The organism is Anaerorudis cellulosivorans (genome assembly GCF_025943985.1).
GTDB classification, from domain to species: Bacteria; Bacteroidota; Bacteroidia; order Bacteroidales; family Dysgonomonadaceae; genus Anaerorudis; species Anaerorudis cellulosivorans.
Window position 1 is genome coordinate 115,343 of record NZ_JAPCWE010000002.1, and the last position, 57,671, is coordinate 173,013.

Annotated in this window: 42 protein-coding genes and 2 tRNA genes (2 of these 44 running past the window's edge); 24 read left to right on the forward strand and 20 right to left on the reverse strand. The window is 44.5% G+C overall.

Going from position 1 to position 57,671, the window contains the following annotated elements; all coding sequences use genetic code 11:
* The 7 genes from murQ to OLM34_RS01355 all read right to left on the reverse strand — a co-directional run.
* A protein-coding gene (gene murQ / locus OLM34_RS01325; RefSeq protein WP_264404692.1) for an N-acetylmuramic acid 6-phosphate etherase crosses the window boundary here: on the reverse strand, positions 1-344 show its start. It extends 478 nt beyond the left edge of the window; 344 of the gene's 822 nt are visible here — the first part of the coding sequence; it begins with the start codon at positions 342-344; its stop codon lies off the left edge, out of view.
* Positions 345-420: 76 nt separating this feature from the next.
* Entirely contained in the window at positions 421-1,263 is an 843-nt protein-coding gene (locus tag OLM34_RS01330) for an ATPase (RefSeq protein WP_264404693.1), read from the reverse strand.
* A 145-nt stretch (positions 1,264-1,408) separates the two neighbouring features.
* A complete protein-coding gene (locus OLM34_RS01335) occupies positions 1,409-2,584 on the reverse strand; it encodes an acyltransferase family protein (protein WP_264404694.1) in 1,176 nt (391 codons plus the stop codon).
* Positions 2,585-2,609: 25 nt separating this feature from the next.
* Positions 2,610-3,848, reverse strand: coding sequence for an exo-beta-N-acetylmuramidase NamZ family protein (locus OLM34_RS01340; RefSeq protein ID WP_264404696.1), 1,239 nt, complete (start codon positions 3,846-3,848; stop codon positions 2,610-2,612).
* Positions 3,849-3,873: 25 nt separating this feature from the next.
* On the reverse strand, positions 3,874-5,205 hold the full coding sequence (locus tag OLM34_RS01345; RefSeq protein ID WP_264404697.1) for an MFS transporter: 1,332 nt from the start codon (positions 5,203-5,205) through the stop codon (positions 3,874-3,876).
* Positions 5,206-5,208: 3 nt separating this feature from the next.
* The gene (locus OLM34_RS01350) at positions 5,209-6,531 is read right to left on the reverse strand and encodes a SpoIID/LytB domain-containing protein (protein ID WP_264404698.1); all 1,323 of its coding nucleotides are present in this window, start codon (positions 6,529-6,531) and stop codon (positions 5,209-5,211) included.
* 42 nt (positions 6,532-6,573) lie between these two features.
* Positions 6,574-8,046 (reverse strand): glycosyltransferase family 2 protein, encoded by a 1,473-nt coding sequence (locus OLM34_RS01355; RefSeq protein WP_264404836.1) that lies wholly within the window; start codon positions 8,044-8,046, stop codon positions 6,574-6,576.
* Positions 8,047-8,596: 550 nt separating this feature from the next.
* Between OLM34_RS01355 and OLM34_RS01360 the strand changes: the two genes are divergently transcribed.
* The 6 genes from OLM34_RS01360 to OLM34_RS01385 all read left to right on the forward strand — a co-directional run bounded on the left by OLM34_RS01360 (position 8,597) and on the right by OLM34_RS01385 (position 15,575).
* Positions 8,597-10,045 carry a tryptophanase gene (locus OLM34_RS01360; protein ID WP_264404700.1) on the forward strand — a complete coding sequence of 483 codons (1,449 nt, stop codon included), beginning with the start codon at positions 8,597-8,599 and terminating at the stop codon, positions 10,043-10,045.
* Between the two features lie 177 nt (positions 10,046-10,222).
* Positions 10,223-10,735, forward strand: a complete 513-nt coding sequence (locus tag OLM34_RS01365; RefSeq protein ID WP_264404702.1) for an ECF transporter S component — start codon at positions 10,223-10,225, stop codon at positions 10,733-10,735.
* Between the two features lie 9 nt (positions 10,736-10,744).
* A complete protein-coding gene (locus OLM34_RS01370) occupies positions 10,745-11,146 on the forward strand; it encodes a phosphoribosyltransferase (protein ID WP_264404704.1) in 402 nt (133 codons plus the stop codon).
* Complete coding sequence (locus OLM34_RS01375) at positions 11,134-13,020, forward strand: TonB-dependent receptor (protein WP_264404705.1); 1,887 nt, start codon at positions 11,134-11,136, stop codon at positions 13,018-13,020. The genes OLM34_RS01370 and OLM34_RS01375 overlap by 13 nt, the downstream gene beginning before the upstream one ends.
* A gap of 52 nt (positions 13,021-13,072) precedes the next feature.
* Complete coding sequence (locus tag OLM34_RS01380; protein WP_264404707.1) at positions 13,073-14,011, forward strand: DUF362 domain-containing protein; 939 nt, start codon at positions 13,073-13,075, stop codon at positions 14,009-14,011.
* A 13-nt stretch (positions 14,012-14,024) separates the two neighbouring features.
* Positions 14,025-15,575 carry a 4Fe-4S binding protein gene (locus OLM34_RS01385; protein WP_264404837.1) on the forward strand — a complete coding sequence of 517 codons (1,551 nt, stop codon included), beginning with the start codon at positions 14,025-14,027 and terminating at the stop codon, positions 15,573-15,575.
* 248 nt (positions 15,576-15,823) lie between these two features.
* Here the strand turns inward: OLM34_RS01385 and OLM34_RS01390 are convergent, their stop codons facing one another.
* The 3 genes from OLM34_RS01390 to OLM34_RS01400 form a co-directional block, all read right to left on the reverse strand.
* A complete protein-coding gene (locus tag OLM34_RS01390; protein WP_264404709.1) occupies positions 15,824-17,047 on the reverse strand; it encodes an isocitrate dehydrogenase (NADP(+)) in 1,224 nt (407 codons plus the stop codon).
* A gap of 73 nt (positions 17,048-17,120) precedes the next feature.
* Complete coding sequence (locus tag OLM34_RS01395) at positions 17,121-18,482, reverse strand: citrate/2-methylcitrate synthase (protein WP_264404838.1); 1,362 nt, start codon at positions 18,480-18,482, stop codon at positions 17,121-17,123.
* Between the two features lie 60 nt (positions 18,483-18,542).
* Entirely contained in the window at positions 18,543-20,792 is a 2,250-nt protein-coding gene (locus OLM34_RS01400) for an aconitate hydratase (protein WP_264404711.1), read from the reverse strand.
* Between the two features lie 296 nt (positions 20,793-21,088).
* Between OLM34_RS01400 and OLM34_RS01405 the strand changes: the two genes are divergently transcribed.
* The 3 genes from OLM34_RS01405 (at position 21,089) to OLM34_RS01415 (ending at position 26,512) form a co-directional block, all read left to right on the forward strand.
* Positions 21,089-23,098 carry an OPT family oligopeptide transporter gene (locus OLM34_RS01405; protein WP_264404712.1) on the forward strand — a complete coding sequence of 670 codons (2,010 nt, stop codon included), beginning with the start codon at positions 21,089-21,091 and terminating at the stop codon, positions 23,096-23,098.
* 100 nt (positions 23,099-23,198) lie between these two features.
* Positions 23,199-25,409: a GH92 family glycosyl hydrolase gene (locus OLM34_RS01410; protein WP_264404713.1), complete on the forward strand. Its 2,211-nt coding sequence runs from the start codon at positions 23,199-23,201 to the stop codon at positions 25,407-25,409.
* Positions 25,410-25,471: 62 nt separating this feature from the next.
* Positions 25,472-26,512, forward strand: a complete 1,041-nt coding sequence (locus OLM34_RS01415; RefSeq protein WP_264404715.1) for a glycoside hydrolase family 53 protein — start codon at positions 25,472-25,474, stop codon at positions 26,510-26,512.
* 12 nt (positions 26,513-26,524) lie between these two features.
* On the opposite strand, the gene OLM34_RS01420 is transcribed toward OLM34_RS01415, so the two are convergent.
* Positions 26,525-27,424: a cation diffusion facilitator family transporter gene (locus tag OLM34_RS01420; protein WP_264404717.1), complete on the reverse strand. Its 900-nt coding sequence runs from the start codon at positions 27,422-27,424 to the stop codon at positions 26,525-26,527.
* A 66-nt stretch (positions 27,425-27,490) separates the two neighbouring features.
* Here OLM34_RS01420 and OLM34_RS01425 point away from each other — a divergent pair, with 66 nt between their 5' ends.
* The 4 genes from OLM34_RS01425 (at position 27,491) to aspS (ending at position 32,170) form a co-directional block, all read left to right on the forward strand.
* Positions 27,491-28,753, forward strand: a complete 1,263-nt coding sequence (locus OLM34_RS01425; RefSeq protein ID WP_264404719.1) for a glutamate-5-semialdehyde dehydrogenase — start codon at positions 27,491-27,493, stop codon at positions 28,751-28,753.
* Between the two features lie 16 nt (positions 28,754-28,769).
* Entirely contained in the window at positions 28,770-29,531 is a 762-nt protein-coding gene (gene proB, locus OLM34_RS01430) for a glutamate 5-kinase (protein WP_264404721.1), read from the forward strand.
* 1 nt (position 29,532) lies between these two features.
* Entirely contained in the window at positions 29,533-30,309 is a 777-nt protein-coding gene (locus OLM34_RS01435; RefSeq protein WP_264404723.1) for a pyrroline-5-carboxylate reductase family protein, read from the forward strand.
* 109 nt (positions 30,310-30,418) lie between these two features.
* The gene (gene aspS / locus OLM34_RS01440) at positions 30,419-32,170 is read left to right on the forward strand and encodes an aspartate--tRNA ligase (protein ID WP_264404725.1); all 1,752 of its coding nucleotides are present in this window, start codon (positions 30,419-30,421) and stop codon (positions 32,168-32,170) included.
* Positions 32,171-32,189: 19 nt separating this feature from the next.
* Here aspS and OLM34_RS01445 read toward each other — a convergent pair whose 3' ends face one another.
* The 7 genes from OLM34_RS01445 to OLM34_RS01475 all read right to left on the reverse strand — a co-directional run bounded on the left by OLM34_RS01445 (position 32,190) and on the right by OLM34_RS01475 (position 41,952).
* Positions 32,190-33,326, reverse strand: a complete 1,137-nt coding sequence (locus OLM34_RS01445) for a glycoside hydrolase family 76 protein (protein ID WP_264404726.1) — start codon at positions 33,324-33,326, stop codon at positions 32,190-32,192.
* A gap of 246 nt (positions 33,327-33,572) precedes the next feature.
* Complete coding sequence (locus OLM34_RS01450) at positions 33,573-35,249, reverse strand: RagB/SusD family nutrient uptake outer membrane protein (RefSeq protein WP_264404727.1); 1,677 nt, start codon at positions 35,247-35,249, stop codon at positions 33,573-33,575.
* 21 nt (positions 35,250-35,270) lie between these two features.
* Positions 35,271-38,525, reverse strand: a complete 3,255-nt coding sequence (locus OLM34_RS01455; RefSeq protein ID WP_264404728.1) for a SusC/RagA family TonB-linked outer membrane protein — start codon at positions 38,523-38,525, stop codon at positions 35,271-35,273.
* Between the two features lie 170 nt (positions 38,526-38,695).
* Positions 38,696-39,715: a FecR family protein gene (locus OLM34_RS01460; protein WP_264404729.1), complete on the reverse strand. Its 1,020-nt coding sequence runs from the start codon at positions 39,713-39,715 to the stop codon at positions 38,696-38,698.
* 216 nt (positions 39,716-39,931) lie between these two features.
* The gene (locus tag OLM34_RS01465) at positions 39,932-40,507 is read right to left on the reverse strand and encodes an RNA polymerase sigma factor (protein WP_264404731.1); all 576 of its coding nucleotides are present in this window, start codon (positions 40,505-40,507) and stop codon (positions 39,932-39,934) included.
* 136 nt (positions 40,508-40,643) lie between these two features.
* Positions 40,644-41,285 carry a pyridoxamine 5'-phosphate oxidase gene (pdxH, locus tag OLM34_RS01470; RefSeq protein WP_264404733.1) on the reverse strand — a complete coding sequence of 214 codons (642 nt, stop codon included), beginning with the start codon at positions 41,283-41,285 and terminating at the stop codon, positions 40,644-40,646.
* A 376-nt stretch (positions 41,286-41,661) separates the two neighbouring features.
* Positions 41,662-41,952, reverse strand: a complete 291-nt coding sequence (locus OLM34_RS01475; protein WP_264404734.1) for a hypothetical protein — start codon at positions 41,950-41,952, stop codon at positions 41,662-41,664.
* On the opposite strand from OLM34_RS01475, the gene OLM34_RS01480 reads away from it, so the two are divergent.
* The 5 genes from OLM34_RS01480 (at position 41,951) to OLM34_RS01500 (ending at position 48,451) form a co-directional block, all read left to right on the forward strand.
* Complete coding sequence (locus OLM34_RS01480) at positions 41,951-42,634, forward strand: ABC transporter ATP-binding protein (RefSeq protein ID WP_264404736.1); 684 nt, start codon at positions 41,951-41,953, stop codon at positions 42,632-42,634. The two genes, OLM34_RS01475 and OLM34_RS01480, sit on opposite strands and share 2 nt — an antisense overlap.
* Positions 42,635-42,649: 15 nt before the next feature.
* Complete coding sequence (dpp5, locus tag OLM34_RS01485) at positions 42,650-44,761, forward strand: dipeptidyl-peptidase Dpp5 (protein ID WP_264404738.1); 2,112 nt, start codon at positions 42,650-42,652, stop codon at positions 44,759-44,761.
* Positions 44,762-44,852: 91 nt separating this feature from the next.
* Positions 44,853-44,927 (forward strand) — tRNA-Asp (locus OLM34_RS01490).
* Between the two features lie 356 nt (positions 44,928-45,283).
* Positions 45,284-47,899 carry a DNA mismatch repair protein MutS gene (gene mutS, locus OLM34_RS01495; protein WP_264404739.1) on the forward strand — a complete coding sequence of 872 codons (2,616 nt, stop codon included), beginning with the start codon at positions 45,284-45,286 and terminating at the stop codon, positions 47,897-47,899.
* 84 nt (positions 47,900-47,983) lie between these two features.
* Positions 47,984-48,451 carry a hypothetical protein gene (locus tag OLM34_RS01500; protein WP_264404741.1) on the forward strand — a complete coding sequence of 156 codons (468 nt, stop codon included), beginning with the start codon at positions 47,984-47,986 and terminating at the stop codon, positions 48,449-48,451.
* Positions 48,452-48,636: 185 nt separating this feature from the next.
* On the opposite strand, the gene OLM34_RS01505 is transcribed toward OLM34_RS01500, so the two are convergent.
* Complete coding sequence (locus OLM34_RS01505) at positions 48,637-49,719, reverse strand: 3-oxoacyl-ACP synthase III family protein (RefSeq protein WP_264404742.1); 1,083 nt, start codon at positions 49,717-49,719, stop codon at positions 48,637-48,639.
* A gap of 211 nt (positions 49,720-49,930) precedes the next feature.
* On the opposite strand from OLM34_RS01505, the gene lpxD reads away from it, so the two are divergent.
* The 6 genes from lpxD to OLM34_RS01535 all read left to right on the forward strand — a co-directional run bounded on the left by lpxD (position 49,931) and on the right by OLM34_RS01535 (position 55,739).
* Complete coding sequence (gene lpxD / locus OLM34_RS01510; protein ID WP_264404744.1) at positions 49,931-50,974, forward strand: UDP-3-O-(3-hydroxymyristoyl)glucosamine N-acyltransferase; 1,044 nt, start codon at positions 49,931-49,933, stop codon at positions 50,972-50,974.
* A gap of 57 nt (positions 50,975-51,031) precedes the next feature.
* Complete coding sequence (locus OLM34_RS01515) at positions 51,032-52,417, forward strand: bifunctional UDP-3-O-[3-hydroxymyristoyl] N-acetylglucosamine deacetylase/3-hydroxyacyl-ACP dehydratase (RefSeq protein ID WP_264404839.1); 1,386 nt, start codon at positions 51,032-51,034, stop codon at positions 52,415-52,417.
* 19 nt (positions 52,418-52,436) lie between these two features.
* Entirely contained in the window at positions 52,437-53,225 is a 789-nt protein-coding gene (gene lpxA / locus OLM34_RS01520) for an acyl-ACP--UDP-N-acetylglucosamine O-acyltransferase (protein ID WP_264404746.1), read from the forward strand.
* 4 nt (positions 53,226-53,229) lie between these two features.
* The gene (locus OLM34_RS01525; protein WP_264404748.1) at positions 53,230-54,252 is read left to right on the forward strand and encodes an agmatine deiminase family protein; all 1,023 of its coding nucleotides are present in this window, start codon (positions 53,230-53,232) and stop codon (positions 54,250-54,252) included.
* Between the two features lie 227 nt (positions 54,253-54,479).
* On the forward strand, positions 54,480-55,355 hold the full coding sequence (locus OLM34_RS01530; protein WP_264404749.1) for a carbon-nitrogen hydrolase: 876 nt from the start codon (positions 54,480-54,482) through the stop codon (positions 55,353-55,355).
* 308 nt (positions 55,356-55,663) lie between these two features.
* A tRNA-Pro gene (locus tag OLM34_RS01535) sits at positions 55,664-55,739 on the forward strand.
* Between the two features lie 135 nt (positions 55,740-55,874).
* On the opposite strand, the gene OLM34_RS01540 is transcribed toward OLM34_RS01535, so the two are convergent.
* A protein-coding gene (locus tag OLM34_RS01540) for an alpha-L-arabinofuranosidase C-terminal domain-containing protein (protein WP_264404751.1) crosses the window boundary here: on the reverse strand, positions 55,875-57,671 show its 3' portion. Its footprint extends 192 nt past the window's final position; only the last 1,797 of its 1,989 coding nucleotides appear in the window; the start codon falls outside the window, past its right edge; its stop codon occupies positions 55,875-55,877.

Genomic DNA, 57,671 nt, shown 5'->3' on the forward strand with positions numbered 1-57,671 from the left:
ATATCATCTTCGGCGGCTTCCACCGGATTGCGCAAAGCAACATCGCCACCGGCTATGATACCGATTACAAAAGTATTGGGCATGCCATACGTAGGCGGAATCTCCGAGGCATCCAATACCCCCAGCCTTCCGCTGGTACCGGCACCGATATAAAACAATCGTCCCCCACGTTTCATACGCTCTACCAGTCCGGCAACCAGCTTTTCGATTTCGGGAATGGTTTTTTGTACAGCCAAAGGTACTTTCTGATCTTCCTGATTGATCTCTGTAAGAATTTCGCGTATCGATTTCTTTTCCAAATTATCATACAACGAAGATTGTTCCGTTATTTTAACAAAAGCCATATTCTTTCCTTATTTAAAATGCTCTAAACCGATTTTTCCTCTCCTCGACCAACGCAGCATCTCATCATGTTAAGAGTCAGTGCAAAGCATAATACCCAACCAACCCTTCCATTGGAGAAGCATAGATGGTTCCGATCCGGATTCCTTTACTATCTGCCGTTTCTTTTAAATAATCGGCATAATGAAAAGCAATCGATCCCACAAAATTAACCTTATTTTCCCGATAATGATACTGCATGACATTTCTTTCAAAAAAATCGGAAAAATTGGTATCGACGATGCGTCTTATGGTAGGATCTTCGATGTTTTCCAAAATAAACGGAGAAAAACTTGCCAAAAACCGACTCGGAAACGGTTGTTTATACACACGGTCGATAATAATGGCTTGCGAAAGCCCATATTGTTCAAGCAACTTTTCTTTCAAACCCGGAGAGAGTCGGTTTTTGAGTGCATCACTTACCAACAATTTCCCAAAAACGGCCCCACTGCCCTCGTCTCCAAGGATAAACCCCAATGGAGGAATGTGTTTTACGATCGTTTCCCCATCCCATTCGCACGAATTGCTGCCCGTACCCAGAATACAGGCTATCCCCGCCTCATGACCACACAGTGCATGAGCAGCACCAACCAAATCGCTATATACCTCAATGGTTTCTACCGGCAACGATTGATAAATCGCATTACGCACAACGGCTGTTTTTTCGGGGATGCAGCCACTACCATAAAAATAAACAGCATCTATCGGCCGGTTTTTCAATAGAGGATATACATTTTTTTGTATTTCTTCGGTAATTTCATCCTCCGACTGATAAACCGGACTGATACCCTTACCCGTAAATCGAAAAAGTATTTCCCCGTTTTTTGCCACACACCAGTCGGTTTTTGTAGCCCCGCTGTCGGCAATCAAAATCTCTTCCATAATTTTATCATTCAAATAGCGAGTCCTTTTTCAAAAGCAGCTTTCGATCCTTTCGCAATTCATAACGCATTGAATATCGACAGCCTGTTTTCGCCAAAATTACCTCCACCAATTTTCGAAGCGGACTCGATACCGCAACCGATCATCAAATCTTTATGTAGATATTCTTTTTATACAACAGATAGCCGAATGCCCAGCAAAGCGTCACAAACAACAACGCATAGAGCAATGAGCCAAAATAATTGCCCGCCCACGGCTGAAGCAATACCGTATATATATATCCTTTCAGGGAAAGGGTTTCACCCAAACGGGAAACATGAATATTGCCGACAACATTTGCCAATACTCCTGCCAACACATAAATAAACAGCGGATTCACACCGAAAGCATGGAAAAAACGACTCCACTTCTCTTTCTTTTCGATATCGATAATCCAGATGAGCAATCCCAACAATTGCGCCGCAAAACCGGTGGTAGTGAGAACAAATGTCGGACTCCATATCTTTTTGTTGATCGGACATCCATACTGAAGGAGCAACCCTGAAAAAGCAAGAACGGTTCCCCATATCAGGATCTTCTCCACTTTAACGTGATGGTCGTTGTTCTCCACAATCAGCTTACCAAACAAAAATCCGATCAATACGTGAGCAATGGAAGGAAGGGTGCTCAACAGCCCTTCCGGATCGAAAGCAATGGGATTGCCTGCCGCATCCACATCCTTATACATATGATTCACACCAAGAACCGCCTTATCAACAAGGGCAATGATATTGTTCTCCGATTTCTCGAAACCGTTCCCCAACAACAACATCAGGAAATATCCTACCAGCAGGGTTACAATCACCCAAATCAGCTTTTTGTGATCGAACAGCACCGCAGCCAATGCCGCAAAACCATAGGCAAGAGCCAGTCGTTGCAAAACACCCAAAATGCGCAAGGTATCGAAATGGGCAGCGGCCGCCGCCATAATATTTTCGCCGGAAGCCAAACCGCGGCAGAACGAACCAAACCAATTTAAAGCCAGCCCGATGAGGAAAATCAGCACCGTTCGGCGCACAATTTTCAGGATACACGCCTTTGTGGGACGAAAATCGAATTTCCGCAGCGAAAGAAACGTGGATACGCCCATGATAAACATGAAAAACGGAAATACCAAGTCGGTGGGCGTCAGTCCGTGCCAAGGCGCATGACGCAAAGGAGCATACACATATTCCCACGAGCCGGAATTATTTACCAGTATCATGCCTGCTATGGTTATCCCCCGCAAAATATCGAGAGAAAGCAGGCGCTTGTTTTGTTGAGAAGCGGCAACCGTATTCATAAGTTATTTGTTAAGTTGTTTTGAATCATCGGTAAAGATAATATTTCTTGGCTAGTTTGCCGAAAGACGCTTCGTCTTTCGTCCAATACGATTGAATATCGGCAAAACGGTGGTTTTTGGAAAATTCTTTTCGAATGAAATCGGTACCACACACCTTGTCGAACATTCCGAAACGATTCTCGTCGGCATGATCAAAAACCTTTTTATCGGGATAAAGTTGTGCAGCCACTTCCATGACATGGAACTGAACATCCGACAAACGCGCTTTATCGAAATCGCGCAAATACACCTGCACACCATGCAAATTCTTGCCCTGACCCACCGAATAATAGGGTTTTAAATGAACAGGACGAAAAACGATACCCGGCAATCGTTTGGCATTAAGTGCTTTAGCAAATTGTTCCGCATCGATCCATTCGGCCGCGAATATTTCAAAAGGAAGCGTATAACCCACGCCAATAGACATATATCCCAATTCTCCCAAGATTCCCGAAACGGGATAAAAATAGGCCGAATGGGCAAAAGGAATATGGGGCGAAGCCGGTACCCAAGGTAAACCGGTATCGCCGAAATTCATTTTTCGCCGCCATTTTCTCATTTTCACTACCGTCAATTTGCATGGTTTATCGCCCATGAATTCACGGTTAATCAACGTTGCCAACTCTCCACAGGTTAACCCGTAAACATACGGAATTTTCAACTGACTCACAAAAGAGAAAAAACCCTCCTCTACCAGGCAGCCTTCTTCCTTTAATCCTCCCAGCGGATTCGGACGGTCGAGAACGATAAATTCGATGCCGTTCTCGGCAGCAGCCTGCATAGCCAGGTACATAGTAGAAATATACGTATACGAGCGACAACCGATATCCTGAATATCATACACCAACGCATCCACACCCTTCAGCATTTCCGGTGTCGGTTTGCGTGTGCTGCCATAGAGCGAATATACCGGAACGCCGGTGTTGGGATCGGTAAACGTATCCACCTTGTCGCCGGCATACACATCTCCGCGCACACCGTGCTCCGGACCATACAGAGCCACCAGCTTCACACCCTGAGCTTCGTGCAAAATATCGATGGTCGATTTAAGCTGATTATCTACGCCGGTCGGATTGGTAATCAACCCGATGCGTTTCCCCTGTAAAACCTTGAAACCGGTTTCTTTCAACACTTCAACCCCGGTTTTCACTTTGATCTTTTGGGCGAAAGATACTGTTGCAATCAGCCAACAACCTATGGCCAGTAGCCACATTGTTTTTTTCATTCGATTAGCTGTTTTATTGATATAGTTATTGATTATCGATTTCTTTCACTGCCTTTTCGTCCTTCTTTTTCTTTCCTTTTCCGAAATCGGGGTCGATTTTCAAGAAAGGAACAACAACCAACGTCGGAATGGAACACAGCAAAATAAAGATAAAGAAATTGTGATATCCCAATTGTTCCTGAATCCATCCCGCCGCCATTCCCGGTAACATCATCCCCAACGCCATGAATCCGGTGCAAATGGAATAATGGGCAGTCTTATGTTCACCTTCCGAAAAGTAGATCAAATACAACATATAAGCCGTAAAACCAAAACCGTAACCAAATTGTTCAACGGCCACTCCCAAATTAATCCATATCAAATTCTCGGGATGATAATAAGACAATAAAATATAAACCACATGCGGAAGCGTGATGCTCAATGCCATAGGCCACAGCCAAAACTTTAATCCCTGACGCGAAGCAACAATTCCTCCCACAATGCCGCCCAAGGTGAGTGCAATGACCCCCACCGTTCCATAGACAATCCCCACTTGTTCGGTAGTCAGTCCCATTCCGCCCACATTTTTTGCGTCGAGCAAAAACGGCGAAGCCATCTTCACCAACATGGCCTCACTCAACCGGTACAACAGCATAAAAGCAATGGCCAACCCGATTCCTTTTTTTGTGAAAAAAGAAACGAACGTTTTCCCGAATTCCGTCAGAATACCTGTCACTGTTGCCTCAGAAACGCCTTTATCGCTTGCCGGTTTGGGCAAAATAAACTGATGATAGAGAAAAAGAGCAATGAACAATCCGGCAACGATAAAAAACACGATGCTCCACGCGTAAGGAATTTTTCCCGTTACTCTCTCGAGATAACCGGCAATAATAACCAACACACCCTGTCCGAAAATGGTTGCAAAACGATAAAAGGTACTTCGGATACCGACGAAGAACGATTGCTGCGAATCGTCCAAAGCCAACATGTAAAAACCGTCGGCCGCAATATCGTGGGTAGCGGAACTGAAAGCCATCAGCCAGAAAACAGCCAGCGAAGCCTGAAGATAAAATGGCGTAGGCAGAATAAAAGCGATTCCGGCAAATCCTGCACCGAGGAGCAACTGCATGGTTACCACCCACCATCGTTTGGTTTTAAGGATATCGACAAAAGGGCTCCACAAGGGCTTGATCACCCACGGGAGGTAAAGCCAGCCGGTATAAAGGGCAATTTCGGTATTAGACAATCCGAACCGTTTATACATAATTACCGACACCGTCATCACCACCACATAAGGAATGCCTTCGGCAAAATAAAGGGTGGGCACCCATGCCCACGGAGAGCGTTTTGTTTTCTGTTTTAAGGATGAATCAGCCATGTTTCAATATGTTATTTCGATTTCCGAACCGGGGTAATAATGCGCCAATATTTGTCGGTAATCATATCCTTTTTCCGCCATCATGGCAGCACCAATCTGACAGAGTCCGACACCGTGCCCCCACCCTGCTCCGGTAAACACAAACCGCCCGGGGATTCCGTTTTCGTCGATATCTTCGGCATCCACTACAAAAGCCGAACTATAGAGATGAGAGCGCGATAACGTGCGGCGTATTTCCAACTCTTTGCCGATAATCATTTCGTGTTTCGTACCCCGAATTTTCAGCCGAACAATTCGTCCGGAAGTACCTCGCTGTATAGGAATTAACTCAACAATTTCGCCATAATCGATACCCGAGCGTTCGTGGATAATCGCAGCAAGTTCGCTCTGCGAATACACCACTTTCCAGCGATAAAAATCGGCCGTTTCCCGATCATAATCGTTCAGTACCTGTTTCAACACGTTCACATCTTGCGTATTGCAAAAGGCAGGAGGCGACGATCGAATCCACTTTTGGGCCTCTTCTTCATTGGTCAAGTCGGGAAGCACAACGTTATCGTCCCTATCGGCTTTCCCTTGCAAATACGGATGCACAACAGGTTCCCACACATTCTCGAAAGTTTCCGTGGCCCCCCCGCAACATTTATAGAAGCGTGTATCGCAAATCGCCCCCTCATACACCAGTACCCTTCCCCGCGTTTCTTCGACTGCTTTTGTTACCAGCTCGGTCGATTGTCGGGTGATTCCCTGATAACGCTGACAATGATCATCGGCACACACATCAAAGTGGGCATGATCTTCGCGATCGTACCAGCGTATGATTTCATGGTCAGTGCACACCTGCGACGTGTTTTTTGCGCACATATTCCCATCGTTCTTATTTTTTCGAATTTGAGCCAGCAACCAGCTCCGGGAAATCACGGCATGCGCTTTCAGCAACGATTCGGAAGACGTGGCACTCATTTCCGACGAAATCACGCTGGTAAGATAGTCTTCCAGCGAAACCCTATTAACCGCCGTAACCCCATTACCCTCTACAATAAACTTCAATCCACCCAAAAATCGCTGATCTTCCTTCCGTTCCCAATGAAAATTCACGCCGATAATCACCCCTTTCAATACAAAGGAATCGGTATGAACATGGCACGGTTCGAGCACCATCTCATCGAAAAGCTCCTTCCCGAAAAGAATTTTTCCTTCTGAAAACGCTACGGAATACTCTCCGGGCCCGATTTCATTCCCATTCAATCGATAAGGCGTCGACAGCGAAAAATCGATGCGGGGTTGCGATAACAAAATACCCACCTGAATAAAAGGTTCTTCCATCAATCCGATAATTATCTGTTTTGAGATGTGTGTGACGTAATTTCAGTCAAGTGTGCGCCCGGCATTCATCTGCTTTCTGGCCAGCAACTCCCACGTTCGAATACGATCCTTGTAGAGATTGTTGGCATTCATTTTTTCGATATTGAGCGCAGCATCGCTATTCCCTTCCCAACGTCGACAATAGTACAAGACATCATAAATACGTCCGATACGGTAGCGGCGCGAAATGTTCAGCCCCACTGCATAATCCTCTCCATACCCGGTATTCGGTAGTTTTATTTTGCGAAGCAGCGGCGTATAAAAAGCTCTCGGAGCACCCAAGCCGTTAATTCGCAGCGCATTGTTGTGCCCGTTTTCCGGAGTCCATTCCCGGTGATCGATGATTCCCGGAGGAATCATCTGCATGTTGAAATCGGTGATCATATACGTACCCACCACCATGGCACAATTTTGTTCATAAAAAGCATCGACGATTTTCCGTAACGTATCTTCTCCGCTATACACATCGTCGCTGTCGAGCTGTACAGCAAACTTTCCACACTGTTCATGATGCACCGCAAGGTTCCAACACCCGCCGATGCTGAGGTCGTCACGGTCGGGAATAAGATGGATAAGGCGTTTATCGTCTTTCCATTCATCGATAGCTTCTGTAGTGCCATCGGTCGAATGATTATCGACCACAATGAGGTTGAATTTAAAATCGGCCTTCTGCATCAATACCGACCGGATGGCATCGCGAATGGTTCGTATGCGATTGCGTACGGGAATAATGACGGATGCTTCGCATTCAAAATAATCCTTGTCGAACCTCATTTTTTCGAACCTGGGCTCCAAAAACGCTCCCACCTCTTTCAAATGTTGTGTGCAGGCCTGTTCCATTTCGATCTGCACAGCGCGGTTTTTGGGATCCACATAATCGAAAAGTTTTTCTCCCGATTTACGGGTATCTTGCTCAATTTCCGTATAAAGGTATTCATTGATATGCACAATAGGGTGTTTTTGCGAAACTTTCAGTCGAAGGTCATATAACCCGGCAAACCGGTACGATTCGTTTTCCTGGTTTTCTACCGCCTTTTTCCATGCAATGGCATTGAAGACCATCAACGAACCGAAATCGAAATCGTCACGCAGGCTTCCCTCCTGATAATCGATCACCGGATGCGGCTTTTTCATGCCGTCTATTACCCTGTAATGATCGGCATATACCATCCCTGCCCGACTATCCTCGGCAATACGAAGCATGCGCTCCAAGCCGAAATACCCCAATCGAAGTACGGTCGGTTTCAGATAAATCAAGGTGTAGTCGGCAGTGGAGTTGCGAGCAATTTCCTTCATTGTTTTTGTGCTTTGCAAGGCATCGATGCAGAGTTTTTCACAGCCGCCGATGGTTTCATCCGTGTTTTTATCGGTCAACAAAAAAATTTTATGAACTAAACCCGATTGCTTCAGCTCCTCAACCGTCTGATTGGTCTGTTCGACGTTCGAAAACAAAATAAATGCATTTATTTTTTTCATTTCTCCCATCACCGTAGCGTTTATAAATCATTTAACTAAAAAACAAAGATATACTAATTTATTTAATGAAACAAAAAAAGAAGTTGATAGTTTTTTGCTTCTTTTCTGCTTCTTTTCTGCATTTCCTTCGCTCCTTCTTCGCTCTTTGTTCGCTCCAAGGCAGGGACAACAGCTCCAAATTCCACAGGTTGATGATACCTGAAACCCGCATGTACACTACATAAACCGCACGATTGTCATGCAGACTCGACGCAACCCTGATGCAAGCATGGAGCGAGGATGGTACGGCCTTGGTGCGAGGAAGGTGTCTATTCCTGTGTCGTGTCCTGAAATAATTTTACGGTGAATGTAAACAAAAATCAGGACGATACAACTTTTTTTGTTGCGCGGTCTTGGAAATAGTTGGCTTTTCATATACTTTTGCGATTTAGTATTTGGATTTACCGGTAATCAGCTTGCTTAAAATCGCATTTTTCGAGAAAACCAAGCACAAATACGGGTAAGTTCGATTCAAAAGAATGCTAAAACAGAATGAAGAAAATTAAATTTTATGGAAGAAATCAAATTTTATTACGGAGAGAATATTCCTTTAGAGTTACACAAAGTAAGAGTGGTACAAAAATTACATTTGGTACCCATCGAGAGAAGGCTTAAAGCGTTGGAAGAGGGTGGATTCAACACCTTCCGGCTCACCACCAAGGATGTTTTCCTGGACATGTTGACCGACAGTGGAACCAATGCAATGAGCGATAACCAGATAGCCGCAATGATGCAGGCTGACGATGCTTACGCAGGATCGCAAAGTTTTTTCAAGCTGCAAAAGGCCGTTGAAGATGTTCTCGGCAAAAAATATTTTCTGCCGGTTCACCAGGGCAGGGCTGCCGAGAATATTCTCTGCCATGCTTACATTCGCAAGGGAAACCTTATTCCCATGAATTATCATTTTACAACAACCATGGCGCACATTACGCAATACGGGGGAAGGGTTACCGAATTGTTGTACGACGAAGGCTTCAACGTAGATTCGGATTACCCTTTTAAGGGAAATATGCATATCGAGAAGTTGGAGGAGACCATAAAAACCCATGGAGCCGAAAATATCCCGTTCATTCGCGTGGAGGCTTCTACCAACCTGATTGGAGGCCAACCGTTCTCCATCCAAAACTTGAGAGAAGTAAGGGCTATTGCCGACAAATATAACATTCGACTTGTGCTGGATGCGAGTTTGTTGGGCGAAAATGCCTATCTGATCCATCTTCGTGAAGAGGAGTTTAAAAATTGTTCTCTCGGGGAGATCATCAAAACAATGACCGATTTGGCCGATATCGTTTACTTTTCTGCCCGAAAATTAAGCTCTTCACGAGGTGGAGGAATATGTACAAATGACCATGAGATCTACCGTGAACTGGAACCACTTATACCGCTTTTCGAGGGATTTCTTACCTATGGAGGAATTTCCGTACGTGAGATCGAAGCCATGGCTGTGGGGTTATATGAAACCCTCGATGAAACGATGATTCGTCAAAGTCCCGATTTCATCGCTTATCTTGTTAAATCCCTCGATGACCATGGTGTGCCTATGGTTAAACCCGCGGGTGTGTTGGGCGCACACGTTAATGCGATGGAGATATGCAAACATATCCCGCAAAACGAATATCCGGCCGGTGCACTTGCTGCTGCGCTGTTTCTGGTTTCGGGAATAAGGGGAATGGAAAGGGGTACGCTTTCGAATCAGCGGGATGAGGATGGTAATGAAACCCTTGCCAATATGGAGCTGGTGCGGCTGGCTGTTCCGCGACGCGTATTTACGCTTTCGCAAATTAAATATGTTGTTGACCGGATGACTTGGCTGTATGAAAACCGGGAGCTTATCGGTGGATTACGCTTTGTATATGAACCTCCTGTACTTCGCTTCTTTATGGGTGGCCTGGAGCCTGTGAGCGATTGGCCGCAAAAGCTTATGGCAAAATTTAAAGCGGATTTCGGGGATAGCTTATAAATTTCATCGGGGAAGGGGATAATTATTGGCGTGGCGTAGCAATGACAGGATACATGGCAAATGATCCCTTATTAAATAAAAATAACAACCTATTCTGCATAAATATGGCAAAATATTTATAGCTTTGTTTATCGACAAAAGAGAAAATCAAAAATAATTCCATTAAAACGTATCCCTATGGAAACAACAAAACTTTATTCGCTTAACCTCAGCAATATAAAGACCTATCTTTTTGCGGGGCTTTTCCTGTTGGGAAATTTGCTTCTACCGCAATTGGCACACCTCGTTCCCAACGGCGGATTGATCTTCCTTCCCATCTATTTCTTCACGCTGATTGCCGCGTATAAATACGGTATGTATGTAGGATTGCTTACCGCCGTTTTATCGCCGCTGGCCAACAGTTTGCTATTCGGCATGCCTGTCGCTGCCATGCTTCCGGCTATCATGACAAAGTCGGTTATCCTGGCCATTGCAGCCGCACTGGCAGCAAAACATTTCGGCAAAATATCGATAGTGGGAATCCTGTTGGCCATTCTTGCTTATCAGGTTATCGGTACGGGACTGGAATGGGCCATGACGGGGAGCTTTTTTGTTGCCGTGCAGGATTTCAGGATGGGTGTTCCGGGCATGCTGATTCAGCTTTTCGGCGGCTATGCTGTATTGAAAGCGTTGGCTAAAGCCAAAGCATAACCACGCCACATGCCGGTAGAAAAGTCATTTGAAGAAATATTACAGCGGTTTCGCGAAATCGAATTTCACGAAACGTTCGATATGATTGTTGCCATAGCCAATGGGGGAATCATCCCGGCCGCTATCCTCAATCAGCTATTGAATATCGACATTCAACTGTTGAAAATCAACCTCCGCGATCCCCAACAGAAGCCGAAATACGATCGGCCGAAACTTGTTTCGCCTATCGATTTCGAATACCAAGGAAAAAAAATTCTTTTGGTGGAAGATCGCATCAAAACAGGGGCGACTGTACAATTCGCCATCGATCTTTTACATGATGCCGGGCAAATAAAAACCTTTGCGGTAAACGGAAAGGCCGATTATTCGCTATATGACGAACCCTGTTTCAGATTTCCATGGTTGCTGTAAAAAAAATCGCGCTATACATAGGTATCTGTTTGGGGGCAGTTGTTCCGCTTTTTGCCGATGAGAATAATGTAACCGATACGATCCGGCTGGAAGAAGTGGTGGTAACGGCCACCATGACCAAGGTGAACCTGCGAAACGTTCCCATGAGTGTTTCCGTGGTATCGGCAGCAGAAATCGAAAACCGGCTGCAGCCTTCGCTGCTGCCCTTGCTTGCCGAGGAAGTTCCCGGACTTTTTATCTCGCAACGGGGAGTGATGGGGTACGGCGTGGCAGAAGGTGCGGCGGGAAGCATGAACATCCGGGGAATCGGCGGAGCACCCACGACGGGTGTATTGATCCTGATCGACGGTAATCCGCAATATATGGGACTGATGGGGCATCCGCTTGCCGACAGCTATCAATCGATGATGACCGAACGGGTTGAGGTGGTGCGCGGTCCTGCTTCGGTGCTCTACGGTTCCAATGCAATGGGAGGTGTGATCAACATCATTACCAAAAAACAGCGGGAAGACGGTTGGCATCATTCCGTTCAAACCCAATACGGAAGTTACCAAACGCTTTCGGCCGAACTGTCGAGCGGATGGAAAAAGAACCGATTTCACGCCAATGCCAATGTCGGGTACAATCGTTCCGACGGACATCGCAAAAACATGGATGTTGAGCAATGGAGCGGTTATGGAAAAGCGGGATACGACTTTTCGACGAATTGGTCATCGTTCATCGATCTGAATATCTCGAACACCAACGCATCGAATCCCGGAACGCTTTCTTCGCCCATCAACGACAACGATGCCGATATTACGAGAGGAATGACCTCGCTGGTTGTTGAAAATGCATACGATCGCACATCGGGCAGCTTGAAATTTTTCTATAATTTCGGTTCGCACACCATCGACGACGGCTATGCCGCCGGAGCGGAGCCAAAAACGTATCGGTTTCGTTCAACCGATCATATGTTGGGGTTTACGGTTGCTCAATCGTATGTTTTCTTCCCCGGCAACACTACTACGGCAGGTTTCGACTACAAACGATTGGGAGGGAAAGCGTGGAACCGGTATCTTGACGATACCCCCGATGTGCCGCTGGCCGATATCCGCCTAAACACGGTTGCCGGTTATGTGAATGTACAGCAACAGGTTTTAGACAACCGCCTGACACTCAACGCCGGCATCCGCCGGGATCATCACGAGATCAACGGTTGGGAATGGATTCCGCAAGCCGGTGTAAGTTTCACGGCTTCGGCTACCACGGTGTTGAAAGCCATCGTCAGCAAAGGATACCGAAATCCCACGATTCGTGAGATGTACATGTTTCCGCCACAGAACCCCGATCTCAAGCCCGAACGGCTTGTCAATTACGAAATATCGGTGTTGCAGACCTTGTTAAACAACAAAATCAATATGGGATTGAACGTGTATTACATCGAAGGGGACAACCTGATACAGGTGGAACCGGTGAACGGAAAGCCGCGGAATGTCAATACCGGAAAAATCGAAAATAAAGGGATGGAAATCACCGCAAGTTATCAGGCAACAAATCATCTCCGGTTCTCGGCCAATTACAGTTTGCTGGACATGACCTACAAAATACGTATGGCACCCGAACACAAGCTCTACATCAGCGGAAACTATACCAAAAACCGATGGAGCATTGCATCCGGGATCCAATACATCGGGAATCTGTACACGCAAACGTCACCCCAACCGGTAAAAGAAAGTTTCACCTTGTGGAATGCCCGAATCAACTATCGGGTTTTAAACGACTTGACTTTCTTTTTGAGAGGCGAAAATTTGCTCGGAGAATCCTACGAAATCATGGCAGGATACCCCATGCCCGGTACAACCGTATTTGGAGGTGTCCGGCTGAATTTTTAAACAAAGAACACTACTTTATTCGTAAATTATTTTATTATTAATCGATACAACTATGGATAGACGAAATTTTCTAAAAGCCATAGCACTGAGCGGCGCAACCTTGACCACCATTAAGGATGCGGAAGCGATGAGCATTCTCACGCAATCTTTCCAAACAACCCAGGCAGCCAAATACGATTTGGTAGCCGTGATGGGAGGCGAACCGGAAGTGATGTTCCGCAAAGCCATCACCGAAATGGGAGGAATGAAAAACTTCATAAACAAAGGCGACAAAGTATGCGTAAAACCCAATATCGGATGGGATCAACCTCCCGAAATGGGAGCCGATACCAACCCCAAACTTGTAGCCGAAATCATCAAACAATGTTTCGATGCAGGAGCAAGAGAGGTTGTCGTGTTTGATCATCCATGCGACGAGTGGCGCAGATGTTATACCAACAGCGGCATAGAAGCAGCCGCTAAAGCTGCAGGGGCCAAAGTGGTGCCCGCCCATCAGGAATCGTATTACAAGGAAGTTTCCGTTCCGAAAGGGAAAAACCTGAAGTCGGCAAAAATTCACGAAGCCATTGTGGACAGTGACAAATGGATCAATGTTCCCTGTCTGAAGAATCATGGTGGCGCACAACTCACTATTTCCATGAAAAATTATATGGGAATTGTGTGGGATAGGGGTTATTTCCATGCTCACGATTTGCAGCAATGTATTGCCGATATCTGTGCATACGAAAAACGACCCGTGTTGAACGTGGTAGATGCCTACCGAATCATGAAGACCAATGGACCGAGAGGAAAATCGCCTTCGGATGTGGTACTCGCCAAAGGGCTTTTCATATCGCAAGATATCGTTGCCGTAGATACGGCTGCCGCCAATTTCTTCAACCAGGTTCGCGAAATGCCGATTGAAAAAGTCAAACACATTGCCAATGCTCAGGCGCTGGGATTGGGAACGATGAACCTCGACAGTCTGAAAATCAAAAGAATCAAGATATAAATAAGAGGGCATGATGCTGAAAAAAATCCGGGTTATCGTATCTCTCGTGTTAGTTTCGCTGATTACCCTTTATTTCCTCGATTTCAGGGGATTTCTGCCTCAGCGTTTCAGCTTCCTGGCCGAGATACAATTTATCCCTGCCGTATTGGCACTCAATGTGGGCATCATCGTTGCACTGGTGATGCTTACGCTGATATTCGGGCGGATCTATTGTTCCTCTGTTTGTCCAATGGGAATATACCAGGACGTGGTGGCAGGGTTGTCGAAAAAATTCACGAAAAAGAAACGATACACCTACAGTAAAGCCAAAACCGTGCTCCGTTGGAGTGTATTGGCTGCCGTAGTGATTACTTTTCTTTTCGGCTTTACCTTCCTGCTTGGCTTACTCGACCCCTATGGAGCCTACGGACGAATGGTTACCCATCTTTTCCGCCCGGCCTATCTGGCGGGAAACAATGTACTCGAAGCTATATTTACCTCCTTCGGCAACTATACCTTCTATAAAGTTGCGATATACGGATTGGGGCTGTTTTCCACGATTATTGCACTTATCACCTTAGCGGGAATCGGCCTTCTGGCGTGGCGCAACGGCCGAACCTATTGCAATACCCTCTGTCCTGTAGGAACTGTTCTGGGTTTTTTGAGCAGATTCTCATTCTTTAAAATACAATTTAAAGACGACAAATGCAACTCGTGCGGTCTGTGCACCATGAAATGCAAAGCATCGTGTTTGGATGCCAAAAACAAAAAAATAGATTACAGTCGCTGCGTCACCTGTTTCAACTGCATAGAAAGTTGCAATCGCGATGCCATAAAGTACGCTCCCGTTCTCCCGCGCAGGAAAAGAATAGTGAATCCTATGCCGGCATATTCGTACGACAAACCCGCCAAATCGGTCGATTCATCCAAAAGACGGTTTCTTTCGGCAACAGTGTTAACCGCCATTGCCGCAGGTAATCTGATTGCTCAGGAAACAGCAGGCAAGCTGCTTCCCAAAAAAGAGCTCAAACGTCAAACACCGATTGCTCCTCCGGGTGCTATCGATTTCGATCACTTGCGGGAAAAATGCATATCCTGTCATCTGTGCGTAAGCAAATGTCCATCGCACGTCATAAAACCGGCATTTTTGGAATACGGCTTAGGCGGGATGATGCAGCCGCTTTTGTATTTCGATCACGGCTTCTGCAATTACGATTGCACGATTTGCGGCGATGTATGCCCTACCGGCGCACTCAAACCGTTGACTGTTGAGGAAAAACACCAAACCCAAATGGGTCAGGTGCATTTCATTCTCGAAAACTGCATCGTTTATTACGATGAGACAAGTTGCGGTGCCTGCTCCGAACATTGTCCGACGCAAGCCGTGAGTATGGTGCCTTACAAAGGTGCGCTCACCATACCACATATCGAACCCTCTATTTGCGTAGGTTGCGGCGGATGCGAATCAATCTGCCCGGCTATTCCGTATAAGGCTATTTATGTGGAAGGACTGGAAACGCAAAACAGAATCGAGATCAAAGAAGAAAAAGCGGAAGAAATCGAAATCGAAGGCTTCGGCTTCTAACTCGGAATTCATCGAAAGAAGGATTCATAGAGACCAATTGAACCCGTTTGAGGCAAACGAGACAAAAAGCGGTGTATCACATTGTAATAAGGCAAACGACACAAAAGGAGGCTGCATCAATATAAAAAATAAGCCGCCGAGAATTAAATTTTGAAATTGTCCTCTGATAAGGAGTACAAATGCAAAGAGGGCAAAAACACAATGTGATACACCCTCTTTTTAAATCGTTTAACGATCTTGTGCGGAATTTATTCCAATTTCTTTTCAAGGTTGATTTTCAGCGTATTCAAAAACTCTTGCGTATTCAGATAGTTATCACGGGTCAACCGGTTACCGTAAACCAGCAAGGCAAGATCCTTGGTCATTTTCCCGCTTTCGACGGTTTCGATGCAGACGCGTTCCAATTTTTCACAAAAATCGATCAATGCCGGATTATTATCGAGTTTGCCGCGATGAGCCAACCCGCGCGTCCATGCAAAAATAGAAGCAATGGGATTGGTTGAAGTTTCTTTTCCCTGTTGGTATAAACGGTAATGACGGGTTACCGTGCCGTGAGCAGCCTCTGCTTCCACCGTTCTGCCGTCGGGTGTTATCAACACGGAAGACATCATACCCAGCGAACCGAAACCTTGAGCTACGGCATCCGACTGCACATCGCCATCGTAATTCTTACATGCCCACACAAATCCGCCATTCCATTTAAGCGACGAAGCCACCATATCGTCAATCAAGCGGTGCTCGTAGGTTATGCCCGCTTTCTCGAACGCGTTTTTGAATTCTTTTTCGTAAACTTCTTGAAAAATATCCTTGAATCGTCCGTCATACGCTTTGAGAATGGTGTTTTTGGTGGAAAGATACAACGGGTATTTTTTGTTCAGTGCCATTTGAAACGAAGAACGGGCAAACCCGTAGATCGATTCGTCGGTATTGTACATGGTCATAGCCACACCGTCGCCGTCGAAACGATACACTTCCCAGCTTTGCGTTTCGCCGTTGTCGGACGTAAAGGTCATGCTCAGTGTGCCTTTTCCCTTAATCACCTTATCGGTAGCCTTATATTGATCGCCAAATGCATGACGACCGATCACGATAGGCTTTGTCCATCCCGGCACATACCGTGGGATATTGGAACATATGATGGGTTCGCGAAACACTGTTCCCCCGACGATATTCCGGATGGTTCCGTTGGGCGATTTCCACATCTTTTTTAATCCGAACTCCCTTACACGCGCTTCATCGGGAGTGATGGTGGCACATTTGATACCTACATTGTATTGCTTAATCGCTTCGGCTGCCTCTATTGTTACCCGATCATCGGTTGCATCGCGATGCTGAATACTGAGATCAAAATATTTTATATTCAAATCGAGATAAGGCAAAATGAGCTGTTGCTTAATGAACGCCCAGATGATGCGCGCCATCTCGTCGCCATCCATTTCCACTACGGGATTTTCTACTTTAATTTTCTTCATTCTATATTAATCGGTCTTCTATAAACTATATCAAGCGGTCTTCTATAAAAATAATCGCATTGCACCCTTACGTTTATCGCTCATGAATAGGAACATAAGGCTGTGTTTCGAGCACATTCTTATACGCCGGGCGGATAATACGTTTGCTGCTGAAATTCAATTCCTCGATGCGATGGGCACTCCAACCCACAATGCGGGCCATGGCAAACAAGGGGGTGAAAACTTCACTCGGCAAGCCGATAGCATCGTACACAAATCCCGAATAAAAATCCACGTTGACGCACACTTGTTTAGCGCTTTTTGCATGAGACCCCTTATAATCCATAAATATCTTGACGGCACGCTCTTCGATACGTTTCATAAATTCGAATTCCTCCTCGCGATGCTTTTCTTTTGCCAGCTGTTCGGCCATTTCTTTGAGCAACTGTGCACGGGGATCGCTAATGGTATATACTGCATGCCCAATGCCGTAAATCAATCCATTGCGATCGTACGCCTCTTTATTCAGGATCTTCAGCAGATAAGCATCGATTTCGTCGGTATCTTTCCAATCGCTGATATTCTTCTTCATATCGTCGAGCATCCCTTTCACCTTGATATTAGCACCACCGTGCAATGGACCTTTCAACGAACCAATTCCGGCCGCGATAGCCGAATAGGTATCGGTTTCGGTAGAACTCACCACACGCACCGAAAAAGTAGAGTTGTTTCCTCCGCCGTGTTCGGCGTGAAGGATCAACGCCAAATCGAGTATTTTCACCTCCAGATCGGTATAAGCATCCTTTCCTTTCATCATGAAAAGAAAATTTTCGGCCACCGAACGATCTTCGTAAGGATGGCGGATATGCAGAGAGCGCGCCAACTGATTGTGTCGCAACACCTGATAAGCATAAGCAATGATGGTTGGAAATTTTGCAATCAGATTGATGGATTGACGAATGAGATTGTCGGGAGAAATATCGTCGGGATTTTCGTCATACGTATACAATTCAAGAACGCTTCGCGCCAGAATATTCATGATGTTTTTCCCTTGCAGAGAAAGAATATTCATGGTAGCTTTGTGTTCCAAGGGCATGGTTTTCATGATGATTTCACGAAAAGTTTCCAACTCGCTTTTGTTTGGAAGCACCCCGGATAGAATCAAATAGGCCGTTTCCTCGAATCCCGGCCGATTTTCTCGCTGAACCCCATGTACCAAGTCTTCCACATCCATTCCCCGATAATACAACTTTCCCGGAATCGGTTTGAGTGTGCCGTCCGGCTGTTTCTCGTAGCCGACCACATCGCCGATACGGGTAAGGCCAACCAAAACACCCGATCCGTCTTCATTGCGCAATCCACGCTTGACGTTCATTTGGGCGAACAATTCCTTATTGATATCGGTTGTCTTTTTTATAGATTCCGACAGTTTATAAATCAAATATTTATCTTCTATGAAATTAATTCTTTCGTCGGTATTCATTTTTGTTTGTTTTTTATCTGTTAACTTAACCGTTTATCGCGCATTAAGTGCGCTTCCCGCTTCAAACCACTCGATTTGCTGAGCATTGTAGGAATGCGCTGCTTCGAAGACTTCTTTCGTACCATCGGCATGAAGAAGTTGAACCGTGAGATTTTTCCCCGGCGCAAATTCCTTTAATCCGAGAATGCTTATTTTATCTCTTTCCTGCACCTTATCGTAATCCTCCTTATTGACAAAAGTCAGTGCCAGTACCCCTTGTTTTTTGAGATTGGTTTCGTGAATGCGGGCGAATGATTTGACAATAATGGCCTTCACATTCAAATGGCGAGGTTCCATCGCTGCATGTTCACGGCTTGAACCTTCGCCATAATTTTCTTCTGCAACCACAACCGATCCGATACCTTTCGCATTGAATTTGCGTGCCAATACCGGTACCGGCACATATTCCAATGTCTCGGGATCGAGCACGGAATTGGTTTGATTATTGAAAGCATTTACCGCCCCGATAAACAAATTGTCGGAAATATTGTCGAGATGGCCGCGAAAACGAAGCCAGGGACCTGCCATGGAAATATGGTCGGTAGTACATTTTCCTTTTATCTTGATGAGTAACGGCAAATCGATGAAATCTTCCCCATCCCATGCCGGGAAAGGTTCGAGTTTTTGCAATCGTTGCGAATGCGGATCGATATGTATTTCCACACTGCTTCCATCGGGTGAAGGAGCTACATACCCCAAATTTTTCACTTCAAAGCCGTGCGGAGGAATTTCGTAACCGACCGGTTCGGCAAGTTTCACCTGATCACCCTGCTCGTTTTCGAGCGTGTCGGTAAGCGGATTGAAACAAAGGTCGCCGGCAATGGTAAGAGCAGCCACCAGTTCAGGCGAAGCCACAAAAGCATGGGTATTGGGATTGCCGTCGTTACGTTTGGCAAAATTGCGATTAAACGACGTAACGATGGAATTGGGTCGATCGGTTTTTTCATCCGACCGTTTCCACTGACCGATACACGGGCCACAAGCATTGGCCATGATTACGGCTCCGGCTTCTTCGAATTCACGCAAGATACCATCCCGTTCGGCCGTATAACGTACCTGTTCCGAACCCGGATTAATGATGAACTGTGCTTTTACAGTCAATCCTTTATTTCGTGCATCGCGAACAACGGATGCTGCGCGCGAGAGATCTTCGTAGGATGAATTGGTACACGACCCGATCAACCCGGCTTCGATTTTCTTCGGGTAGTTATTTTTTTTCACCACTTCGGCAAATTCCGACACCGGATGAGCGGCGTCGGGCGTGAAAGGACCATTAATATACGGTTCCAGTTCGGAAAGATCGATTTCGATTACCTGATCGTAATAAGCTGACGGATTCTCTATCACTTCCGGATCGGGACGCAAATATTCCCTTATGCGGCGTGCCTCGTCGGCAACCTCTTTGCGACCGGTGATTTCGAGATAAAGCGCCGTTTTTTCGTCGAAGGGAAAAATAGACGTCGTTGCCCCTACTTCGGCACCCATGTTGCAGATGGTTCCTCTTCCGGTTGCCGACAATGTTTCGGCTCCTTCGCCAAAATATTCGATCACCGCATTTGTGGCTCCTTTAACCGTCAATATACCGGCCAATTTCAGGATCACATCCTTTGGAGCAGCCCAACCCGACAATCTGCCGGTGAGCTTCACGCCGATAAGCTTGGGCATTCTCAATTCCCAGGGCAATCCGGCCATCACATCCACGGCATCGGCACCACCCACGCCAATGGCTATCATTCCCAATCCACCGGCAGTAGGGGTATGCGAATCGGTTCCCACCATCATTCCGCCGGGGAAAGCATAATTTTCGAACACCACCTGATGAATGATACCTGCTCCGGGTTCCCAAAATCCGATGCCGTATTTATTGGAAACGGCACGCAAAAAATCGTACACCTCCTTGTTGGTTATTTTCGCGGTCTGCAAATCCTCTGCAGCATTTTTATATGCCTGTATCAGGTGGTCACAATGAACCGTTGAAGGCACAGCAACCCTTTCGCGACCGGAATTCATCAGTTGCAAAAGCGCCATTTGTGCCGTAGCATCTTGCATTGCCACCCGATCGGGTGAAAAATTGACATAATCGATGCCCCTTTTGTAATCTTTTATCGGCATATCGTCCGCCAAATGCGAAAATAAAATCTTTTCGGTGAGCGTCAACGGACGTTTTAACTCGCTTTTAACCTGCTGTATCTTGTGAGGGAGATCCGAATAGATTTTTCGAATCATATCTAAGTCGAAAACCATAATAATGAATTGATATTTAAGCTTGATTTCGGCTCCGTAATTAAGCCATGTAACAACTGAAAGAAAAAAATGTTCGTCAGTAACCGAATAACCATCAGGTGACTAAAATTCACCGGAAACAAAGGTATTTATTTTCCCCAAAAAACAGGAAGTTTTCGACATAAAATAGCGAATCATTCGCAGATTTTAATAATATTTTGTATTTTCGTCGCTGAATTTTACATCAAAACAATAAAGAACAGAAAAATAATTTACCTTTTTTCCTTTGTATATCAATTATTTAATAACATTAAAAAATGGAATTTGAAGAAGAAAAGATTAAAGGATTACCGGAGAACGCCATGCGCGAATTAAAACCGGGTGAAACGTATGAACCGCTATTATCGCCCGACAAAATCTATCCTGAAGTGAATGCTCGCTCCGTTTCACTGGGAGTAGTGATGGCTGTTCTTTTTTCGGCTGCCGCAGCCTATTTGGGATTGAAAGTAGGGCAAGTATTTGAAGCAGCCATTCCCATCGCCATCATCGCCGTGGGACTGTCAGGTGCTTCAAAACGAAAAAATGCCTTGGGCGAAAACGTGATTATCCAATCTATCGGTGCCAGTTCGGGCGTAATAGTTGCCGGTGCTATTTTTACCCTCCCGGCACTTTATATCCTTCAGGTAAAATATCCTGAAATCACGGTCAATTTCATGCAAGTATTCCTGAGTTCCTTGCTGGGAGGTATACTCGGTATTCTTTTTTTGATTCCTTTTCGAAAATATTTCGTATCCGATATGCACGGCAAATATCCGTTTCCCGAAGCCACTGCTACCACACAGGTACTGGTGTCGGGGGAAAAAGGCGGGAATCAGGCCAAACCCCTGATAATGGCCGGACTGATCGGCGGAATTTATGATTTCGTGGTTTCTACTTTCGGTGGATGGGCAGAAGTTTTCACTTCACGCGTCACCCTTGCCGGTGCAGCTCTCGCCAACCAAGCAAAGATCGTGTTCAAGCTCAATGTCGGTGCAGCCGTCTTGGGATTGGGTTATATCGTCGGATTGAAATATGCGGCGATCATTACCATCGGTTCGGCACTGGTATGGTTTGTGATTGTGCCGCTTCTTCCATGGGCAAGCGACGCCCTGGCAACCACATTGAACCCTGCTTTTACAGGATCTATTGCGGCACTCCCGCCGGAAGAAATCTTTTCTACATTTGCACGCCACATCGGCATCGGCGGCATCGCGATGGCCGGGATCATCGGCATCATCAAATCGTGGGATATTATTAAAGGAGCAGTCGGATTGGCTGCTAATGAAATGAGAGGTAAAGGGGTGAAAATGGACGGAAAGGTAAAACGCACAGAACTTGATATCCCGATGAAAATCATTTCAATAGGGACGATTATTGCGTTGATTGCCACTTTTGTTTTCTTTTATTTCGGCGTTGTCCACAACCTGCTTCATGCCGTTATAGCCATCCTTGTTGTTGCCATCATCGCTTTCCTTTTCACCACAGTGGCTGCCAATGCCATCGCCATCGTGGGCACCAACCCCGTATCGGGCATGACCCTGATGACGCTGATTCTGGCATCGGTTATTCTGGTGGCCGTAGGACTGAAAGGTACATCGGGAATGGTGGCTGCAATGGTTATCGGCGGAGTGGTTTGTACGGCATTGTCCATGGCCGGCGGTTTCATTACCGATCTAAAAATCGGTTACTGGATCGGCTCCACACCCAAGAAGCAGGAAACCTGGAAGTTTCTCGGCACGTTAGTTTCAGCTGCCACGGTGGGAGGAGTAATCATGATCTTAAACAAAACCTACGGTTTTACCGGAGAAGGAGCGCTGGTTGCTCCTCAGGCCAACGCAATGGCAGCAGTAATCGATCCATTAATGTCGGGAACCGGAGCCCCGTGGATTCTCTATGGCATCGGGGCCTTGATTGCCATTGTTCTGACGATATTCAAGATTCCGGCACTGGCATTCGCCTTAGGCATGTTCATTCCTTTCGAACTGAATATTCCTTTATTGATCGGCGGCTTCATCAGCCGGTATGTCTCTTCCCGAAGCAACGATCAGGCGCTAAACATCGCTCGAAAAGAAAAGGGCACACTGTTGGCATCGGGATTTATTGCAGGTGGCGCCTTGATGGGCGTAGTGAGTGCAGCCATCAAATTTGCCGGTGTAGATCTCAAAAACAGCGCCTGGGCAGAAAGTAGCGGTGCACAAGTATTGGCGTTGGGCATGTATATCCTCTTGTGCATTTATCTGGTTCGGGATTCCATGCGGATTTCGAATCAATCTGCTGCAAAAAAATAGACCAATGTGGAACAGTTCAACTCAACATAAACAATTTAGCGGTTTATTTTCTATCTTTGCGGGAGGCACTGCGTTTGTTAAGACATAAAAACCTCATGATATGAAAAAAGTATCTTTATTTATTTTAGTATTCAGCTCCATCCTTGTTGGATGTACTCAAAAGCAAAAGGAACAGTCCATTACGGAAGGACCCGACTATACGCAGTATGTTGATCCATTCATCGGAACAGCCTTCACCGGTCACACCTTTCCCGGAGCAACCTATCCGTTGGGCATGATTCAGGCAGGTCCCGAAACCGGCAACTACTCATGGGAATATTGTGCCGGATACGTCTATGGCGATTCGCTCATCAACGGCTTTTCACAAACCCGATTAAACGGTACAGGCTGCATCGATCTCGGCGATTTGCTTATCCAACCTTTTTCAGGCAATAAACGCGAAGATTTGCGGAGCAAATACGATTTGGTAAGCGAGGACGCTTCTCCGGGTTATTATACGGTAAAATTAACCGACAACGACGTGCATGTAGAGATTACTGCCGCTCCGCACGTGGCTTTCCATAAATATACGTTTGGCAAAGGTAAAGCTGCCAACATATTGGCCGACTTCCAAAGCGGACTGGTATGGACGGAAGATCGGATACATACGCATGTACTCGAAAATGAAGTAAAATTCGAGAACGACAAAACGATTTCGGGCTATACCCGTCGCAAAGAATGGGTTGAGCGCGTGTATTACTTCGTGATCACATTCGATAAACCCATCGTTGCAAAAGAAGAACTCCCCAAACGTGATTCACGCGAAAAAGCTCCACGTTATATACTTACCTTTGATATGAAAAACGACACAACGCTCAACATGAAGATTGCCTTGTCTTCAGCGAGTGTGGAAGGTGCAAAAGCAAATCTGAAAGCCGAAGTTCCGGGATGGGATTTCGATACTGTTCGGCGAAATGCAAAAAACGAATGGAACACCTATTTTTCCCGCATTCAAATTGAGGGAACGGATGCCCAAAAGAACAATTTTTATACTGCCGTTTATCATTTGTTTATTCAGCCCAACAACATTGCCGACGTTGACGGCAAATATATCGGCCCCAAAAAGGAAGTATCGCAATCGTCGGGCGGAAAGTTTTATTCGACCTGGTCGCAATGGGACATTTTCCGTGCAGCCTATCCGTTGTACACCATCATCAGTCCGGAATTGATTCCCGATTTTGTGAATTCGATGCTCGATTACAGCGAACAACAATGGCATCTGCCCATCTGGGCATTGTGGGGACAAGAAACCTACACCATGATTGCCAATCATTCGGTTCCGATGATTGTGGATGCTTATCTGAAAGGATTTGAAGGATTTGATCCGGAGCGCGCGTATAACGAAGTAAAAAAATCGCTTACGCTGAATCATCCGAAATCCGACTGGACAATATATGATAAATACGGCTATTATCCTTTCGATTTGGTAACGGTAGAATCGGTTTCGCGCACGTTGGAATCGGGATTCGATGATTATTGTGCCGGTTTGATGGCCGAGAAACTCGGGAAAGAAAGGGATACCAAATTTTTCCGAAAACGTGCCGAATACTATAAGAACCTGTTCGACCCTTCCACAAACTATATGCGGGGACGCGACAGCAAAGGAAACTGGCGCACGCCATTCGATCCGTTTGAACTGGCACACGGCGATTCAAGTGTAGGTGGCGATTATACCGAAGGAAACGCCGCCCAATATACCTGGCATGTGCTTCAGGATATTCCCGGACTGCTGGCTTTGATGGGCGATAACAAGAAAGCTGCAGAACGGCTGGATTCACTATTCTTTACCACGGAAAAATCGAAAAATGCGCTTTCCGATGTAACGGGACTGATCGGACAATATGCTCACGGCAACGAGCCCAGTCATCATATTGCCTATCTTTATACCTATTTGGGTCAACCGTACAAAACGCAAGAACTGGTTCGCCAAATTTGCACCGATTTCTACAAGAATCTGCCCGACGGGTTGATTGGAAACGACGATTGCGGACAAATGTCGGCCTGGTATATTTTCTCTTCGCTCGGTTTTTATCCGGTTAATCCGGTAAGCGGAGAGTTTGTGATCGGCGCTCCACAAATTCCGGCAGCCAAAATCGATGTCAGTAACGGGAAAGTATTTTCCATGGAAGCTAAAAATATTTCGGAGGACAATAAGTATGTAGAAAAAATCGAGCTAAACGGTAAACCCTACGCAAAACAAACCATAAGCTACAAAGACATTATGGATGGTGCTTCCCTGGTATTTTATATGACCAACCAACCCCAAAAATAACATCTCAACTTAACTCATCCGACAGCTTATGGTTGTTGGATGAGTATTTATCTTAAAAAACAATGAAAAAATATTTCCTACTCATCCCGCTCATTTTATTCGGCTTTTCCTGTCAAAGCAAGTCGCAAGACAACACCAAGACACCTCCGAGACAGGATTTTGCCAAGGGAGCCGATATCAGCTGGTTACCTCAAATGGAAGCAAGCGGATATACGTTTTACAACGACAACGGGGAAGCCGAAGATTGTTTTAAGATTCTCAAAGACCACGGAATCAATTCCATTCGGCTGCGCACATGGGTGAATCCTTCGGATGATCCGTTCAGCGGTCATTGCAGCAAAGAAGAAACCGTAGCGATGGCCAAACGGGCAAAAGATTGGGGAATGCGTGTGATGATTGATTTCCATTACAGCGACAGTTGGGCTGATCCCTCCAAACAACGCAAGCCCAAAGCTTGGGAAGGACTCGATTTCGACCAACTCAAAAAAGCCTTATACGACTATACGTTTGATGTCATGACGGCATTAAAAGAAGCCGGCGTAACGCCTGAATGGGTACAATTGGGCAACGAAATCCCTACCGGAATGATCTATCCCGAAGGGCATACTGATAATTGGCCTCAACTGGCACAACTGATCAATGCCGGCTACGATGCCGTTAAGGCTGTGAGCCCGCAAACCAAAATCATACTGCATGTTGATCAGGGAAACAACAACGAACGGTTTCGCCAATGGTTCGACAATGCCGAAAAATACGGTGCGAAATATGATATCATCGGCATGTCGTACTATCCCTACTGGCTCGAAGGGAAACCCGATTATACCGAAACCATAGAAGATCTTGGGCACAACCTCATCGATATGGCACAACGTTACAACAAAGAAGTAATGGTGGTAGAAGTAGGTGGTGAAGACGATAAACCGGAGAATACTTACAACATGCTGAAAGCCGTTATTCAAAAAGTGAAGGAGGTACCCGACAATAAAGGACTAGGGGTTTTTTATTGGGAACCCGAAGGTGCACGTTCGTGGAGTCGTTACCCCCTAAACGCATGGGGAGCCGACGGAAGGCCAACCAAAGCGCTGGATGCTTTTTTGGACTGATATTCACCTTTCTCAGCAACATTCCTCCATCTCGCAATTTTCACCCGAAATTTCAAATTCGATGGTGGAATGTTGCACTTTCATTGCTTGCATTTTTTCACGAATTTTGTTTTTCAACATGTGCAATTTATCCATCGGCAGCGCCTGTTTCAAAACCACATGAACCGTCATGACATTATATTCTCCATCCTCTGACCACAGATGCAAATCGTGAACGCTGTCCACATCTTCCAATGCCAATATTTCTTTTTTGATTTCGTCGATTTTTATGTCGATAGGAGCTCCCTGTAAAATAATATGCAAACTCTCCTTGATATTACTATATACGTGAAACAACACATAAAGGGTTATGGCGATAGACAAAATAGGATCGAGAACCGGAACATCCACAAAATACATCACCAAAGCCCCAATGAGGATTGCTGCCCAACCGAGTACATCTTCCAGCAAGTGAAGCGAGATTACCCGCTCATTGAGCGAATGGCCACGTTTAAGTCTGAGCACCGCCGCACCATTAATAACAATACCCGCTATTGCCAACATCAACATTCCTCCCGAATCGGGTTGTTCCGGATGAAACAACCGCGGAACCGCATTAAACAGAATCACGACACTTCCCACAACCAAAATAAGCGAATTGATAATGGCTCCAAGAAGTGAAAACCGCTTGTATCCATAAGTATATTCTTCATCACGCCCTTTTTTCGCCAACCGCTGAAAATACCACGACAATCCTACGGAAAAGCTATCGCCCAAATCATGCACGGCATCCGAAAGAATAGCCATACTGTTGGTCAAAAACCCCCCGACAAATTCGATTATGGTAAAAAAAAGATTGAGAAAAAATGCTACCCGTATGTTTTCTTCACTATCGTTATAATGCGTATGATGAGTCATGAATTTATCGTTCATTATTTTACTACCTATAACACCTATCAAAAAACAAAAGTTCGCTGCAATCAAAAAGTTATATTTTACATGATTATCATCTCTTTTGGCAATAAATTGCTACCTTTGCAGCACAAATTAACATTATATTATTCCAACGCTATGTTGCAAACTTCAAAGAAAAACAGCGTACTCACTTCGTTGGCTGATCTGTTACGCCAAAGTCGGACACAAATCATCGAGGCCAATCATCGAGACATGGCCGAGTATCCCGATATGGATGAATCGATGAAAGACCGCTTAAAAGTAGATGAGAAAAAAATTGAAGGCATGATCTGTTCACTTACGCAAGTTGCAGGTCTGAACGATCCTGAAGGAAAAATCCTTTACGCTTTCACCCGTGAAGACGGGATGCAAATCGAAAACCGCACTGTTCCTTTCGGGACCATCCTCATCATCTACGAATCACGTCCCGATGTCACTGTTGAAGCAGCTGCAACGGCTTTTAAGGCGGGAAACCGAATTTTGCTGAAAGGCGGGAAAGAGTCGTATCACACCAATGCTTTCTTGACACAACTTTGGCAGCAGGCACTGGAGAAAAACGGCATCGACAGCCATTATATTCAATATCTCCACTTGACCCATGAAGAAACGCAACGACTGATTAAGGAAAATACGCACAACGTGGATCTGATAATTCCTCGCGGCGGAGAGAATCTGATTCGGTTTGTAAAAGAAAACAGCACCATTCCCATGATTATCAGTGGACGGGGGAATAATTTTCTTTATGTAGACAAAAAATGCGATTTTGACATGGCTGTACGCATCATCCTCAACGGGAAAAAACGTATCAGCGTTTGCAATGCACTGGACAAAGTGTTGATTGATGAGAATCTGCCAAACATTCAAGATAAAATTGCCCAACTTGTATCTGCCTTAAAAAACAAGGGAATTGAGGTGTTGGGTAATTCATCCGTTTGTAGCTTAAATTCGGAAATAACCGAAAACAACGATAAAAAGGTGCTTGGTGAAGAATTTCTTGCACCTAAAATCTATCTCACCCTCGTGCCCGATATTACAGCAGCTATACGGTTAATCAATACCTATTCGGGAAAACATTCGGCAACGATTGTCACCAACGAATTCTCACAGGCAAATCGTTTTATGCAGGAGGTGGATTGTGCGGCCGTTTACCACAATGCCTCCACGCGGTTTACCGACGGCGGCGAATTTGGCTTGGGAGCTGAAATTGCCATCAGCACACAAAAACTGCATTTCCGCGGTCCCATCGGCGCCGAACAGCTGGTGACCAACAAATGGTTTGTTTACGGAAACGGCCATATTCGCGAATAAATTGATCGAACTCTATATGAAAAAAAAATTAATCATAAAAATAGGAACATCTACCCTCACGGCAGGAACAAACCGTATATCGTTTGCCGTCATTGAAAATCTCGCCAGGCAAATCGTAAAACTCAAAGACGAATTCGATATTGTTATTGTTTCTTCCGGCGCTATTGCAACAGCCCGCCAATTTGTGGAAATCAAAGGTTACAACAAACACGTAGATTCCAAGCAGGCGATGGCAGCCATAGGACAAACGCGGCTCATGGAAGTGTACGATTCTGTTTTCAGCAGTTTCGGATTGAATATTGCACAGATTCTGCTGACCTACCGCGATTTTGAAAATCCGACGGCTAAAGAAAACACCAAAAATACGATTTATAAGCTCTGGAAAGCCGATTACATTCCCATCGTAAACGAAAACGATACCGTTTCCATCGAAGAAATTGTATTGGGCGATAACGACAAACTTTCGGCACTGGTTGCCGTAATACTGAATGCCGATCTGCTGATTCTCGTATCGGATATCGACGGTATCTTCAATCGTAATCCACATCTTCATCCCGATGCCGAACTCATTACACAAGTTTCTGACCTGGATTCCATCAAAGCGTGCATCGAAGAAAAAGAATCCACGCTGGGAACAGGTGGCATGTCGTCCAAAATTCATGCAGCGGAAATCTGTATGGAGAGTGGCGTAGAAATGTGGATTGTAAACGGCCAACGCCCCAATTACCTTATCAACGCATTAAGCGGCACGATTCCTTACACTAAATTCAAAAAATAAAATGAACTACGGATTTATCGGTTTTGGTCATCTGGCTACAGCCATTTATCAGGGTCTTAAAAACGAGAAAGACATCCATTTTGCCTATTTTGACCCAATGAGGAAAAATGTTGAACTTCCCTTTCTTCAACCGGAAGAGTTGACAGCTTTTGCCGATGTCATCTTTTTAACCGTCAAGCCACAGGATGTGGTGAGCGTTTTAGAACAACTCCGCCCGCTTCGGCGAGAAGGTAAAATCATCGTTTCGCCGGTTGCCGGAAAAAGCATCGCCTTTATCGAAAATTATCTCGGTAAAGATCAACCCATTGTGCGCATCATGCCCAACCTGGCCATTGCCTACAAAAAATCGGTAACGGCATTTGCCACGCACCATCCGAATAATGAGAACGTAAACGAAATCTACCGGGTGCTGACAAAACTGGGGAAGGTGGTTAAAATCGATGAAAACCATTTCGATTTGTTTACTTCTGTATTCGGCAGCGGCCCTGCCTTCATTCTGGCTTTCCTCAACGTTTTCAGAAACAAAATACGCGAATTTAACCTTCCGGAGTCTGAAATCGACGAATTATTGGTGCAACTGACGGAAGGCACGTTGAGCTATTTTTCCGAAAATCATTCCCGTTGCAGCATCGAGGAACTCATCCGCAACGTCACCAGCAAAGGCGGAACCACAGAAGCCGGGTTGAACTATTTTTACGAACATCAAATGGATAGGCTGATCGAGGGAGTACTGGAAGCTGCCAAAAACCGATCCATCGAAATGAGCAAAATGAGCTAAACAAACTAACGGATTTTTCGATAAAGGGAATCTTTAAGGGTCGTTGTGCAAATTGAAAATTATCATGTAAATTTGCACTTTTAAATGAAAAAAGCAAAAGATTGAAAATATGTACAGAAACAGAACATGCGGAGAATTAAACCTGTCGAATGTAAATGAAGAAGTTACATTGGCAGGATGGGTGCACAAAATCCGTAAAATGGGTGGAATAACGTTTATCGACCTGCGCGACCGATACGGCATTACCCAATTGTCGTTTAATGAGGAAGTCAACCCCGATCTTTTTGAAAAAGCCAACAAATTGGGACGCGAGTGGGTGATTCAGGTTACGGGCAGAGTAACGGAGCGTTCCTCTAAAAATCCTCATCTTCCTACCGGAGATATCGAGATCATTGTTTCGGAACTCAATGTACTGAATCCTTCGGATATCCCCCCTTTCACTATCGAAGACGAAACGGATGGAGGCGATGATGTGCGTATGAAATACCGCTACCTCGATCTGCGCCGCAACACGGTGCGTAAAAATCTGGAACTTCGTCACCGCATGGCACTCGAGACCCGTCGATACCTGGACGAAAGGCATTTCCTTGAAGTGGAAACGCCGGCTCTCATTGCCTCGACACCCGAAGGTGCACGCGATTTCATTGTGCCTTCACGCATGAACCCGGGTGAATTCTATGCCCTTCCGCAATCGCCACAGCTGCTCAAACAGCTGCTCATGGTTGCCGGATTCGACCGCTATTTCCAAATCGTGAAATGTTTTCGTGACGAAGACCTCCGGGCCGACCGCCAACCCGAATTTACACAAATCGATTGCGAGATGTCTTTTGTTCATCGCGACGATATTTTAAACATGTTTGAAGGGCTGACCAAACATTTGTTTAAAACCATCAAAGGCATCGAACTCCCCGATTTCCCGAGAATGAGTTACGCCGATGCCATGAAATATTACGGATCGGATAAACCCGATATCCGTTTCGATATGAAACTGGTGGAGATCAAAGATTTGACAGAAGGTCACGGTTTTGGTATTTTCGACGCATCGGAATATGTGGGAGCCATCTGCGTTGAAGGTTGTGCTAATTACACCCGCAAGCAGTTGGACGAACTGACCGATTTTGTGAAACGTCCGCAAATCGGAGCGAAGGGCTTGATTTATGTGCGGTATAACGAAGACGGCACCATCAAATCGTCCGTTGACAAGTTTTACACTGAAGACGATCTGAAAAAATGGCTGGAACGGTGTCAGGCCAAGCCCGGCGATTTGCTCTTGCTGTTAAGCGGGGAAACGGAGAAAACACAGAAACAACTGTCGGAACTTCGGTTGGAAATGGGGTCCCGCTTGGGATTACGGAACAAATTTGACTACCAATGTCTGTGGGTTGTCGATTTCCCGTTATTGGAAAAAGACGAAGAACTGAATCGTTTTTTTGCCAAACACCATCCCTTTACCTCTCCCAAACCCGAAGATATTCCCTTGCTCGACACCAATCCCGCTGCCGTTCGAGCTAACGCCTACGATATTGTAATCAATGGTGTGGAAGTTGGCGGCGGATCGATCCGTATACACGACAGCCAATTGCAGAAAAAAATGTTCTCCGTGCTCGGATTTACCGAAGAACGGGCACAACAGCAATTCGGATTCCTTATGAATGCTTTCCGATACGGAGCACCTCCTCACGGAGGAATAGCTTTTGGCCTGGATAGGTTCGTATCGTTGTTTGCCGGTTTGGACAGCATACGCGACTGCATCGCCTTCCCTAAAAACAATATGGGGCGCGACGTCATGCTGAATGCTCCCGCTCCTGTTGAACAAGAACAATTGGACGAACTGGGAATCATGCTGAAACCCAAAAAATAACCCTTTTTATTTCAATCGCTCAAAACATTTCCTCTTTTTCCAGCAACGCGGCAGCTTCAATGAGCATACAGCCGCTGAGCTGTGTAGGCAAATCGGTTACATCGCCGGGGTTGGTTTTCCAATACGTTCCGAAGAGTAATCGTTGTTTGTCCGTTCCATATCTCCATAGGGTTTCTGCATTGAATTTTAAGAAGGTAACGTATCTTGTCCGATCTACACTACTGATATCGGGATTCAGTATCAGTTGAGTAAAATAACGAACAAAAATACCTTTAAACAACCCACCATCACCATTGCCCTCGTCTTTAAGCAAACCATCGTTGCTATCAATCAGGTTGGTCAACGTATAATCGGCTGCTTTCATGGCATCGTTAAGGTAATCTTTTTCGCCTGTTATTTTATAAAGTTCAAGAGCCGCTCCCAGGAATGTTCCCTGATTATACGTAAATATCCATTTTTTTTGAATATAGCCCGTACGACTGTCGATATGGTCATAAACGGCACCGTTGGCAGGATTGAAAAGGGTTTCCTTTTCCCATTCATAAATTTTTAGTGCCCATTCCTTATCGCTTTCATTGCCGAACAGTTGATATAATCGTGATGCCAAAATTGAGGCAGGACCATTGGAGCACGCATTTTTGCTATAGGGTTGATCTTTTTTCCAGGCGATTCCTCCACCTGCATTTTCATTCCAACCCGTTTTTATATCTTCCCATACTTCCAAAGCCGCCGTCTTGAACTTTTCATCCCCCGTTGTCTGATACGCTCTCAGCATAGCAAGGGCATTCCACTCCATATCGTCATAAAAGATATTGAAAAAGGTGTTGCCGTTTTTTCTTTTCACCCCATCATACCAATCGTTGATGGTTGTTTTATAAAGGTTATCTCTTGTACGCAAATAAGCATCAATCATCACATCAAGTGCATGCGCCTGCGGCCAATAATGAAAATCTTTCAACCCGAGATTGTTGTAATTGAAATAATGCTCATCCGCATTCCAAAACAAATGGATAAGAGCTGAACTGCTGCTGTCCGCTGCCGCATTCCAATTGATCCGGTATTCCCGATGCGTTTCCGATAGCAATTTGTCATCAGCGCATGCCTGACACCACAATGAATAAAAAAAGAAAAAAAGTAAGGGGTAATATTTTACCATAACTAGTAAAAAAATTGTTTAGTTATCATTTTCGAAAACAAATTTATAAAAATTCTCAACATTTTACACCCCTTTTCCCAAAAGCAATGCGAAATGCACTTTTTGCCGCTTAACGAACGATTAAGAAAAAATAAAAAAGAGGAATGCTCCATATGAACTGAACCCCAAAAGTTTTTAACTTTTGGAGTTCAGAATATTATATATCTTTAAAACAAGGATTTCAAATCGATTAATATAATTAATTTTTTATTCATAACCCGGATTCTGTTGAAGAGCATTATTTCCTGATATTGCTTGTTGCGGTACAGGAAAACGACAAAGATGAGTTGAATTGGAAGGTTTGTGATCCCACCATGATTCGGTTACAAACATATTCCAACGAATGAGATCGGTCCGTCTTCTTCCTTCACCAAGAAATTCAATACCCCATTCATCTATCATGCGATATTTATCCAAGTTATCAGCCGTTACAGGATTGGGATCTTCTCTGTTAGCAAAATTCCTTGCCCGAACCTGGTTAATAAGATTAGCTGCCGTCTTTTTATCCCCTGCACGCATTTTACATTCAGCTAACATATAATAAATTTCGGCTAAGCGAATGACCGGATTATCTGCTCCATTACGAAGGTTCTCATCTGCCAAATTAGGTTGGGGAACTTTCACCAATCGAATTCCAGTATTTTCTTCTCCATCTGCCATAGTTGAACGCAAAGAAGCAGTATCAGGAGCTTCAATTCCAATTTTCTTAAATCTTGCCACTCTGTCTACAAAATAAATTACTTCTCCTTTATATTCTTGAGTCCCTCTGGTTATACCATATGGACTTTCTTGTCTACCGACAAGAAACATTCCCTCATATTTCCCTGATCCTCTATAAATATAAGGCTTTTTCCGCAAGTCCTCATTATCGAATTTTTCAAAAGGCTTACCTAACTTAAACTCAGTATAAATTTCGCCGGTTGGCTTACGTGAAGGTTGTAAATGAGCTCCGTTATTTGCCCCTCCATCGAGACCAAAATATTTATAAGTTTCATAATGATAAAAATCAGCATAAAACCAATTATATTGCAGTTTGTTGAACTCAGAAGGGGTAGACCATATGATTTCGGGTGATTTATTATTATAGAAATCATGTGGTCCAAACCAGTCATCATCTAATTCATAATAACCATATTCACCATCAATAATGTCCTGACAAATGGTAGCACATTCATCAAAATGATCTTCACCTATATAAGCTTCTGCATTAAAGTAAAGTTGGGCTAACATTGCAGCAGCAGCAGCTTGTTTAAGAGCACCTTCTTCTGCTTCTCCCTGTTGTTTTTTAGGCAATTTTGGAAGTGCCTCTTTAAGAAGATTTTCAACATGTTCAAAAGTTTCCTTATCACTACTCCTGGGGATATTTTCACCTTCATTGCTAGTAAAAATTGGAAGACCACCAAAATAATCAAGCCCTCTCAGATAAAAAAAAGCTATTAATGTTTGAAGTTGCATTAAATGAGAAGCTTTGTCTTCCTCCGTTAATTTTACTTTTGAATAATCAAGATTTTGCAAATCTTGCTTTGTATCCAAAGCAAGTGCTACCCCCATGAGTGTTCCTCTCCAAGTTCCCCATATCCAACCATCATTAACTGTCCATTGATGATAATGGTAACGATAATTCTCCCCCCCATTATACCAATGAGGGCCTTTTGTTGTAATAGCAAATTGATCAGCAGGATATTCCTGTAACCTCCAGCGGTCATTTTCCACATACCAACGTGCATGAGTAAAAGGCCTGTATAGGGCAGCATTAACATCTTTTTCCGTTTTAAAGAAAGTTTCCGGTGTCACTGCACTATACCATACTTCATCCAAATTAGTGCACGCTATTCCTATGAATAACAAGATAATAAATAAACTAATATATTTTAAGTTGCTCATAATTCTAATTTATTTTTAATATTAGAAAGTTAATTGAATTCCCAACGTCCATGTTTGCGTTCTTGGATATAAATTATTAAACCATTCGAAACCGGGATCTAAACCATTAATATTTGATTCGGGTTCCATCCCAGAATAGCTAGTAAGGGTAAATAAATCCCTCCCTGAAAGATACACACTGGCATTTTGAAGAAATTTAACAGATGATGTATTGAAATTGTATCGTAATGTTACGTTTTTAAGTTTCAGAAAATCACCATCTTCGATCCAATAATCACATAGTTCCTTCTCTCCTTTAACGTTTTTATGTTTTTTGAAAGCATCTTTCAATACATTTTGCTCTTCTACATTGGGTAAACCAAAATACATGTTAATTGTATTAAAGATATCATGCCCTAGCCAACTTGTAAGAAGAACATAGAGTTCCCAGTTTTTATAGCTTATATTATGATCCCATGACATTTGGACAATAGGGATGGCATTGCCAACAAAAGCCTTATCATCTATTGTCTTGGTACGTTTGGTCACATCGAAAGCATTTCCGTCTTTGTCATAGAGCATCCAATTACCTTCTTCGGTAAAACCGGCAAAACGCCATACAAAAAATTTCCCGATTTCTTGACCTGGATATAAACGTACGGCATCCCCAGGCGATCCGGGAGCCGGAAATCCGACACGATCCCAAAATGTTTGACTTCCCCACAAACTTTCAAGTACCGACTTATTATGGGATATCCTAAAAACAGTATTATAACTCCACTTATCCGTCTGAACTGCATTATACGCTAACTCGCCTTCCCAACCGGTATTTTTCAAACTCCCGACATTCATCGTAGTCTTATCATGAATAGCTGGAGGTACGGATACCGACACATCATAAATCATTTTATCAACAGTTCTGTTGTAGATATCAAATTTTCCTGATAATTTATTGTTGAATAATGTAAAATCGACTCCTATATTCCACTCTTTCTTCTCTTCCCATTGCAAGTTTTTATTCTGATTATGAGCCAAACCATAGGTATATATCCATTCACCGTTACTTAGCCACCAAGTATCTGAAGAATACATGCGTGTAGCTACTCCGGGATCGAAATTTTGGTTACCTGTAACTCCATAGCCCCCACGTATCTTCAAATCGTTAATAAAATCAAATGATTCCATGAAAGACTCATTACTAATTCGCCAACCAGCAGAAATAGCAGGAAAGAAACCCCAACGATTATCTTTGTAAAATTTGGACGAACCTTCATAACGCCCACTCAACGTAATCATGTATGTGTCTTTATATGAATAATTACCTCTTCCAAAAAAGGCAATTAATCGTTCACGAGGATCCTTCCACGAACCCATACCTGCTCTCCCCTTCGATAAATAGGTACCTTTCCCCATGTCCCAAGCTTTAATCCCATCTACAGGGAAATCGGCATTGTTCATATCAAATCCATCACCATTAAATTCTTGAAAGCTATATCCAACAACTCCATTAACAACATGATTGCCAAATTCATTTAAATAATTGGTTTGCCACTCAAATGTCTTATCACTATTTTGACCGTAGTTTTGCCTCGCATAGCCATCACGATTATTATCGAGGGAATTTTTATGTTGAGCCGATTCATAATAAACATCTCTCCATTGTCCGATACGGGTTGCCACCATAGCTTGGGTACTTAAATGGGGTGTAAGATTTAATTTCAACGTTACATCTCCCAAAAAATTATCATTATAACCCAAATCATCTCGTAAACGAATATCGGCAACCGGATTATAATATTCCCACCCGCCAGTCCAAACATTAAAACCTGTCGGGGAATCTGGATCATATGGTGAAAGAGTTGGATTTAATTTTATTGCTTGATAAAATATACCGTTATGGGATCGTTCACTGGATGATTTCCTGTAATCAGCATGGGTAATAATTTCCACAAAATTATCTAAAAGATCAAAATTGGCATTGATGCGCCCTCCAAACTCATCCCTTTTATCTCCAAGGGCAATTCCTTCTTGGTCAGAGGCAACAAAGGTCGCATAGATTTTAGAAGTTTCCGATCCTCCATTGAGATTTATATGATGACGTTGGCGAAATGGAAAATCAACCGTAACTTCATCATACCAATCCGTTTCATTTCCGTAATCTTGTCCCAGTCCGTTTTCTACAAATTCTTTAGCTGAAAGCACTTCAGGTCTGCGTCGAATAGTTTCTGTTGTTAATTCAGTTGTATAAGTTAATCTCATTTTGCCTGCTTTCGGCTGCTTAGTTGTAATTAATATTACACCTCCGGCAGCACGCGTCCCGTAAATAGCACCTGCTGATGCATCTTTTAAAACATCGATCGATTGAATATCTTCACTAGTAACCGAGCTCAAACTACCTCCCGGCACTCCATCGATAACAATAAGGGGTCCTTGGCCCGCCTTTATGGAAGCAATACCGCGTAGCTGAAGTGAAGTTCCCGCATTCGGGCTTGTTCCATTGGTCGATTGAATACTCAAACCGGTGACCTTATCCTGGATCGCAATTAATGGATTACCAGCAACACCCGGAATAAGATCCTTACTTTTTATTGAAGTAATCGAACTGGTCACTTCTCTCCTTTCCATGGTTCCATATCCTACAGCTACCACCTCCTGCAAAGCAATGGCTTCTTCCTGCAAGGTAACATCGATTCTTGTCCGATTGGCAACATTAATTTCCTGTGTTTCCATGCCCACAAACGAGAAGACCAGGGTGGCAGTGACTGGTACGTTGCTTAACGAATAGTTACCTTCTGCGTCGGTAACCGTTCCCTGCGTGGTACCCTTTACAACTATTGTTGCACCGGGCAGAGGCTGTCCACTTTGATCGGTTACCTTCCCTGTAACGGTAAGTTGTTGCTGAGTCGTTTGCTGATAATTGTTGAGAATCTCGCTACGGCTCAGAGCAATTTGTCGGTCATCGATCTTGTAGCTGATTCCGGAATCGTTGAAAAGTTCATCCAGAATTTTAGCTACGGACTGATTTTTACATTTAATGCTTTTCCGTTGATGAAGGTCAACCACCGTGGTATCATACATAAAACGAAATTCTGTTTGTTGCTCAATAGTCTCCAGAATTTCCTGAATAGGTCGATTTTCGATATCCAGACTTAATTTTGTCTCCTGTGCATAACTATCCGAAGCAAACACATTGGTAATACAAACGAACAGAAACAACAAAACCATCCGGCTTACTTTCCCGAATTTTGATCCCATCATCGCTTTTAAAAAGGGATTCGCACCATAATCTTTTTCCATGTTAACTTTTTGTTTTGTTTTTAATGATTAAAAATCACATTCTTTTTTATTTGTAAATTAGACTAATAAAATACTACTGAGAGACATTGCCTTCTCAGCATCTTGCCATGTATTCGGCTGTTTTTCATTTTTCGAAATATATGCTTTTCATAACCAAATGTTTTTAGGGTTCAACATGTTATTTTTTTTGAAATGATGACTTTGGGAAGTGATGCCGAATCGGAATTATGTTGAATCCGACATTTCACCGGGCAGGAATATTCGATGAGCCTGAACAGTTGTTCGTAGCTTTCACTTTGAATAGTACCCGTAAAAATAGATTCGTATACCGTTTCGTCCGTTACTTCAATATCGATATTATACCACCTTTTCAGCTTTTCAAAAACCGTTTTTATCGGTTCGTTTTTAAATACCAACATGCCGTTTTTCCATGAAGCATATTGTGAAACGTCAAATTCATCTACGTGAATAGTATTTTGCGTCAAGTCATAAGCAGCCAATTCCCCCGGTTTCAGGGTATAGTCGAACGATTCGATCCGGTTATGAGACAATGCCACTTTGCCCGATTCAAGCGCTACACAGACTTTCCCAGTTTCGGGATACGCATTAATATCGAATTCCGTTCCCAATACCGACACCACAACATCGTTGCAGTGAACATCAAAAGGCAATTTTTCATTATGGGCAACCTTAAAAAAAGCTTCGCCATTCAGGATGACTTCTCTGCGATGTTCAGAAAAATTATCGCGGTACGTGAGCGTCGTTCCCGAATTCATCCAAACAATCGAGCTGTCGGGCAAAACAACCTGCGATCGCTGGCCGTTTTGGGTAATTACAGTAACGGTTCTGCTGTTGAAAGCCCTTTCATCACTGCTCTTTTTATGAGAAAAGAAGAAAATCGACCCCAACACAAGGATCAGCATGGCTGCATAAGGCAACAACCGGTTAAAAGTGCGTTTGATTTCAAGCGATTTCCTGTGTTTGAGACCTTTACGGATGTTTTCGAGCATCTTTTCGGAATCCACGGGAATATCTTCATCAACATAGGCAGAAAGACGGTTCTCGTCAAACAACCGACCTATTTCGTTCTGCCCTTTTTCGCTATTTAACCACAGAAACAACTTCTTCAGGTCTTCTTCCGAATACGAACCGGAAAAAAATCGGCGTATTGTTTCTTTAAAATTATCCATTTCGAGGGTGTTTTATATCAATACACTTCAAAAGACAAAAACTATGACGCTGTTCGCAAAAAAATTTGAAAAAAATGCAATAAAAAAACCTTCCGGCAGATTCGCCCGACTTTATAACAGACTATATAATTAGGAGATAGAATAAATCTTAACTTGAAAAATATATCAGTGGGCTCACTGAAGAGGAAAAAATATACGTAGGAGACAAAATAAATCTTAACCTGCCAAAAGGCAGATCAGGAGCAAGCCATACTTCTTGAGTTCGTCTTTTAGATAGGTGTTGGCTTTGAGCAACTGACTGTCCACCGTGATAACCGAAATTCCCAATTTTTCCGAAATCTCTTTTCGAGACAATCCCTCAACCTTTCTCATCATGAAAACTTCTCTCCTCCTCGGCGGCATTCCCTCGATAATGAGTCGTATTATTTCGCGTGTTTCTTTAAAAATAACGTAATCGTCCGTCTTACCCGACTCCACTTCGTTAATGAGTTGAAAATGGTCTTCGAAAACCCTGCGGTTGACTTTTTCGCGGGTAAAATTCAAAAATGTATTTTTGGCGATTTTAAAAAGAAAAGCATCAAACGAATACCCTTCAATAAATTCTTCTCTTTTTTCCCATATCTTAATAAAGCTTTCCTGCACAATCTCTTCTGCATCTTCTTTCGAATCGAGAAGACGCATCAAATAGGCATATAATTTTTTGTGATATCGCTCGAAGAGCTTTTCAAAAGCTTTCTGGTCGCCATTTTTGAAAGCCCTTATCAGCAATATTTCATTTTCATTAATGTCCATTCAATAATTTTAGGTATTATGAGATGCCGACAAAGGTAGAGAATTATTTTTGAAAATTCACAAAAGGCTATTCCTAAGTATATCGATTAGGTATAACAGATTGATTCACAATTAACTATTGGGAATCATTTTCATCTCACGGAGCTAAGCGACGCATAATCCACTCCCTATCTGCCTTAAAATAAGCAATGCGATCATGAAGGCGGTTCGGCCTTCCTTGCCAGAATTCGACGAGGATGGGACGAATAAGAAAGCCACCCCAGTTTTGGGGACGAGGGATGGGTTTCCCCTGAAATTTTTTTGCGAATTGCAGGAACCGTTCGTCCAATTCGTTGCGATCATTCAACAGGTTACTTTGAGCAGAAGCCCAAGTGCCAAGCTTGGATGCGCGCGGTCGGGAATCGAAATAAGCGTCGGATTCTTCCGGTGATATTTTTTCTACTTGACCTTCGATGCGTATCTGACGTTCAATCTCATGCCAGTCGAACACTACTGCAGCAAAAGGATTTGCCGTCAACTCGCGACCCTTACGACTCTCGTAATTGGTAAAAAACACAAATCCGTCCTCGTTTACTTCTTTCAAAAGCACCGTACGCGCCGATGGTTTCCCCTCGGGTGTGGCCGTAGCCAAAACCATGGCATTGGGTTCGGGAATACCCGATTCAACCGCATCAGTCATCCATCGGTTGAACTGCAAAATCGGATCTTGCATCATCTCTTCCTCCCGCAACGGATCTGCTTTATATTCTTTTCGAAAACCGCTAAATTGAGTATACATCGCATTCAAAAGGTTAGTTACACTTTATAAACCATTTCTCCGCATTTTGGTTTACATTTCCGTCTGTTTCTTCACTTCACCATTCCATCATATACGCGACTTGGTTCAAAATTAAACAGGTATCACGATACCGATTTCGCTTCTTCTTCGCTCTTTCTTCGCTCTTCCTTCGCTTCAAAGCAGGGACAACAACACCGGATTCCATACGTTCGGGGTAAGACAAACCTACGTCTTTCCCGCATGTAGAAAGGGATACAGAGGCAAAGCCGGAGCAAACTTTATGCAAAGGTGATGCAAGGCTGATGCAAGCATGGTGCAGCCTTGGTACGGCCTTGGTGCGAGGATGGTGCTGCTCTTCGGAAAATAATCGGGGGAATTATGTCGCCCGAATAATAACATTTATTATCTTTGTCGGATAGGATGAGACATTGTCGTCGATCGAACAACGGTTTGCCGAACGAAAATAAACCTGTACGAAAAAGTCGAGGTTCACAAAGCAGTCGAGAAGGTCACTAACAAGAACATCGGGCAAGATGATTTTCATGTGACGGCTGTTGGCATCGGAACAGCAGTTAACGGCAACAAGAAAGCCACACGAGATAATTTCCATGCCGGGATCATGATGTCCAAAAGACCGACAATAGTCTCGGAAAGAAAAATAATTCATGATAAAAGTTGAAAAGATATACAAAAGTTTTGGCAATCTTCAGGTATTGAAAGGTGTCGATTTGGAAGTCAACAAAGGTGAAATTGTATCCATTGTCGGTCCCAGTGGTGCAGGTAAAACCACGTTGCTGATGATTATGGGAACCCTCGAAAAGGCCGATGCGGGAAAAGTATATTTTAACGATAATGATCTGGGTCGGCTCGAAGAGAAGGAACTTTCCGATTTTCGCAACAAGAATATCGGCTTCGTATTTCAGTTTCATCAATTGTTGCCCGAATTTACCGCATTGGAAAACGTAATGATTCCGGCGCTAATCGGGAACCGTAAACGCAGCGAAGCAGAGAAAAAAGCCAAAGAGTTGCTACACATGATGGGACTCACGGGCAGAATGGATCATAAACCAGCCGAACTCTCGGGAGGTGAGAAACAACGCGTGGCCGTGGCCCGAGCGCTAATTAACGATCCGCTGGTGGTTTTGGCCGACGAACCGTCGGGCAGTCTGGACACCCAAAACAAAGCCGAACTTCACCGGTTGTTTTTCGAGTTACGCGACAAACTCAACCAAACGTTCGTTATTGTCACTCACGACGAACAGTTGGCCTCGCTCACCGACAGGACCATTCACCTGCAAGACGGCAAGATTTTTCAACCTGAGCAACTGTTATCCCAAAAACAAACCTGAAAAAAACGTCCTTTTATGAAAAGAAAATCAACGATTATCGCATATATGTTAGCAGGAGCATTGGTGCTGTCATGCACGACAAACACGCAAAACTCGGACAACAAATCCGAGAAGGAAGAAATCATAGGGAAGTCGTCTCCCAAGATAGAAAACGGCATTATGACGCCGGAGGTGCTGTACAGCTTTGGACGGATTGGCGAAATGCAGGTTTCGCCCGACAAATCGCGCATCGTTTATGAGGTTACTTATGTGAGTATACCACAAAATAAAACGAATACCGAGCTTTTCGTGATGAGAACCGACGGATCGGAGAAAAAACAACTAACCCGTTCCAATTCCCGCGAGAGCAACCCCCGCTGGATAAACGGCGGGAAAAAGATCGCTTTTCTGAGCGATAAAGACGGTACGTCTCAACTTTGGATCATGAACATCGACGGAAGCGATGAGGAGAAAATCTCCGATATCGAAGGCGGAATCGGAGGTTTCTCGTTTTCACCCGACGAAAAGAAAGTGTTGTTCGTCAAAAACGTAAAGACACAACCCACGGCTGCCGACCGCTATCCTGATTTGCCTGAAGCCTCGGGACGAATTATCGACGACCTGATGTACAAGCATTGGGATCAATGGGTAACGGAAGTGCCTCACCCGTTCGTGGCTGATTTTTCGGAAGGGAAATTACAAAATGCCAAGGATATACTGGAAGGCGAACCTTACGAATCGCCCATGCTGCCTTTCGGCGGAATGGAACAGCTGGCATGGAGCCCCGACAGTAAAATGATTGCCTATACCTGTCGCAAAAAAACAGGCAAAGAATACGCCCTATCCACCAATTCCGATATTTATCTATATCGTGTGGAAAGCGGCGAAACCCTCAACATTACGGAAGGCATGTCGGGTTACGACACCAATCCGCAATTTTCACCCGACGGAAAATATATCGCCTGGCAAAGCATGGAGCGCGAGGGTTACGAGTCGGACAAAAACCGCCTTTTCGTGATGGATCTGCAAACAAAAGAAAAAACCTACGTCACCGAAAATTTCGATTACAATACCGATGCTTTCATATGGAATACCGATAATACCACGTTATTTATCGTCGCCTGCGTGAAAGCCAAAACGCAACTTTTTGCGGCAGACCGCACGACGAAAGAGGTTAAACCGATTACCGAAGGAGTTCACGACTACGTTTCGGTGGCATTGGGTGAAGCGGGGAAATTGATTGCCAAACGCCATTCCATGTCGCAACCCGATGAGATCTACGCGGTGGATATTGCCTCGGGAAAAGCCGTTGAGCTTTCGTTCGAAAATAAAGAAATTCTCGACCAACTGACCATGGGAAAAGTGGAAGAACGATGGATAAAAACCACCGACGGCAAACAAATGCACACCTGGGTAATCTATCCGCCCCGTTTCGATTCGACCCAAGTTTATCCCGCCATACTCTATTGTCAGGGTGGACCGCAGAATACGGTCAGCCAGTTCTGGTCGTACCGGTGGAATCTTCAACTGATGGCAGCCAACGGTTATATCGTGGTAGCACCCAATCGTCGCGGCGTTCCCGGTTTCGGCATGGAATGGTTGGAACAGATCAGCGGCGATTATGGAGGACAAAACATGAGGGATTATCTCTCCGCCATCGATGCCTTAGCCAACGAACCCTATGTGGACGAAAACCGGTTGGGATGTACGGGCGCAAGTTACGGCGGTTTTTCGGTATATTGGCTTGCCGGAAATCACAACAAACGCTTCAAGGCCTTTCTCGCTCATGCCGGTATCTTTAATCTGGAAGCCCAATACCTCGAAACCGAAGAAATGTGGTTTGCCAACTGGGATTTGGGTGGGCCGTTCTGGGATAAATCGAATCCGGTGGCCCAACGCTCTTTTGCCAATTCACCCCACCGTTTCGTGGACAAATGGGATACACCCATCATGATTTCGCACGGCGAGCTGGATTATCGTATTCTTGCATCGCAGGGGATGATGGCGTTCAATGCCGCACAACTGCGGGGAATCCCTTCACGGTTATTGATTTATCCGGACGAAAATCACTGGATTACAAAACCCCAAAATGCCATTTTGTTTCAGCGCGAGTTTGCCCGGTGGTTCGATGAATGGCTGAAGAAATGATATTCGTTGAAAAATTCTCTGCAAATCTTTTTGGGATTAAGAAAATATAATTACCTTTGCACTCGCTATCGAAAAACAGATGGCGATCGTTGGTGCGGTAGTTCAGCTTGGTTAGAATACATGCCTGTCACGCATGGGGTCGCGGGTTCAAGTCCCGTCCGCACCGCAAAAGAATTTACTGAAAGAATCGTACCTTAAAAGAATTTTTGTATTTACAGATAAACGTCGTAATAGCACACCCCATTATGGCGTTTTTTATTTATCTCACCCTCCCCATTTGTGTAAGCAAAGGATTTTTTGTACATTTCCCCTTTATGCGATACTTAATATAAGACCTATAGACCGTTTATGTGGAACATCTATAAAAAGAATTTTTTGTACATACCCCTTTATGCCCCTTATGCAAACAACTATAAAAACCGACTCGACTTGTTCGAACGGAATTTTCATGCCTCAGTATGTAAATTGAAAATTATCATGTAAATTTGTTCATCCGAAAATCCGGAGAACAAACCTGTAGTTATGAGTAGAGAAATTGCCGAAACTCCATTAATGAAACAATATATCACGATCAAAAAACAGTATCCCGATGCGGTGCTGCTGTTTCGTGTAGGCGATTTTTACGAAACTTTTTCCGATGACGCCATCGTTGCCTCGGAAATATTGGGAATCACCCTCACACGGCGTGCCAATGGAGCTGCACAGTTTGTGGAGTTGGCCGGCTTTCCTCATCATGCACTCGACACCTATCTGCCCAAACTGATTCGGGCGGGCAAACGCGTAGCCATTTGCGACCAACTGGAAGATCCAAAGAAAGCGAAAAAACTCGTCAAGCGCGGCATTACCGAACTGGTAACCCCGGGTGTTTCCATTGGCGACACTATCCTCAATCACAAAGAGAACAATTTTCTCTGTTCGCTTCATTTTTCAAACGGCAAACTATTCGGTATTTCGTTTCTCGATATTTCCACGGGCGAATTTCTGACTTCCGAAGGATCGCGAGAAGATATCGATAAGCTGCTTTCCAACTTCTCTCCCAAAGAAATCCTCATCGAACGGGGCAACAAAAAGAGATTCGAAGAACACTTCGGCAGCAATTACTTTTTATTTGAGCTCGACGACTGGATTTTCACGGAGGACTCCGCCAACGAACGATTATTAAAACATTTTCAAACCAAAAACCTGAAAGGCTTCGGCGTTGAACATCTGTCCTTGGGAATCATTGCTTCGGGAGCTATTTTGCACTATCTGGATATTACGCAACACACGCAGATCAGCCACATTGTATCGTTAAAACGCATCGAAGAAGATCATTATGTTCGTCTCGACAAGTTTACAGTACGAAATCTGGAATTGCTTGCTCCACTCAACGAGGGAGGGAAAAGCCTGCTCGATGTGCTGGACAAAACCATTACCCCTATGGGTTCGCGGTTGTTGCGGCGGTGGATCGTATTCCCGCTGAAAGACATCAACCCCATCGAAAAACGGCTGGACGTGGTTGAAAACTTTTTCCGTGAACCGGAACTCAAAGAACTGCTCGAAGAGCAACTCTCCCTCATTGGCGATTTGGAAAGGATCATTTCGAAAGCCGCCGTCGGGCGAATCACACCGCGCGAAGTAGTACAGCTGAAAATCGCCCTCTCAGCCATCGAACCCATCCGGGACGCCTTTTTGGCATCCGACAATATCAATCTCAAAGAGATGGGCGAAAAATTGAACCCCTGTCCGTTGATCCGCGACCGCATTGAAAAAGAAATCGTATCCGACCCGCCTACCCTCCTGAACAAAGGCGGAATCATCCGAAAAGGGGTCAGCAACGAGCTCGACGAACTTCGCGATATTGCCTATTCGGGAAAAGATTATTTGCAACGGATACAAAAACGTGAAAGCGAAAAGACAGGAATTTCGTCGCTTAAAATCGGATTCAATAACGTGTTCGGTTATTATATCGAAGTACGCAACACGCACAAAGACAAAGTACCCGAAAGCTGGATACGCAAACAAACGCTGGTCAGTGCCGAACGTTACATCACCGAAGAATTGAAAGAATACGAAGAAAAAATTCTGGGGGCAGAAGAGAAAATCATCACCCTCGAAACCGAGCTCTACAATGCGCTCGTGGAAAGTTTGATAGAATATATTCCCATCATCCAAATCAATGCCAACATTGTTGCCCGGATCGATTGTCTGTTGTCTTTTGCCAACGTGGCTCAAACGAACAACTATATCCGTCCCGAAATCAACGAAACGGATATTCTCGACATTAAAAACGGTCGCCATCCCGTTATCGAAAAAGAGCTTCCACCCGACGATCCGTATATTGCCAACGATGTGTATCTCGACAACGAAACCCGGCAAATCCTCATCATTACCGGTCCCAACATGTCGGGCAAATCGGCATTGCTTCGCCAAACGGCACTCATCACACTCATGGCGCAAATGGGATGCTTTGTTCCTGCCGATTCGGCAAAAATCGGTGTGGTCGATAAGATATTCACCCGTGTTGGTGCATCCGACAATATCTCGCTGGGCGAATCTACGTTTATGGTAGAAATGAACGAAGCCGCCAATATTCTCAATAATCTCTCGCAACGCAGCCTTGTGCTTTTCGACGAACTCGGGCGCGGAACCAGCACCTACGACGGTATCTCCATTGCCTGGGCCATTGTGGAATACATTCACGAACACCCCTACGCACACGCAAAGACCCTTTTTGCCACCCACTATCACGAATTGAACGAAATGGAGAAGACGTTCAAACGCATCAAAAACTATAACGTATCCGTAAAAGAGATCGGCAACAAGGTCATTTTTCTTCGAAAACTGGTACCCGGCGGAAGCGAACACAGCTTCGGTATTCATGTGGCACAAATGGCCGGAATGCCGCAAAGCATCACAAAAAGAGCGGCTTCCATACTGAAACAGATGGAATCGAACAACCGAAAAGAAGGCATCGGCAAACCCATCCACGACATTATCGAAAAACGCGAAGGTTACCAACTGAGTTTTTTTCGACTCGACGATCCGGTATTGAGTCAAGTACGCGACGAAATCATCAATTTGGATATAAATACGTTAACCCCTATTGAAGCGCTCAATAAACTCAACGAAATCAAAAAAATCGTAACAGGAAAATGATGCATTCTCATTCGAAAAATAAACAATTCATTTTTACGATTGTTATTTAAATGAGAATATAACATCATTTAAATGCACACAACTATGAAACTAAAAAAATTATTCCTTACAAGTTTATTGGCTATTGCCTTAACAACTACACTTCAAGCGCAGGATTATCAAAGTGCTTTCGGCGTCAGATTAGGTTACGATAGCGGTCTGACTTACAAGAATTTCTTTTCTATCGGAAATGCTTTTGAGGGAATTCTAAGCGCGTCGCCTCATCATTTTCAGTTGACGGGGTTGTATGAATACCAGCAACCGGTGCCGGGGGCTCCCAATCTCGACTGGTATTTGGGACTCGGAGCACATCTGGGTGGTCTGTATGACAAGGAACACCGCGATAATGGCTTTCTTTTGGGTGCAGACCTTATTGCCGGAGTCGAGTACATCTTTCCTCAGGCACCTTTTGCCCTTTCACTCGACTGGAAACCGTCGATTAACTTTCTCAACGATTACAATGACTACTGGTATGCGGGTTTCGCTCTGAGTTTAAGGTATCGATTTAACTGATTTCCTTCCTTAAACTCCTATTCCATAAATCAAAAGAGGGTGCATCACATGTGTGATTTCACCCTCTTTGTATTCGTACTCCCCTTATGGGAGACAATTTCAACTATTCGATTCTCATTATCAGCGGCTTATTTAGATACAGCCGTTTTTATTTCGTATTTTCCCGATTTCGATGCGTGATGTTTTTACGGAAAACGATAAACCACACTGTTAATATTCATTCCGGCACCCACGGAGGCCATCACCACCGTATCTCCTTTGGCGAGCTCATGATTGTCCAATTCGCCGCGCACAATCATATCCAACAAGGTGGGAATGGTAGCCACCGACGAATTCCCCAACCACGAAATGGTCATCGGCATCACCTCATCGGGCACAACGTCGATGTTGTAAAGTTTGAACAACCGTTTAAGAATGGCTTCATCCATTTTGCCGTTGGCCTGGTGAATAAGGATTTTCTTTACCTGTTCGATGCCGATATTCAATTTATCGAGTCCGGCCTTGATAGTCGAAGGCACATTTTCCAACGCATACTGATATAACCGACGTCCGTTCATTTTCAGGTAATAATCTTTCTTCTCGGCCAATTTGGGATTGTAGGAATATCCCATGTGAAGCAGATGTGCATAATTGAGTGCATCGGTACGGCTGTTATGACCGAGAACACCTACCGGCACGTCGCTCTCGCAAGGTTCCAGCACAGCAGCTCCGGCGCCATCGGCATAGATCATGCTGTCGCGGTCGTGAGGATCGGATATGCGCGACAATATATCGGCTCCGATGACCAGTACTTTTTTGGCTTCACCCGACCGAATGTAATAATCGGCCTGAATAAGGGCCTGCACCCATCCCGGGCACCCAAACAAAATATCGTAGGCAACGGTAAAGGGATTGGCTATCCCCAATTTTTGCTTGGTGCGTGAAGAAAGCGTCGGCAAAATATCCATACGATTATTATCGACCAACGTTTCCCCGAAATTGTGCGCGAAAATAATATAATCGAGTTCCTCCTTATCGATTCCTGCAGCTTCCATTGCCCGCTGAGCAGCGATAACTGCCAAATCGGAAGTAACCTGATCGTCTTCGGCATAGCGTCGTTCGGAAATAGTGGTGATTTCTTCAAATTTTCGTACGATTTCTTCGTTAGGAATGGGCAACTTTTCTCCATTGGTATCGTAAAATTCATACGACAAAAAATCGTTGTTGGTCATCCGTTTTGTGGGTACAAAACATCCTGTTCCCGTAATAACACTGTATATTTTTTTCATAAAAAAGGCAATTTTTTCGTTTTTTGTATTTCCAATTTTCCTAAAAACTTCATGCAAATGTAGAAAATATAAATCGGAAAACCGCTCAAACCGATAAAAATTTTGAGAAGCTATTGATTATTTTTATGATATCATTCTTTCGTACAATCAAAATTTATTCGTTAATTTGCAAAATTAAATAACATCCTTTTTTAGTTATAAAGAATACATAATGACTTTTTCTGCGAAACAAATTGCTGATCATCTGCATGGTGAAATAATTGGCAATCCCGATGTACAAGTTCATTCATTTGCCAAAATAGAAGAAGGAAAGCCGGGAACCATCACGTTTCTGTCGAACCCGAAATATACGCACTATATATACGAAACCCAAGCCGATATTGTTTTGGTCAACAGCGATTTTGTTCCCGAAAAGCCCATAAAGGCTACAATGATTAAAGTCCCGAACGCTTACTCGGCGCTGGCCTCATTATTGGAGCTGGTTGAGATGAACACTCCCAAAAAGACGGGCATCGACGTTCGAAGTGCCATAGCTTCATCGGCTCAACTGGGTAAAAATATTTACATTGGCGCCTTCACCGTAGTGGAAGAAAATGCCAAAATAGGCGATAATTGCCAAATTTATCCTCAGGTTTACATTGGCGACAATGTAAAAATCGGGAAAAACACCCTTATCCATTCCGGAGTAAAAATCTATCGGGACTGCATCATCGGCGACAATTGCATTCTTCATTCCGGAGCCGTTATCGGCGCCGAAGGATTCGGTTTCAGTCGCGAAAAAGACGGTTATCGCAAAATACCCCAAACGGGCAATGTGATCATCGAAAACGATGTGGAAATCGGAGCAAACACCACCATAGACCGGGCAGTCTTTGGTTCAACCATCATCCATCAAGGCGTAAAACTCGATAACCTTATTCACATAGCACATAATTGCGAAATAGGAAAAAATACCGTCATGGCAGCTCAAGTGGGCATTGCCGGCTCATCAAAAATAGGAGAAAACTGCGTTTTCGGTGGTCAGGTAGGTATAGGAGGCCACGTAACCATTGGCGATGATTCGCAAATCGGTGCACAATCGGGAATCCTCAGCAATACCCCAAAAGGATCCCGCATCATCGGAACGCCTGCCATTCCCGTGAAAAATTACTTCCGCTCAAGCGTGCTCTTTGCCAAATTGCCCGCCATGGATCGTGAGCTGAGAGCCCTCAAAACAGAAATCGAAGAATTGAAGAAAAAATTAGAAGAAAAATAAGCGGCTTTTACGTGGAACAAAAAACACTTCTTTTGTGAAATTTTAATAATCGAAGAAATAGTGAAACAGAAAACGTTAAAAAAAAGTTTTACCCTCAAGGGTAAAGGATTACATACGGGTTTGGATATCGAAATCACATTTAATCCGGCACCGGTAGATCACGGGTATAAAATTAAACGTGTCGATTTGGAAAACCAACCCATCATCGAAGCACTAGCTGAAAATGTGATCAATACCGAACGCGAAACTCTTCTGGGAAAAGACAACGTAACCGTTGGCACGGTAGAGCACGGCCTTTCGGCACTCTACGGTCTCGAAATCGACAACTGCCTCATTGAGGTGAATGCACCTGAATTTCCCAATCTCGACGGCAGTGCTCTCGAATATGTAAAAGCAATAAAAGAAGTAGGTATTGTCGATCAAGAAAGAGAAAAAGACTATTATATCGTAAGAAAAAAAATTGAGGTTGACGATCCGGTAACCGGTTCCAAACTCACCCTGCTTCCCGATGATTGTTTATGCATTAATTCGTTTATCGAATTCGATTCGCAATACATTCCTAACCAATCGGCTTCGATGGAAGGGTTGGCCGAATACGAAAAAGAAATCGCTCCGGCACGTACCTTTGTTTTCGTTCGCGATGTACTTCAATTATTCAAGGCAGGGTTGATAAAAGGAGGAAATCTGGATAATGCCGTTGTTATTTATGAACGCAAACTTCCACAGGAAGAGCTCGACAAACTGGCCGATTTGATGAATGCTCCTCATCACGATGCCAATGAGCTCGGATACCTGAATCATCGTTCGCTTATTTTTCCCAACGAACCGGCAAGGCACAAAATTTTGGATCTCATCGGCGATATCGCACTCATCGGGAAACCGTTGAAAGGACGAATCATAGCCAAAAAACCCGGTCATCACATCAATAATCAATTGGCACGACTTATTCGCAAAGATATTCGGTTGAACGAAGTACAACCGCCCATTTACGAGCCCGACAAGGAGCCTCTTATGGATATCAACCGCATCCGACAATTACTGCCCCATCGTTATCCTTTTTTGATGGTGGACAAAATCATTGAAAAAACGGACAGGTACATCGTCGGTATCAAAAACATTACGGCCAACGAGCCCTATTTTCTCGGACACTTCCCCGAAGAGCCCATCATGCCCGGCGTATTGCAGGTGGAAGCAATGGCACAAACGGGTGGTTTACTCGTTCTTTCCAGACTGGATGAACCGGAAAGATATTCCACCTATTTCCTGAAAATCGATAATGTAAAATTCCGTCAGAAAGTGGTTCCGGGCGATACGCTCATTTTCAGGGTAGAACTCACGAGTGAAGTAAGAAGAGGCATTGCCACCATGAGAGGACTTGCTTTCAAAGGCGACAAAGTAGTTTCTGAGGCCGACTTCACGGCTCAAGTCATAAAAAACAAATAAACAATAAACGGTTGAATATATGAATGCGATTTCTCCCTTGGCATTTGTGCACCCCGAAGCAATAATCGGAGACAATGTAACCATCGAACCCTTTGCCTACGTTGACAGAAATGTGGAGATTGGCAATGGAACACATATCATGGCACATGCAACCATTCTTTACGGTGCGCGTATCGGAAACAATTGCACCCTATTTCCCCAGTCTACCATAGCCGCCATTCCTCAAGATCTGAAATTCAAAGGTGAAGATACCGTTGCCGTTATCGGCGACAGAACCGTTATCCGCGAGTGTGCCACCGTAAATCGGGGTACGGCTTCAAAAGGATTTACCATTGTTGGAGAAGATTGTCTCATTATGGCTTACAGTCATGTTGCGCACGATTGTGTGCTTAAAAATCATGTCATCCTGGGCAATGCGGCACAACTGGCCGGCGAGGTCGAAATAGACGATTATGCCATTGTGAGCGGCGGATCGCTGGTACATCAGTTTACCCGGATAGGGGCTCATGTGATGATTCAAGGCGGTTCAAAAATTTCCAAAGACATTCCCCCCTACGTGATGGTGGGGCGCGAACCCATATCCTACGTGGGATTGAATGTTGTGGGACTTCGCAGAAGAGGATTTACCGGTGAAAGAATCAATTCTATACAGGAAATCTACCGCTATTTATACCAATCGGGATACAATACTACACAGGCAACCGAAAGAATAGAAAACGAACTTCCCGATTCCGAAGACCGAAACTATATCCTCGATTTTGTCCGCAACTCAAGCCGAGGCATTGTTCGAGGGAACATGGATGTATAAGCTCATGACTCGCACGATATTTCCTGCCGAATGGTATCCGCAAAGCGGTGTACAGTTGACATGGCCACATGCCGGCACCGACTGGTTCGACATGCTCGACGAGGTAATCCCTTGTTATGTTGCCATTGCAAAAGAAATTTTGAAACGCGAAAAACTGCTCGTGGTTTGTCCCGATGGGGATGATGTGCTCCGACACTTCAACAAAGAAGAACGAAAAAACCTCCTCGTGGCGGTAGTCAGAAGCAACGACACATGGGCGCGCGATCACGGCGCTCTTTCCGTATTTAGGGATGGGAAGCCCGTCATTCTCGATTTCGGATTCAACGCTTGGGGACTGAAATTTGCGGCAAATTACGACAACCAAATCACCGGTGGACTTTATGCTCAAGACATTTTTCAACCCCAGGTGCAATACCGTTGCCATCTCAATTTCATTTTGGAAGGAGGCTCAATAGAGTCAGACGGCAAGGGGACGCTCCTTGCTACCTCTGAATGTCACACTTCGCCCAACCGAAATCAACCGATGGAGCTCGACGATATCGAGCAGTATCTGAAAACAACCTTGGGGGCAGAACGCGTGCTCTGGCTCAATCATGGCTATCTTGAAGGCGACGACACCGACCACCACATCGATACACTTGCCCGTTTCTGCAACGAACACACCATCGCTTACGTACAATGTACCAACCGGGACGACGAACATTTCGACGAACTGCAAGCGATGGAAAAGGAACTACGGTCGTTTGTCACGGCAGAAGGGAAACACTACACGTTGATTCCTTTACCCATGGCCGATGCCGTCTATTCCGAAGGCTATCGACTTCCTGCCACTTACGCCAATTTTCTCATCATCAACGGTGCCGTGCTCATGCCCTGTTATGGCACGCCGAGAGACGAAATGGCCAAACAGCAGCTACAGAAAGCTTTTACCGACAGAACGATTGTCGGCATCGACTGCCGACCGCTCATCCGACAACACGGGTCGCTGCACTGCACAGCCATGCAATATCCGCAAGGGTTTCTTTAAACAGGATACCCGTAAAACGAGACAAGCAGGTGTACAATACACTATCCGCAAGTTTTGTTTAAACCATGAGTCTACTTGAATAAGTCTTATTTATTGAAGATGAGCAAAAAATCAACCATAAAATCAGGTTTCCACAAAATTAATTTTCGGTATTTTGAATTTTATAAAGCAGACTCAACCATTCAACTATAAAAAGAAACGAGTGAGAAGAAAAAACAACTAAAACAATGAAAGTAGGAATCATACAACAAGCCAACACCGCCGATATACAGGAAAACGTTTCGCGACTGCAAATGGCCATCCGCACACTTGCCCGCCAAGGGGCAGAACTTATTGTGATGCAGGAGCTGCATAACGGTCTGTACTTTTGCCAAACGGAAGATCCGCATGTTTTCGAACAGGCCGAAACCATTCCCGGCCCCTCAACACTCAAGTTCGGTCAACTTGCAAAAGAACTGGGTGTGATCATTGTGCTTTCGCTTTTTGAGAAACGTGCTGCCGGCCTTTACCACAACACTGCTGTCGTGATCGAAAAAGACGGCACTATTGCCGGAAAATACCGCAAAATGCACATTCCCGACGATCCTGGATATTACGAGAAATTCTATTTCACCCCCGGCGATTTGGGTTTTATCCCCATACCTACCTCCGTTGGAAAACTCGGCGTGTTGGTTTGCTGGGATCAATGGTTCCCCGAAGCAGCACGATTGATGGCGCTGGCCGGTGCCGATCTGCTGATTTACCCCACCGCCATCGGGATGGAACTCACCGACACCGAAGAAGAGCAACAACGCCAGCTCGAGGCGTGGATAACCGTTCAGCGGGGGCATGCCGTAGCCAATGCCCTTCCCGTTATTTCGGTAAACCGTACCGGATACGAACCCGATCCTTCCGGTCAGACACACGGCATCCGGTTTTGGGGAAACAGTTTTGTTTGCGGACCTCAGGGCGAGATGCTTTTCCGGGCACCGGAAGATAAAGAAGTAGCCGAAATTGTTGAGATCGACACCCTCCGCACCGAACACACCCGCAGGATATGGCCATTTTTGCGCGACCGCCGAATCGACGCCTACGGGGATCTCACCAAAAGATTCAGAGATTAAATTTCCTTTTTCGCAAAAATCGGTCTGAAGTAAAACTTTTAACTGTCGTCGGAAATGAAAAATGCGGCACTTATATCCATCGGCTACAAAAGTGTTTATTTTAAAGTTCTCTACCATCTTTTTTATCCTGTCTTTTAGAATATCTCTTGCTTCAGTAGAAATCAGATTTAACATTTCGGCTGATGTTTTTCCGCATAATAGGTATCGTTTTGCATGTGCTGCACATGCCGGTCGGATCAACAGTTGGAAAATACAGCACACAAAATTTGCCGGAATAAAAATAAAAAGCTAATTTTGCACTCGCTTTTCGGGATGTAGCTCAGTCCGGTTTAGAGTACGCGTCTGGGGGGCGTGTGGTCGCTGGTTCGAATCCAGTCATCCCGACAAAAACACCTCAAGCCGAATATCGAACAAAGGGCATAATACAATGTCAACAAAGTTGAACGATACCGGCAACCCAACACTAAAAGAGGGTGAAATCTCAATGAGATTTCACCCTCTTTTACATGAAAAACTATACTATCGGCTTAATGTGAATTTATAAAGGTAGAACGAATAGGGCTCAATTTGCGATTCCAGTATATTACCCTCGGCGAAAACCTCTTTTTCTTCGGGAACAATAAAAAAAGGATTTTCCAAGGTATTTTCGGCATCCAACTTGTCCGACTTCAACGTGATGAGTTTTCCTCCGGTCAATTTTTCGGATTTCTTCAATCCACTGAAATTCAGTTTAACCGACTGAGTCTTATCTGAAGTATTCACGATTTTCACAATCACCTGCTGATGGGCTTTATCCCATACGGCACTCGCAAACAAGCCGTTTTGTCCTTCGGCTCCTGCCACAGGACGGTTATCCCTGGTAAGCGGAAGCACATGAGTACCCTTATTCCGCGAATAAAGCTGCTGTACGTAATAGCTGACCGTCTTCACCGAGCGTAAATTATCGAACCAGATCATATCAGGGCGCCATTGCCAACCTTCTGCATGAGCAAAAAGAGGAGCATACGTTGCCATGTGTACCACATCGGCATTGCGTTCCATGCCGGTCATGAAAGCAGCTTCGAGCAGTGAGGTATAGAAATGGTTCCATTTCTTGCCTTCACCATGACAGGCATATTCCCCTGCAAAAACCTTTGGTCCTTTGCGGTCATAATTATCGTAACGCGAACCCTGATTGAGAAACCAACTTTCGGGGCGATAAAAATGCTCATCCACCAAATCCACATTGATGCGTTTCATCTCAGGCCAAAGGTACTCAAATTGTTCCCCTTCGGATGAAGGACCCGAACTACCGATGATTTTTATATCGGGATAAGCCTTGCGAATGGCCTTGACAAAAGGCTCGAGACGTTCGGGATACTCAGGTCCCCACTGTTCGTTGCCTATACCGATAAATTTAAGATTAAACGGAGCGGGATGACCCATTTCTGCGCGCAATTTGCCCCATGTAGTCGTAACATCGCCATTGGCAAATTCAATCAGATCCAATGCATCCTGAATATAGCTTCCCAACTCGCTCACAGGTACATGGGCTTTGGGATCGTCGTTTTGAAACTGGCAGGCGAGGCCACAACTGACCACCGGAAGCGGTTCTGCTCCAATCTCCTCGCATAAAAGAAAATATTCATAAAAACCGAGACCGTAACTCTGATAGTAATCGGGATAGAAACGATGGGTAAAGGTATATTGCCAACGGTTTTCGTTCAACGGCCGGTTTTCTACAGGGCCTACGCTGTTTTTCCAGTTGTATCGGGTTGCCAAATCGGTTCCCTCCACAATACACCCGCCGGGAAAACGAAAAACACCGGGATGCATGTCGTAAAGTGCCTGAGCCAAATCCTTACGAAGTCCATTTTCATGTCCCTTCCACGTATCAACAGGAAAGAGCGAAACATGTTCCAAATCGACCCCCTCACGTGAAGTCAGGAAAATTCGCAAAACAGATTTGGCAAATGTCTTATCGGGTTTCAGGATGACCCGATATTTTTTCCACTCCGAAGAATTGATGATCAGCTCTTGCGAAGCGAAAGCCTGCCGTTCGCCTTGTGAAGATACATCGACCAGTTCGATCTTGATTTTTGCATTTTTTGCAGCATCTGCTGTTCGCGCCCACACCGAAAAACGGTATTCTTCACCCTTTTTAACACCGATTCCGAAGTAACCCTCATTATCCAATCCCGTATGTTTATGCGGGTGACCGGCATATTCCAATCTCACATAATGCGGATTCCTTTCAAAAGGGCCATCGTTACGGACAATTACTTTGCCAAAAGGCTTCCATCCCATTAAACGGTCGGGAAATTCAAAAGAACGGTT

What these genes read in the sequence shown, in the direction of transcription:
- OLM34_RS01330 (WP_264404693.1), bottom strand. Translation starts at nt 1,263, where the DNA reads ATGGAAGAGATTTTGATTGCCGACAGCGGGGCTACAAAAACCGACTGG.
- OLM34_RS01335 (WP_264404694.1), bottom strand. Translation starts at nt 2,584, where the DNA reads ATGAATACGGTTGCCGCTTCTCAACAAAACAAGCGCCTGCTTTCTCTC.
- OLM34_RS01340 (WP_264404696.1), bottom strand. Translation starts at nt 3,848, where the DNA reads ATGAAAAAAACAATGTGGCTACTGGCCATAGGTTGTTGGCTGATTGCA.
- OLM34_RS01345 (WP_264404697.1), bottom strand. Translation starts at nt 5,205, where the DNA reads ATGGCTGATTCATCCTTAAAACAGAAAACAAAACGCTCTCCGTGGGCA.
- OLM34_RS01350 (WP_264404698.1), bottom strand. Translation starts at nt 6,531, where the DNA reads ATGGAAGAACCTTTTATTCAGGTGGGTATTTTGTTATCGCAACCCCGC.
- OLM34_RS01355 (WP_264404836.1), bottom strand. Translation starts at nt 8,046, where the DNA reads ATGAAAAAAATAAATGCATTTATTTTGTTTTCGAACGTCGAACAGACC.
- OLM34_RS01360 (WP_264404700.1), top strand. Translation starts at nt 8,597, where the DNA reads ATGGAAGAAATCAAATTTTATTACGGAGAGAATATTCCTTTAGAGTTA.
- OLM34_RS01365 (WP_264404702.1), top strand. Translation starts at nt 10,223, where the DNA reads ATGGAAACAACAAAACTTTATTCGCTTAACCTCAGCAATATAAAGACC.
- OLM34_RS01370 (WP_264404704.1), top strand. Translation starts at nt 10,745, where the DNA reads ATGCCGGTAGAAAAGTCATTTGAAGAAATATTACAGCGGTTTCGCGAA.
- OLM34_RS01375 (WP_264404705.1), top strand. Translation starts at nt 11,134, where the DNA reads ATGGTTGCTGTAAAAAAAATCGCGCTATACATAGGTATCTGTTTGGGG.
- OLM34_RS01380 (WP_264404707.1), top strand. Translation starts at nt 13,073, where the DNA reads ATGGATAGACGAAATTTTCTAAAAGCCATAGCACTGAGCGGCGCAACC.
- OLM34_RS01385 (WP_264404837.1), top strand. Translation starts at nt 14,025, where the DNA reads ATGCTGAAAAAAATCCGGGTTATCGTATCTCTCGTGTTAGTTTCGCTG.
- OLM34_RS01390 (WP_264404709.1), bottom strand. Translation starts at nt 17,047, where the DNA reads ATGAAGAAAATTAAAGTAGAAAATCCCGTAGTGGAAATGGATGGCGAC.
- OLM34_RS01400 (WP_264404711.1), bottom strand. Translation starts at nt 20,792, where the DNA reads ATGGTTTTCGACTTAGATATGATTCGAAAAATCTATTCGGATCTCCCT.
- OLM34_RS01405 (WP_264404712.1), top strand. Translation starts at nt 21,089, where the DNA reads ATGGAATTTGAAGAAGAAAAGATTAAAGGATTACCGGAGAACGCCATG.
- OLM34_RS01410 (WP_264404713.1), top strand. Translation starts at nt 23,199, where the DNA reads ATGAAAAAAGTATCTTTATTTATTTTAGTATTCAGCTCCATCCTTGTT.
- OLM34_RS01415 (WP_264404715.1), top strand. Translation starts at nt 25,472, where the DNA reads ATGAAAAAATATTTCCTACTCATCCCGCTCATTTTATTCGGCTTTTCC.
- OLM34_RS01420 (WP_264404717.1), bottom strand. Translation starts at nt 27,424, where the DNA reads ATGAACGATAAATTCATGACTCATCATACGCATTATAACGATAGTGAA.
- OLM34_RS01425 (WP_264404719.1), top strand. Translation starts at nt 27,491, where the DNA reads ATGATTATCATCTCTTTTGGCAATAAATTGCTACCTTTGCAGCACAAA.
- proB (WP_264404721.1), top strand. Translation starts at nt 28,770, where the DNA reads ATGAAAAAAAAATTAATCATAAAAATAGGAACATCTACCCTCACGGCA.
- OLM34_RS01435 (WP_264404723.1), top strand. Translation starts at nt 29,533, where the DNA reads ATGAACTACGGATTTATCGGTTTTGGTCATCTGGCTACAGCCATTTAT.
- aspS (WP_264404725.1), top strand. Translation starts at nt 30,419, where the DNA reads ATGTACAGAAACAGAACATGCGGAGAATTAAACCTGTCGAATGTAAAT.
- OLM34_RS01445 (WP_264404726.1), bottom strand. Translation starts at nt 33,326, where the DNA reads ATGGTAAAATATTACCCCTTACTTTTTTTCTTTTTTTATTCATTGTGG.
- OLM34_RS01450 (WP_264404727.1), bottom strand. Translation starts at nt 35,249, where the DNA reads ATGAGCAACTTAAAATATATTAGTTTATTTATTATCTTGTTATTCATA.
- OLM34_RS01455 (WP_264404728.1), bottom strand. Translation starts at nt 38,525, where the DNA reads ATGGAAAAAGATTATGGTGCGAATCCCTTTTTAAAAGCGATGATGGGA.
- OLM34_RS01460 (WP_264404729.1), bottom strand. Translation starts at nt 39,715, where the DNA reads ATGGATAATTTTAAAGAAACAATACGCCGATTTTTTTCCGGTTCGTAT.
- OLM34_RS01465 (WP_264404731.1), bottom strand. Translation starts at nt 40,507, where the DNA reads ATGGACATTAATGAAAATGAAATATTGCTGATAAGGGCTTTCAAAAAT.
- pdxH (WP_264404733.1), bottom strand. Translation starts at nt 41,285, where the DNA reads ATGTATACTCAATTTAGCGGTTTTCGAAAAGAATATAAAGCAGATCCG.
- OLM34_RS01480 (WP_264404736.1), top strand. Translation starts at nt 41,951, where the DNA reads ATGATAAAAGTTGAAAAGATATACAAAAGTTTTGGCAATCTTCAGGTA.
- OLM34_RS01475 (WP_264404734.1), bottom strand. Translation starts at nt 41,952, where the DNA reads ATGAATTATTTTTCTTTCCGAGACTATTGTCGGTCTTTTGGACATCAT.
- dpp5 (WP_264404738.1), top strand. Translation starts at nt 42,650, where the DNA reads ATGAAAAGAAAATCAACGATTATCGCATATATGTTAGCAGGAGCATTG.
- mutS (WP_264404739.1), top strand. Translation starts at nt 45,284, where the DNA reads ATGAGTAGAGAAATTGCCGAAACTCCATTAATGAAACAATATATCACG.
- OLM34_RS01500 (WP_264404741.1), top strand. Translation starts at nt 47,984, where the DNA reads ATGAAACTAAAAAAATTATTCCTTACAAGTTTATTGGCTATTGCCTTA.
- OLM34_RS01505 (WP_264404742.1), bottom strand. Translation starts at nt 49,719, where the DNA reads ATGAAAAAAATATACAGTGTTATTACGGGAACAGGATGTTTTGTACCC.
- lpxD (WP_264404744.1), top strand. Translation starts at nt 49,931, where the DNA reads ATGACTTTTTCTGCGAAACAAATTGCTGATCATCTGCATGGTGAAATA.
- lpxA (WP_264404746.1), top strand. Translation starts at nt 52,437, where the DNA reads ATGAATGCGATTTCTCCCTTGGCATTTGTGCACCCCGAAGCAATAATC.
- OLM34_RS01525 (WP_264404748.1), top strand. Translation starts at nt 53,230, where the DNA reads ATGACTCGCACGATATTTCCTGCCGAATGGTATCCGCAAAGCGGTGTA.
- OLM34_RS01530 (WP_264404749.1), top strand. Translation starts at nt 54,480, where the DNA reads ATGAAAGTAGGAATCATACAACAAGCCAACACCGCCGATATACAGGAA.